The sequence below is a fragment of the Delftia sp. Lp-1 genome (assembly GCF_020523835.1).
Lineage (GTDB): Bacteria > Pseudomonadota > Gammaproteobacteria > Burkholderiales > Burkholderiaceae_C > Comamonas > Comamonas acidovorans.
Genome location: NZ_JAJALJ010000001.1, coordinates 450,215 through 507,885, shown reverse-complemented (window position 1 = coordinate 507,885; position 57,671 = coordinate 450,215). Strand labels below are relative to the sequence as shown.

Genomic DNA, 57,671 nt, shown 5'->3' with positions numbered 1-57,671 from the left:
ACGTCTCCGTGATCCGGGTGACCTTGCCGTAGTTCTGTCCCAAGTAATTTCCCGCGCGAATCTGGTAGAGCAAGGCACCCACCTTGATCAGCGCTGTGGGCACACCCTTCTTGTCCAGGCTGCCCACCATGGTCATCGCATCCAGAGGCTCGGCCTCCAGCGGTTCTTTGCGGCGATTGAGCTCGGAGGCAATCAGGGTGGTATTCGCAGTGGTCTGCGCGGATTCCTTGCGCAGCACCTGCATCAGCTTCAAGGGATTGAAAGGATCCATGCCGTCAGCTCCCAGGTAGGCTTGGGGCGTAAAAGCTTTGGGCTCCTCCAAAGGCTTGACACGGGGCTTTGCATTGGCTTTCTCTTGCGCCATCCAGGTCTGCAGTTCCTCTTGATCAGAGGAAGAGCAGCCCGAAGCGACCAGGCAGGCTGCCAGCATGAGCCAGCCGCTGAAACGCATGTGTCTCATTACTTCTTGCCCTTCCCTGCAGCTGCGCGTTGCGCCTGCACCTCGTCCGCATCCAGGTAGCGGAAGGTCCGTGCCGTCGCCTCCATGCTCAAGACCTCGCTGCCATCCTTGCCCACGGGGACGATCGACAGATTGTTCAAGGTCACAATGCGTGACAGGTAGGCCACGTCGGAAGCAAAGGATCCGATGTCATGAAAGCGGCCCGTGACCTTCAACGCAATGGGCAGTTCGGCGTAGTATTCCTTGACCACCATCGCACCAGGCCGGAAGGTTTCAAACTGCAGGCTGCGGCCCAGGCCAGCCTGATTGATGTCCGAGAGCAGGGCCGCCATTTCCGCCTTGCTGGGCAACTGCTTTTCCAGCTGCGTCACATACTGCTGCACCTGCTCACGTTGCTTCTTCAGGCCATCCAGGCTGACGGCCTTGGACAGCTTCTGGCTGAAGTCCTGGCGCAGCGTGACCTCGGTATTGCGTTCCTGCTCCAGGGTGTCTTCGTAGTCCTTGATCAGCACATACCAAAGCACGGCAGCCACAGCCAGCGCGATGGCCACGCACAACAGTGTCCGCGGCAGCACAGGCCACCGCGACGGATCATTGGGATCCAGACCACGGAACTGGCGCTGTATGTTCTCCTGCAGCGCGGAGAAATCGATGTCGTTCTTTTTCTTCTTGGCCATCACTGGGACTTTCCTGGGTTGGCCGCCGTCGAAAGGTTCTTCTCCGCCACGCTGGCACGCGTCAGTTGAAAGCGCAGATTGAACGCAGCGGCGCGGCGCTGGTCCTTGGGCGTGACATTGACCGTCTTGGCCACGATTTCCACCAGTTCAGGCTTTGAAATCCAGGGTGTCCCCTCCGAGAGATTGCGCAGCATTTCAGACACCCGCTCATTGGACTGTGCCGTGCCCAGCATGGTCACGGCCAGACCTTCCTGCTTGATGCTGGTGATGTAGACACCATCGGGCAACTGCGCCACCAGCTCATTGAGCATGTGCACCGGAAGATTGCGGTCGGACTGCAGATCCTCCACGGCCTTCTGGCGTGCACGCAGGGCCGTGATCTCGTTTTCCAGCCCCGCGATTTCCTTGATCTGGGACTCCAGGACGGTGATCTCGGCGCGCAGCATGGTGTTCTTTGCCTGCTGGGCCTCGATCATCATCTGGTACCACCAATAGACTGCACCAATGATCAAAAGCCCTATCAGGGCTGAAAGAACCATGGTGGCCTGGAATGCTTCCTTGCGGCGCTTTCGTGTTGCTTCTCTGTGAGGAAGCAGATTGATCAGAATCACGACACAAACCTCCGCATGGCCAGTCCGCAGGCGGTCAGGTAGGCGGGGGCCTCGCGCGACATGCGCTTGAGGCGTACGCCGCTGCCGACTTCCATTCCATCAAAGGGATTGGCAAGGCTGCAGGCAAAACCCGTTTGCTGCGTGATGGCCTCGGACAGGCCGGAAAGTGGGGCCGAGCCGCCTGCCAGCAGGATGTGGTCTATGCGGTTGTGGGGCGTATGGTGAAAAAGAACTGCAGTGCGCGCGACACTTCCTGCGTCATGCTTTGCACAAAGGGCTTGAGCACGGCGGACGCGTAGTCCTCCGGAAGTTCGCCGCTGCGCTTCTTGGACTCGGCCTCTTCGAGCGAGAAACCATATTGGCGCGCGATCAGTTGCGTCAGCTGTGCGCCGCCAAAAGCCTGGTCCCGGTCATACAGAACCTCGTCGTCGCGCAGGATCTGCATGCTGGTCGTCATGGCGCCTAACTCGAACAAGGCGACAAGGGCATTGTTGCCCTGATTGGGCAGGCGCTCGATCAGCCGTGCAGCTGCCATGCGGGAGGCATGGGGCTCGATGTCGATGACCATCGGCTTGAGGCCGGCCGCCTCGGCCAGGCCCTGGCGGTCCTGGACCTTCTCGCGGCGCGATGCGGCAATGAGCACGTCCACATCGCCGGGTGAATTCGATGACGGGCCTATGACGCAGAAGTCCAGACTCACTTCATCGAGCGAGAACGGAATGTACTGATTGGCCTCGGATTCAACCTGGACCTCCAATTCCTGCTCGCTCATGCCGTCCGGCAGCGAAATCTTCTTGGTGATCACGGCCGAGGCCGGCAGGGCCATGGCCACGTTCTTGGTCCGCGTGCCGCTTTTTTTGACCAGTCGCCGTACAGCCTCTGCCACTTCGTCGAACTTTTCGATGTTGCCGTCCGTGATCCATCCCCGCTCCAGCGGTTCGATGGCACAGCGCTCCAGCAACAGTTCGCCCGACTTGGCACGAGACAACTCAACGAGCTTGGCGCTCGAAGAACTGATGTCGATGCCTAGCAAAGGTGCGGGCTGGCGACTGAATAAGGATCCCATAGCAATCAACTTGCCCTCCCTCTTCTTGTGTATGTAAAGAACGCAACAAACCTTCACATATAGGTTGAATGCTATCAGCAAGACTGTGCGCAGCTCACCATGCCAGCCGGAGCACGCTTGGCGGTAGTGGCCAAAAACAGACATTATTGCGGGCCATCAAATGCGACATGAATGCACCCCTGCTTGCATGTCGGCCTGCACGCCTGGCTTAGGATGCGTGGCTTGCGGCCATGCTGGCAACCGTGTGCAGCCGTCTCCTACCGTCCTTCTGGGGCACGCATTTTTATAATGCGGCACTCCTCAGCACTCCCTGCGACATGCCGTCTTCAGACTCCCGAGAACCCCAGGCTGCAAAGCCTCGCTCCGCCCCATCCAAGCCCATGCACTGGTTTCCCAAGGCCTTGCTATGGCTGGCGGGCATCGCCGTCGCCGGCGCGCTGGCCTTGATGCTGACCGTGGCCGTGGCCCTGGCCATGGCCTACCCCAACCTGCCCGACGTGTCCGAGCTGGCCGATTACCGGCCCAAGCTGCCGCTGCGCGTGTACTCCAGCGAAGGCGCCCTGCTGGGTGAATTTGGCGAGGAGCGGCGCACGCTGACCCCCATCCAGGACATCCCCAAGGTGATGACGGACGCCGTGCTGGCCATTGAAGACACGCGCTTTTTCGAGCATGGCGGCGTGGACTACAAGGGAATGGCCCGCGCCGCGCTGGCCAATCTGGGCCGCGTGAAAAGCCAGGGCGCATCGACTATCACCATGCAGGTGGCGCGCAACGTCTATCTGTCTTCCGAGAAAACTTTTACACGCAAAATTTACGAAGTCTTACTGACTTTTAAGCTAGAGCATCTGTTGAGCAAAAACCAGATTCTCGAGATCTACATGAACCAGATTTATCTGGGAAATCGCGCCTATGGCTTTGCTGCTGCCTGTGAAGCCTATTTCGGCAAGCCACTGAAGGACATCACGGTGGCCGAGGCGGCCATGCTGGCAGGCCTGCCCAAGGCACCATCGGCCTACAACCCGATCAGCAATCCCAAGCGCGCCCGCTCGCGCCAGCTCTACATCATCGAGCGCATGGAGGAAAACGGCTTCATCACCTCCGCCCAGGCCACTGAAGCCAAGGCCGAGCCGCTGAAGATCCGCACGGGCTCCTTCAACACCCGCGTGCATGCCGAATACGTGGCCGAGATGGCACGCCAGCTGATCTTTGCCCAGTACGGCAACGAAGCCTATACGCGCGGCCTGAACGTCTACACCACCATCAATGCCGGCGAACAGGAAGCCGCCTACGCCTCGCTGCGCCGGGGCATCATGGACTACGAGCGCCGCCAGAAATACCGCGGTCCCGAAAAGTTCGTGGCCCTGCCGGCCGACGCCGAGGACCGTGAAGACGCCATTGACGACACCCTGGCTAACCACCCCGACAACGGTGATGTGCTCGCCGCCGTGGTGCTGGATGCCAATCCGCGCAAGATCCTGGCGGCACGCGCCGACGGCGAACAGATCGAGATCACGGGTGAAGGCCTGAAACCCGCCGAATCGGGCCTGAACCCCAAGGCACCGCCCAACATCAAGATCCGTCCCGGTGCCGTGATCCGCGTGGTCAAGACGCCCAAGAACACCTGGGAAATCACGCAGCTGCCCGAAGTGGAAGGCGCCTTCGTGGCCCTGGTCCCCCAGACAGGCGCCTTGCGCGCCCTGATCGGCGGCTTCGACTTCCAGAAGAACAAGTTCAACCACGTGACCCAGGCTTGGCGCCAGCCCGGCTCGGCCTTCAAGCCCTTCATCTACTCTGCGGCACTGGAAAAAGGCTTCTCGCCTTCCACCATGATCAATGACGCGCCGCTGTTCTTCAGCGCCGGCGTGACGGGTGGCCAGCCATGGGAGCCCAAGAACTACGACAGCCGTTACGACGGGCCGATGACCATGCGCACGGGCTTGAACAAGTCCAAGAACATGATCTCCATCCGCCTGCTCCAGGCCGTGGGACCCAAGCAGGGCCAGGAGTGGGTCACGCGCTTCGGCTTTGACGCCGCCAAGCATCCGGCCTACCTGACCATGGCGCTGGGTGCCGGAGCGGTCACGCCGCTGCAGTTGGCTGCCGGCTACTCCGTGTTCGCCAATGGCGGCCACCGCGTCAACCCCTGGCTGATTGCCCGTGTCACCGATCACAAGGGCCGCATCCTGTCCGAATTCACGCCGCCCCCGGTGCAGGAACTGCCCCAGGCCATCGACGCGCGCAACGCCTTCATCATGGACAGCCTGCTGCAGGACGTGGCGCGCGTGGGCACGGCAGCACGCGCGCAGTCCACGCTCAAGCGTCCCGACCTGTACGGCAAGACGGGCACGACCAACGACTCGGTGGATGCCTGGTTCGCAGGCTTCCAGCCCACGCTGGCCGCAGTGTCCTGGATCGGCTACGACACGCCGCGCAACCTGGGCAGCCGCGAGACGGGCGGCGGACTGAGCCTGCCCATCTGGATCGGCTTCATGCAGCATGCCCTCAAGGGCGTGCCGGTGGCAGAGATGCCTGTGCCCCCTGGCGTCGTGAACATGGGCGGTGAGTGGTACTACGAGGAAAACGCGCGCAACGGCGGCGTCAGCAGCCTGGGCATGGACAGCGCCTCCTCGGGCGGCGCTGCAGGCGCCACGCCCCCGCCCGCCACCGAGGAGCGCAACCGCATCCTCGACCTCTTCCGCAACTGACCGCCACACAAGCGGTTGACCACGCAAGAAAGCCCGGCCATGCCGGGCTTTCTTCATGGAGCCTGCCGATAACGGCGGATCAGCGTGCCGAGAACTGCAGCGCCAGGCCCGACTGCTCGGTGGCGTAGCGGCTCAGGTTGGCGAAGAACTCGCCCGCGCCCTTGGTATCGAGCCAGGCGCCCTGCGCCGCGTCGTAGCGGTAGTGAAAGCCTCCGGCCTTGGCCGCCAGCCAGATCTCGTGCAGCGGTTTTTGCTGGTTGATCACGATCTGGCTGCGGTTGGCAAAGACCAGGGTCACCATGCCACCCACGCGCTGGGCATCGAGGTCGGCATCGGTTTCATCGTTGATGCGATCGCAGTCTTGCTCAACGGCCAGAAGCAGTCGTTCGGCAAGGTCCAGAAATTCTTGGTCGGTCATTACAATTCGCTTATGTTGAAAGCCTCGCAAATTCTAGTCAGGTGCATTGCCCTTGGCGCCTGTGCGGCGTCCCTGGCCGCCTGCGGCCAGAAAGGCCCGCTGTTTCTGCCCAGCTCGCCTGCGGCCAGCCACCGCGCCACACTGCCGCAGACCCTGGGCATTTCCAGCCCGGCCGAGCGTGCAACGCCCGCGCCTGCACCCACCACCTTGCCCGCTGGCCCGTCAAGTGCCGCCGTCGAGGAAAGCTCGACACCCACCGGCACCACGGACTCCCGCAAGCAGCAGGCCGACTGAGTCGGCAGCCGCGCCGCGGCTTGATGCACATCAACACCGCTGCCAGGCATGGCGCTTAGAGTGACTTTCTCTTGTCCCTCGACAACCCGCCATGCCCGTAGAGCTCTACCGAGACAAAAACCACGCCTGCCTGATGTTCACCGACCTCATCGAGGAAGATGGACAGGCCATACAGGCCAATCAGTTCCTCATCGTCGATGACGACACGGGTGCCATCATCGACCCGGGCGGCAATCTCGCATTCAACGAGCTGTTCATGGGCATGTCGCGGCATTTCGCGCCGCACAAGCTGTCCTATCTGATCGCTTCCCACGCCGACCCCGACATCATTGCCTCGCTGGACCGCTGGATGACCAGCACCAAGGCACAACTGGTGATCTCGCGCATCTGGGAGCGCTTCGCGCCCCACTTCACCAAGGTCGGCAAGACCGAAAACCGCGTGATCGGCGTGCCGGACGCCGGTGGCCGGCTGCCGCTGGGCCGCCATGAACTGCACCTGCTGCCCGCCCACTTCCTGCATGCCGAAGGCAACTTCCACTTCTACGACCCGGTCAGCCGCATCCTCTTCACGGGCGACCTGGGCGTGTCCCTGATGAACGGCATCGAGGCGCAGGTGCCCGTGACCGACCTCGTGCCGCACATCGCCCGCATGGAAGGTTTTCACCGCCGATACATGGTCTCCAACAAGATCCTGCGGCTGTGGGTGCAGATGGCGCGCCAGTTGCCCATCGACATGATCGTGCCCCAGCACGGCGCGCCCATCATGGGCGCCAAGGCGATTGCCGACCTGTTCAATTGGCTCGAAGGCCTGCAGTGCGGCATCGACCTGTTCGACCAGCGCAACTACCAGTTGCCCATGGCGGACATCGACCCGGTGACCCGCCAGCTGCGTCCTGCCCTGCGCGCCGTGGCCGGCTAGCGCCTGGCGCGCCGGCGGCGCAGTACATGGACCACGCGCCAGGCCAGCAGCAGCGCAAGAATGGCGGCGTACACGCCGACCTCGGCAAAGTTGTTCTTGCCTGCGCGCATCCAGAAGAAATGCAACAGGGCCAGCGGCGCGACCGCATAGATACAGCGGTGCAGCCATTGCCAGCGCCTGCCGCCCATGGCGCGCATGACACGGTGCGGTGAAGTCACCGCCAGAGCGGTCAGCAAGAGCAGCGCCGCAAAGCCCACCAGGATGAATGGGCGCTTCGGGATGTCGAGCACGATCTCGCCCCAGTCCAGCCCCATGTCGAACCATGCATAGCACAGCAGGTGCAGCAGCGCGTAGAAGAACACATACAGGCCCAGCATGCGCCTGAAGCGCGCCAGTGCCGTCAGTCCCAGCGCCTGGCGCAGCGGTGTCACGGCCAGCACCACGCACAGAAAGCGCAAGGTCCAGTCACCAGTGGAGCGCAGCAAGGCCTCGGCCGGATTGGCGCCAAGCGTGTTCAGGATGGCTCCAGCCAGCAGCCACGCAAACGGCAGCAGGCACGCAAGAAACACCAGCGGCTTGGCCGTCCGGTGCAGCAAAAGACGCTGCACCGCCGTCATTGCATGGGCCACATCAATAGAACTTCTTGAGGTCCATGCCCGCGTAGAGCTGGCCCACCTGGGCTTCGTAGCCGTTGAACAGCTGCGTCTTGCGCTTCTTGGCGAACAGGCCGTCTTCGCCAATGCGCCGCTCCGTGGCCTGGCTCCAGCGCGGGTGCGGCACGTCGGGGTTCACATTGGAATAAAAGCCGTACTCGTTGCGCGCCGCCTTGTTCCAGGCCGTGCCCGGCTCCTTGTCGGTCAGGCGGATGGCGACGATGCTCTTGGCGCTCTTGAAGCCGTACTTCCACGGCACGACCAGCCGCACGGGCGCGCCATTCTGGTTGGGCAGCACCTCGCCATACATGCCAAAGGCCAGCAGCGTCAGCGGGTGCATGGCTTCATCAAGGCGCAGCCCCTCGGTGTAAGGCCAGTCCAGCACGCCGCTGCGCAGGCCCGGCATCTGCGCCTTGTCGGCCAGGGTCACGAATTCCACGTACTTGGCACTGCCCAGCGGCTGCACCTTGCGCAGCAGCTCGGCCAGGGAATAGCCCACCCAGGGAATCACCATGGACCAGCCCTCCACGCAGCGCAGCCGGTAGATGCGTTCTTCCTGTGGAGCGAGCTTGAGCAGCGCATCCAGGTCCAGCGTCTGCGGCTGCTGGACCAGACCCTCGATCTTCACCGTCCAGGGACGGGTCTTGAGCGTGTGGGCATTCTTGGCAGGATCGTCCTTGTCCAGCCCGAATTCATAGAAGTTGTTGTACTGGGACACATCGGCATAGGCCGTGACACGGTCCATGGTGTTTGCGCCCACTACCTGGGAAGGCACGGAGGCCAGTGCCGCCAGCTTGCCGGGGCGCTGCACGCCCGCCGCCCAGCCGGGCAAGGCCGCGCCCGCCGAGCCTGCGGCCAGGTACTGCAGCCAGGCACGGCGCTTGAGGTAGCCTGCCCGGGGCGTGATCTCGCTGCCTTGCGGGTGTTGGAAGCCGTTGTCGTGGGAGCGGATCAGCATGGGAATCTCCTGGTGTGCCGGCGGGCACGGGGCGCTATTGCTGGCGATATGGCGATTGGGAGCCTCGCAGGCGCGCGCAAGTTCCCTGCGGCACCGATGCGATGGTGCACGAAAAAGCGGCATGCGCCTGAACGCATGCCGCTGCCCTTATCTTGCCACTGTCACTCTGCCACTGCCGTGGCTCAAAGCTCGCCGTAGCTGTGCAGCCCCGACAGGAACATGTTCACCCCCAGGAAGGCGAAGGTGGTGATGGCCAGTCCACCCAGCGCCCACCAGGCGGATACCGTGCCGCGCAGGCCCTTGACCAGGCGCATGTGCAGCCAGGCCGCGTAGTTGAGCCAGACGATCAGCGCCCAGGTTTCCTTGGGGTCCCAGCTCCAGTAGCCGCCCCAGGCCTCGGCCGCCCACAGAGCGCCCAGCACGGTGGCGATGGTGAAGAAGGCAAAACCCACGGCGATGGATTTGTACATCACATCGTCCAGCAGCTCGAAGCTGGGCAGGCGCTCGGCGATGCGCTTGCGCGCCAGCAGGATGCCGGCCACGATCAGCGCCGAAACGCCGAAGTACACCATCCAGTAGCTGCCGCCGTTCTCGGTTGCACCCTTGCGGAAGACGATGGGCTCGAAGCACAGCACCACACCCAGCATCCACAGCGGCGCGAGCTTGTACCAGCGGGTCTCCGTGGCCTGCTGCTTGATCAGGTAGGCAAAGGAGACCATGGCTGCCAGTGCAAAGGTGCCGTAGCCGATGAAGTTGGCCGGCACGTGCAGCTTCATCCACCAGCTCTTGAGTGCCGGTACCAGCGGCTGGATCTCGTGCGCCTCGCGCACCAGCGTGTACCACAGCAAAAAGCCCACGGCCGCGCTGACCACCAGCATCACGAAGCCGCCCAGGGCGCGCGTGTCGTAGTGCTGTTCGTAATAGAGATAGAAAAGCGCCGTCATCCAGCAGAACATGACGAACACTTCATAGAGATTGCTGACCGGGATGTGGCCCACATCGGGGCCGATCAGGTAGCTCTCGTACCAGCGCACCATGGTGCCCACCAGCGCCAGCGTCACGGCCAGCCAGGCCAGGCGCGAGCCCAGCAGCGACAGCGCCGTGCCCTCGCCCCGCGCAAACATGCCGATCCAGTAGAAGACGGTGCTCATGAAGAACACCATGCTCATCCAGAGGATGGCCGACTGGCTGGACAGGAAGTACTTGAGGCCGAACACCGTGTCCGAGCGCGCCAGTTGCGCCCCTTCAGGCCCCTGGTAGAGCCCGATGGCCAGCAGCGACAGCCCGGCCACCACCAGCATCAGCCCGCGCAGCGGGCGCCAGAACCAGCCCAGCCAGATGGCCGAGGGAATGGTGCCGACCAGGATGCACTTCTCGTAGACATCCATGTACTCGCCATAGCGCTGCAGCGCATACAGCAGTCCTGCCGCCACCAGGGCCGCGAACACCCAGTCGAACCAGTTGCGGCGGGCGAAGAAGCCCTCGTTGAGCGTCAAAGTCGTCGTCGTGGTGGCGGTGTTCATGCGGAACCTCCGGGGGATTTCTTGTGGATGGGCTCGGCGCCTATCAGCTTGCCGGCCAGCATGGCGAATTCTCTATCACCATCGAGTGTCTTGCGATTGGTGGACAAGGCCATTTCGGCATGGCTTTCCCCATCGCGGGGCGTGAGCCAGATCCAGAGGCGGCGGTCACGCACGTACAGCATGCAGAACACGCCGATGATGAGGAACAGGCAGCCCAGATACACCACGTTCTTGCCCGGGGCGCGCGCCACCTGGAAGACGCTGGCCTGCACCTGCTTGAAGTCCTGCAGCATGAAGACCATGGGCATGGGGTAGAACTGCGCATCGCTGAGCGAGAACACGGCCTGGGTCATGAAGGACTGCGTCTGCTCGCTGGGCTCCAGTGGCGCCTGGCCCGCCTGCGTGCGCACGATCTGGGCAAGCTCGAACAGCACGCCGTTGAGAATGCGCACCAGCACCTCGCCCGCACGTTCGCGCTCGGCCGCAGGCACATTGCTTTCCATGAAGTCCGAGATGGCCTGCAGCCCGCCCAGCGGCTTGCCGTCCGGCCCCTTCTTGTCGGTCTGGCCCGCGAACAATTCCAGCGCCTTGGTGGCCGACTGCGCCAGCGCGCCGCTCAGTTCGGAACGCGAGGCGTCGATGGCCTTGGCCACATAGGCCTTGGCCGCCTGCTCGCGCAGCCTGGGGTCCTGCAGCGCGCTGCGCAGGCGCAGGAAGGTGTCCATCTCGCTTTCGGGATCGGCGGGAATGCGCAGGTAGCGCATGGCATCGGCCTGGTTGTCGCGCACGCCCAGCAGGAACACGCGCTGGCCGTCGCCCGTGTCCACGGGCAGCATGTAGTTCTGGAACTCGCGCGCCTGGCCCGAGGCATCGCGCAGCTTGTAGCGGATGCTGGGGCCGATGTTGCGCAGCTCCTTCTTGGTCACGGTCTTGTGGGCCGCGCCCAGGCGCTCGTCGATGGCCTGCTTCAGGTCCACCTTGCGCACATCGGTACCGTTGCCATTGGCCCCGCCGCCACCGCCGAAGTTCTCCACGTTGATGGTGCGCAGTTCGGCAAACTCCAGCGTCACTGTCTCGTCCTTGCCGTCCGGGAGCTTGCGCACGAACTGGTCCGATCCGCCGATCACGCCCTCGACATCAAAGGGCTTGGCTCCCGCCTCCAGCGGCACGGCGCGCAGCTTCACCGACGAGCCGCCGTCGTCAAAGCTGGACTGGTAGATCTCGATGCCACGGTAGCTGGCCGGGTGGTTGACCTCGATGCGTTTTTCCAGCTTCTCGCCCGTGGCCTTGTCGTGGATGACGACCTCGCTGGCAAACAGCTTGGGCATGCCCGTGGAGTAGTACTCCACGATGAATTTCTTGAGCTCCACCGCAAAGGGCAGCTCCTGCAGCAGCACGCCGTCGGACTGCGACAGGATGGCCGTGCCTGCCGTGCCGCCTTCGGTCACCAGCAGGTTGCCTCGGAAGGTGGGGTTGCGCTCGCTCAGCCGGTGCTGTTCGGACACCTCGGAGATCAGGCCACCGCCGGTATAAGGTGTTTTGCCTCCCAGCCACATCTGCGCGCGCACGATGAGGTCGCCATCGAACAGCCCGCCCAGGCAGATCAGCACGATGGCGCTGTGGGCCGCGATATAGCCCAGCTTGTGGGCCGCGCCCGCCTTGGCCGCCAGCATCCAGCCCGTGCCGGGACCGGCCGCCGTATCGCGCTGCTGCAGCCGCACCTTCCAGCCGCCCGACACCAGCTGCTGGCCCAGGCGCCTGGCGGCCTCTTCGGTGCTGCCGGGCACCACGTTCTGCGCACGGTGGCCGAAGGCCTTGAGGCTTTGTTCGCGAACGTTTTCCTTGTAGCTGCGCAGATCGGCCAGGTACTTGGGCGCATGGCGTGCCACGCACAGCGAGGTGCTTATCACCAGAAAAGCCAGGATCAGCAGGAACCACCAGGCGCTGTAGACCGCATTGAGCTTGAGCGCGAGGAACAGCTGTGCCCAGAAAGGCCCGAACTGGTTGACGTAGTTGCCCACCGGCTCATGCTGCTTGAGCACGGTGCCGATCACCGAGGCAATGCAGATGACCGTCAGCAGCGAGATCGCAAAGCGCATCGATGCCAGCAGCTCCAGGGTCGCGCGCGCGGCCTGCGGGCGGGAGGGAGCAAGAGCGGCACCGGAAGAGTTGTCTGACATGAAGAACGAAAAGCCAAAACCCGAATGAAAAAAGCGGGACCATCTGCATTCATGCGATGGACCCGCCTGGCTTGGGGTGTCTATAAAGCAATAGGTTCCCGGTGATTACCCTGGGAACCGCGTCGGCCCCGGGATCGCATCAACGCAGGCCAGCGATGTAGTCTGCCACGGCCTTGATTTCGCGATCGTTAAGCTTGGCAGCAACCTGCGTCATCTGAATGCTATTGCCGCGCTTGCCGTCACGGAAGGCCGTGAGCTGGGTCGTGGTGTAGTCGGCATGCTGGCCCGCCAGGCGCGGGTACTGGGCTGGAATGCCGGCGCCGTTGGGGCTGTGGCAGCCCGCGCAGGCAGCAATGTTGCGCTCCTGGATGCCGCCGCGGTAGATGCGCTCGCCCATGGCCACCAGATCCTTGTCCTTGGCAAAGCCGTCCTTGGGCTTTTGCGTGTGCAGCCAGGCGGCGATGTTCTTCATGTCAGGCTCGCTGAGCATGCTGGCAAAGCCCTTCATCACGGGGTCCTTGCGCTTGTCGCCCTTGAACTCCAGCAACTGCTTGACCAGGTACTCGGGATGCTGGCCGGCCAGCTTGGGCTGCAGCGGGATGGTGGAATTGCCGTCGGCCGCATGGCATGCCGCGCAGACGGCGGTGTAGCTGGCCTCGCCCTTCGCCAGGTCGGCCTTGGCCGCCTTCGGCTGTGCCGAGGCAGCAGGTGCCTCGCCAGCGGAGAAAGCGGGAAAGGCGGGGGCTGCAGCAAGAATGGCAGCCGTCAGCAAAGAGGCAAGCAACTTCATATCGAGGGCGTGGTTCTGTTGTTGAAAGCGCAAAATTCGGCGGATTCTACAATGGGGTCCCCTGTGATTGATATCGTCAGGAACCCTGGTTTCGCCCCTGCGCACAGAGGAAAACATATTCCTTGATCGTGGTCACAAACTGGCCACGGATTCGGTGCTGAACATATGTTTTTCGCAGCCCAGCATATCGATCTGTGCCAGCGCGGCAATAAGGGCTCTACCCATGTGGCGCGCAATACCACACCCGTGCGCGCCAGATTCCGCTTCCCCGTCGCTTCAACCCGCGCCGAAGCGGCTGTCCGCCTGGCGGCGGAACTCCGAGGGCGTCATGCCCTTGATCTCCAGGAAGCGCCTGTTGAAGTTGGCCACGTTGTTGAAGCCCACCTGGTAGCAGATGTCGGCGATGAAGCTGTCGGTCTGCATGAGCAGGTGGCATGCGCTGTTGATGCGTACCCGGCTGACGAAGTCGGTGAAGCTGTTGCCTGTGGCCCGGCGGAAAAAGCGGCTGAAGCGGCTCTCGCTCATGCCCAGCTCGGCCGCCACGTCGGCCAGGCTCAGCGGCTCGCTCACGCGCGCCATGATGCGGTTGACCACCTCGTTGATCTGATCCACCTGAGCCTCGCCCTGGGCGCCCTGCATCTGCACGGCTGACAGCAGCCGATAATCGGTGCACTCGGCCAGATCGGACAGCAGCGCGCAAAAGGCCGTGAAGCGGCGCATTCCGCGCGCACTCCTGACCGCATCCCAGTGCGCGCGCGCCGTCTGCGCCAAGCCGAAGAACTCGATGCCATGGCGCGCACGGTCCAGCAGTTGAAGCACCTCGCGCATCTCCGGGATCTGCTCGGCCGCACGGGCGATGGGGTCGTGGTTGAAAAGAATCACGTAATCGCGTGCAGGCGAGCCCCCATCGGGCGCATCGAACGAGATCCAGTTGTGCGGCAGGCGCGGGCCGCACAGCACGAGGTGGCCGGGCTCGAAGGGTCCTATCCAGTCTCCCACGAAGGCGCGGCCCGAGGTGTCGGTGATGAGGTGCAGCTCGTACTCCTCATGGAAATGCCAGCGCACCAGGGGGCTTGGGAAACCATGTGCCAGGCAGCGCACCAGGCCGCTGCCCTCCATATCCTCATAGCCCAGCGCGGGCGTCCGCACGAAATCGCGCTCCAGTTCAGGGTGACGCTGGCGGGGTGTGCGGCGGCGTGGGCTGGTCATGGCGGCGTGACGGTTTCTGGAGAGGCCATGGGCAAACAGTATCACCAGCGGCGGCTATCCACCGCAATGGGCTGCCAGCGCAGCATCGAGTTCCGCGCGCCGGGGCGGCTGGGCACCGGCGCGCGTGCAGTTGAGCGCTGCGGCCGTTGCGGCAAAGCGCAGCACCTGGCGCCACGCGCTCTCGGGCAGTTCCTGCAACTGGTCCGGCTGCTCGACACCTTGCTCCAGCAGCGCAACCGACAGCGCCGCGCCAAAAGTGTCGCCCGCACCGATGGTATCCACCAGTTGCACGGCCGGCGGCTGCACCGACACAGGGGCCTGTCCTGCACGCAGCAAGGTCGCGCCGGCCGCTCCGCGCGTGAGCACCACGGCCCGGGGACCCAGCGCCAGCCAGCGCCCGGCGGCCTCCAGCGCCGGAACGCCGGGCGCGATAAAGGCCAGATCCTCATCGCTGAGCTTGACCAGGTCTGCCTGGGCCAGCCAGCCCAGGCAGTCGCGCCGGAAGGCCTGGGCATCGCGGATCAGCGTGGGCCGCACGTTCGGGTCGAAGACGATGATGCGCCGCCCGCGCTCAGCCGCCACCAGGTCCAGGATGCGCGGCCCGACAGGGGTGTGCAGCAATGCGATGGAGCCGAACTGCAGATAGCGGCATTCGGGCGGCAACTCGGGCAGCTCGGCAGGTGCCCACAGCGTGTCCGCCGTTGCCTGCGTATAGAAGGCATAGCGGTTGGTGCCTTGCGCATGCTCGACAAAGGCCAGCGTGCTGGGCGCATCGCAGCGCTGCACCAGGCGCATGTCCACGCCGTTGCCCTGCAGGTGCGCGAAAAGGCGCTCGCCGAAGAGATCGCGCGACAGTTGCGAGACAAAGCCCGCGGCCTGTCCGAGCCGCGCGGCGGCCACGGCGCAGTTGGCGGGCGCGCCTCCTTCATGGCCCTGGAAGGCCAGACCGCCCGTGGCGGTGAAATCGATCAGGGCTTCGCCCGCGATGGCTATGCGCATGCGTTCTACCTCGCTGCCTGTTGGACAAAAGCATGGACACGGTCTGTGGCACGGCGGACCGCCTCCACCAGATGCGGATGGCCCGCGGCCTCACCCCACAAGGGCACTTCGGCACACAGCGCGGCCACGGGGTCGGCGGCGGCGCAGATGGCGTGCGCCACTGCGGGGTCCATGGCCTGATCCTGGTAGGCATAGGGCAGTGTGTCATGGTGCCAGCGCTGCAGAAAAACCAGGAACAGCGCCGGCAGCATGGCCACAGCATCCATGGACGCGCCCTGCGCGATGCGCTCGCGCACCGTGGGCGCGATGAAGCCCGGGATCTTGGCAAAGCCGTCGGCCGCCACGCGCTGGTTGGTGTCGCGTATCGCAGGATTGCCGAAGCGTTCCAGCACGGTGTCGCGGTAGGCCGGCATGTCCAGGGCCGATGCCTTGCCGGGTGTTGCAAGGCAGGGAATCACGTCCTGCGTCACATAGTCCCATGCCAGCTGGCGTATCGCCGGCACGGCACTGCCTTCGTGGATGAAGCGCAGGCCCGCCAGCGTGCCGGCCCAGGCAATGCAGCTGTGGCTGGCGTTGAGGATGCGGATCTTGGCCTCCTCGTAGGGGGCCACGGAAGACACCATCTCCACGCCCACGCGCTCCCAGGGCGGACGGCCTGCGACGAAGCGGTCCTCTATCACCCACTGTGAAAAGCTTTCGGCCGTCACGGCGGCCGCATCGTCCCAGCCCGTCGCGGCCTGCACGCGCTCGCGCAGCTCCGGCGGCGGGCGCGGGGTGATGCGGTCGACCATGGCATTCGGGCAGCTGATGTTGTGCCCTGCCCACTCGGCCAGTTCCTGCAGTTGCGCCAGTTGCATGAAGGCCAGCAGGCCGGCCAGCAGGCGATCGCCGTTGTGGCGCAGGTTGTCGCAGCTCAGCAGTGTGACCGGGCCGGCATGTGCGCAGCGGCGCAACTGCAGGATGGCGCACAGCACGCCATAGATCGTCTCTCCGACCTGCCCCTGGCGCATGCGGCCGATGTCGGCTGCAAGCTCCGGGTTGCCGGTGTCCAGCACGCCGCTGCCATCGAGGTAGTAGCCAGCCTCGGTCACGGTGAGGGAGATGACACGTGTGCAGGGGCTGGCTCCGCGCGCGATCACGGCGGCCAGCCCGGGCGCATGCGGGATCACTTCGCGCAGGGCCTCGATGCGTTGGTAGCGCACCGATCCGCCAGGCGCAATCGTCTCCAGTGTGTAAGCCCCTCCCTGGCGCGCCAGCGCCTCCAGCGTCTGCGCCATGTCGGAGCGCAGGTTGGCCCCCACCAGCTCCCATTGCGTGTCCCCTGCATCGATCAGCCGCTGTTGATAAGCGGCCTGGTGCGCACGGTGAAAGGAACCCAGGCCCAGGTGCAGCACCGTGGGTCTGGAAAGATGCGGAACAATCGCGTTCATGGTGACCAGAGGGAGATGAGGAAGAAAGGATGACTGCGCCGGGCAGCCTCTCGGAGCGAAGCGCTTAGGCGCCTGCCAGCGTGCGTCCCTGGCGGTCGAACAGGTGCAGTGCGCAGCCGGTGTCCAGCGCGACGGACACCGCGTCGCCCACGGCCAGTGGCGTGCGCTCGGCCTGGCGCGCGATGAGCTGCGCCCCGCCCACGCTGACATGGATCAGCGTGTCGGCGCCCAAGGCCTCGATCAGGTCCACGCGGCCCATGACCTGTCTCTGTGCAGCGGCATCGGTTGCGACCTGCGCTCTGGCCACGCGCAAGGCCTCGGGGCGTATGCCCAGCGTGCCGTCGGCGGGCAAGCGGCCCTGCGTGGCCCCGGAGAACACGGGCAGTGCCCCGGCGGCGATCAGGTTCATCGACGGCATGCCGATGAACTGCGCAACGAACTGGTTGGCCGGATGGTCGTAGAGCGCCAGGGGCGCGCCCACCTGTTCGATGCAGCCATCGCGCAACACCACCACGCGGTCGGCCAGGGTCATGGCCTCGACCTGGTCATGGGTGACATAGATGGTGGTGGCGCCCAGCGCCTTGTGCAGCTTGTGGATTTCCACCCGCGTGTTGCCGCGAAGAGCCGCATCGAGGTTGGACAGCGGCTCGTCGAACAGGAACACCTTGGGCGCACGCACGATGGCCCGGCCTATGGCCACGCGCTGGCGCTGGCCGCCCGACAGGTCGCGCGGCTTGCGTTCCAGATAGGGCGTGAGGTTGAGCGTCTCGGCCGCCTGCCCGACCTTTCGGCGTATCTCCTCTTTCGGCACGCCGGCCAGGCGCAGCGCGAAGGACATGTTGTCGTACACGCTCATGTGCGGATACAGCGCATAGCTCTGGAACACCATTGCCAGATCGCGCTCGCCCGATGGCGCATGCGTGATGTCGTGCCCGTCGAGCAGCAACTGCCCCGAAGTGATGCCCTCCAGCCCAGCGATCAGGCGCAGCAGCGTGGACTTGCCGCAGCCCGAAGGCCCGACGAAGACGATGAATTCGCCACGCTCGATGGCGAGGTCCACGCCGCGGATGATCTGCGCCTCTCCGAAGCGCTTGCGTATGTCCTGAAGTTGCAGATAGGCCATGGTTTTCCTTGTGCAGCACAAAGCCGCGAAATGGATGCCGGACGGCTACTTGACGGCGCCAAAGGTCATGCCCTGCACCAGCTGCTTCTGGCTGAACCAGCCAAACACCACGATGGGAGCGATGGCGATCAGCGAAGCGGCCGAGAGCTTGGCCCAGAACAGCCCTTCGGGGCTGGCATACGAGGCGATCAGCGTGGCCAGCGTGCCGGCCCGGGCGCTGCTCAGGTTCAGCGACCAGAAGGCCTCGTTCCAGCTCAGCACCAGGCACAGCAGCCCGGTGGAGGCAATGCCGCCTACCGCCAGCGGCAGCACCACATGGCGGAACTCGGCCCACAGGCCTGCGCCATCCATGCGCGCCGCTTCCAGGATCTCGTTGGGGATGTCCTTGAGCGCGCTGTAGAGCATCCAGACCATGATGGGCAGGTTGGACAGCGTGAAGACGATGACCAGCACGGTGAGCGAATCCAGCAAGCCCGCCCCTTGCGCCAGCACATAGATGGGCAGCAGGGCCCCCACGGCCGGCATCATCTTGGTCGAGAGCATCCACATGAGCACGTCGCGCGTGTGGCGGCTGCGGAAGAACGCCATGGAGTAGGCAGCAGGCACGGCGATGGCCAGGCCGATCAGGGTCGAGGCCAGGCTGGTGATCAGCGAATTGCGCGCATACAGCAGGTAGTCACTGCGCTGCTGCACCTCGCCGAAGTTGGCCAGCGTGGGCTCGAACACGAACAGCGGCGGCACGGCAATGGCCTGCAGTTCCGTCTTGAAGGCCGTCAGGAACAACCAGGCCAGCGGAAAGAACAGCAGCAGTGCAACGGCCCATGCCGCAGCGGCGCGCACCAGGGTGGAGGAACTTGTTTTCATCATGCCCTCAGTCCAGGCTCTTGCCCACGATGCGGATCAGGAAGAGGGAGACGATGTTGGCCAGCACCACGGCAAACAGTGCACCGGCCGAGGCCACGCCCACGTCGAAGTTCATCAGCGACTGCTTGTAGATCAGGTAGGTCAGGTTGGTGCTCTCGTTGCCGGGCCCACCTGCCGTGGTGATGGCAATCTCGGCGAACACGCTGAGCAGGAAGATCATCTCGATCATCACCACCACCGCCATGGGCCGCGCCAGATGGGGCAGCGTGAGGTAGTAAAAGCGCTGCAGGGCGTTGGCGCCATCCATGCGTGCCGCCTCCATCTGCTCGCGGTCCAGCGACTGCAGCGAGGTGATGAAGATCAGGCAGGCGAAGGGCAGCCATTGCCAGGACACCATGACGATGACGGACAGCAGCGGCATCTCGGTGAGCCAGTCCACGGGCTGCAGTCCGACGGCCCTCCACAGGCTGGCCAGCACGCCATAGATCGGGTTCATCATCATGTGCTTCCACAGCAGCGCATTGACCGTGGGCATCACGAAGAACGGCGAGATCAGCAGCACCCGCACGACGCCACGCCCCGGAAACGGCTCGTTGATCAGCAAAGCGATCAGCACGCCCAGCACCAGGGTGATCAGCACCACGCTGGCCAGGAAGTTCAGCGTGTTCCATACGGCGGGCAGGAAGTCCGGATCGGTGATGAAGAAGGCGTAGTTGTCCCAGCCGGCGAAGCGGTGCTCGCCCGGCTGCATGAGGTTGTAGTTGACGAGCGAGAAATAAATCGTCATCAACAAGGGCACGAGCATCCAGCACAGCAGCACGGCCACGGCGGGCGCCATCAGGGCGCGGGGCAGCAGGCGCCTGGCGGACGCCGCCCTGTCGGGAGTCCTATCGGCCCTCATTTGTAGTAGCCGCTTTTCCTCATCTCGCGATCGGCCAGCGTCTGCGAGGTACTGAGTGCCTGCTCCACCGTGACCTTGCCCGACAGCGCAGCGCTCATCTGCTGGCCCACGGCAATGCCAATGGCCTGGAACTCTGGAATCGCGACGTACTGCACGCCGGCATAGGGCGACTTGGGCTCGGTCGCATCGGTCAGGCTCACGCTGTCGATGGCCCGCTTCTCGGCTGCGGCAAAGCCCGCCACCTTCTGGAACTCGGCATTGGCATAGGTGGACTGGCGCGTTCCTGTGGGCACGGCACGCCAGCCGTGCTCCTGCGCGACCAACTGCACATACTCCCTGGAGGTGGCCCACTTCACGAAGACCTGGGCCGCATCGGCCTTCTTCGAGCTAGAGGGTATGGCCAGGTTCCAGGTCCACAGCCAGGTCGATCCCTTGGGCGTGCTGGCCATGGGTGCGGCCGCATAGGCCACCTTGTCGGCCACCTTGGATTGCTTGGGGTCGCTCACGAAGGAGGCGGCAATGCTCGCATCCACCCAAGCGCCGCACTTGCCCTCGTTGAACAGGGCCAGGTTTTCATTGAAGCTGTTGGCCGAGGCGCCCGGGGGGCCATAGGCCTTCATCAGGTCCACATAGAAACCCACGGCTTTCTTCCAGGCGGGTGTGTCGATCTGCGGCTTCCACTGCATGTCGAACCATTGGCCGCCGAAGGTATTGGCCATGGTGGTGATCAGGGCCATGTTGTCCCCCCAGCCCGGCTTGCCGCGCAGGCAGATGCCATAGACCCCGGCCTTGGGATCGTGGACCTTGGAGGCGAACTCCCGGACCTGCTCCCAGGTGGGCTTGTCGGGCATCTGAAAACCCGCCTTGTCGGCCAGGTCCTTGCGGTACATGAGCATGGAGCCTTCGCCATAGAAGGGCGAGGCATAGAGCTTGCCTTCGTAGGACAGGCCTTCGCGGATGGCGGGCAGCAGATCGGCCGCGTCATAGGCGGCATCGGTGGCAATGGGCTGCAGCCAGCCCTTCTTCGACCAGATCGGCACCTCGTAGATGCCCACGGTCATCACATCGAACTGGCCGCCCTTGGTGGCGATGTCGGTGGTCACGCGCTGGCGCAGCACGCCTTCTTCCAGCGTCACCCATTTGAGCGTGATGTCGGGGTGGGCCTTCTCGAACCGGGGGGTGAGCTTTTGCATCTCGATCATGTGGCCGTTGTTCACGGTGGCGATCACGAGTTCGGTGCCGGCGAGTGCGCCCACTGCGGCAGTGGCCGTAGCCAATGTGAGGCTGGCCTTGAGCAAGCTGTGCATTTTTGTCTCCTTGTTCCCTGGTCTTCGAATGCTGGATCACCGCGCCTCCCATCCCGGCTGCGGATGAGGCATTGTGGCGACGGCCTCGTGCCTGGACTGGTACGACAGATGCGCCTTTCGATACTTTTATGCGCAGCCAAGCCGGTGATATCCCTTAGCCGATGCATCAAACCATTTGCTGCTGCTGCGGTGCGTCCCTACCTCCTAGAATTCCGTTCATCCGCATCTCCGAGGCAGACCATGGCCGTGCAGCGCATCCCTGTTCCACCGAGTGCACTCGGCGAGTCCCCCTTCTGGCACCCGCAGGAACATCGGCTCTACTGGTGCGATATCCAGGACCGGCACATCCATTCCTGGGAGCCCGCCACAGGCCTGCACCGCAGCTGGGCCACGCCCAGCGAACCGGGCTGCTGCGCTCCCACGGACCGGGGCCGCATCGTGGTGGGGCTGCGCGATGGCTTCGGCCTGCTGGACACCGCCACGGGACACACCGAAATGATCGCCCGCCTGGACCATGATCCGCAGCAGCTGCGGCTCAACGACGGGCGCTGCGACCGCGCCGGGCGGCTGTGGGCGGGGTCACTGTTCTCGCCCAAGACGGCGCCCGATGCCGCGCTGTGGTGCCTTCACGCGGACGGCGCCGGAGGCTACGCCGTTCAGCGCATGGCAGGCGACTGCACCACGGCCAACGGCCTGGCCTTCAGCCCCGATGACGCCTGGATGTACTGGGCAGACACGCCAGCCCACCGCATAGACCGCTTTGCCTTCGACCTGGAATCCGGCACGCTGGGCACGCGCTCGCTGTGGAAGGCCTTCGCGCCCAAGGCCGAGGGCAGGCTCTATGGCGGCCGCCCCGACGGCGCCAGCGTCGACGTCCGGGGCAACTACTGGGTGGCCATGTACGAAGGCGGCTGCGTGCTGCAACTGAGCCCCGAGGGCGATGTGCTGCAGCGCCTGGACACGCCCGTGCGCTGCCCCACCATGGTCTGCTTTGGGGGAGAGGACCTGCGCACGCTGTACATCACCTCGGCCGGACACGGTCGGCCCGATCCGGAGCGATCGGCGCAGGTGCCTGCCGGCGCACTGATGGAGTGCCGTGTCGATGTGCCGGGCCTGCCGGTGAACAGCTTCCACGAAGCCTGAGCCTGCTCGGTCCCGGCAATGTGTTGCCAGGGGCGTCAGGCCCGCATGCGCTGCAGCAGTCCTGCGGTCGATGCATCGAGCTCCGCCACATCCCCGCTGGCCAGGCGCTGCTGCAGGTCACGCGCCAGCAGCTTGCCCAGTTCCACCCCCCACTGGTCGAAGCTGTTGAGGCCCCACAGCGCGCCCGCCACGAACACGCGGTGCTCCTGCAAGGCGATCAGCGCACCCAGCGCCGCCGGTGTGAGCGCATCCAGCAGTACGAAGGTACTGGGCCGGTTGCCCGGGAAGTGGCGATGGCCATCATCGCAGGAACGCCCCTGCATCAAGGCCTGGGCCTGGGCCAGGGCGTTGGCCAGCAGTTGCTCATGGTGGCCCTGCAGGCCGTGCGACGGCCGCTGCACGGCGATGATCTCCAGCGGCACGATGTCCGTACCCTGGTGCAGCATCTGGAAGAAGGCATGCTGCCCATCCGTACCCGGCTCGCCCCAGAGCACGGGGGCTGAGCCCAGCGCCAGCGGCCGGCCCTGGCGGTCCACGCGCTTGCCATTGCTCTCCATCTCCAGTTGCTGCAGATAGGCCGGCAGGCGCCGCAGGCCTGCGTGGTAGGGCGCAATGCAGCGGCTGGCAAAGCCCAGCAGATTGCGGTTCCAGACATCGAGCAGGCCCAGGCGCACGGGCAGGTTGGCCTGCAGCGGTGCCGTGCGGAAGTGCTGGTCCATGGCATGCGCGCCGGCCAGCAGGTCGCGGAATGCCGCTGCTCCCACGGCGAGGGCCACGGGCAGCCCGATCGCCGACCACAGCGAATAGCGCCCGCCCACCCAGTCCCAGAAGCCGAAAGTGGTGGTGATGCCCATCTGCGCAGCCGCCGAGGCATTGGTGGTCAGCGCCACGAAATGCCGCGCCACATCTTCACCGCCCTGCGCATGGAACCATTGCAGCGCACTGCGCGCATTGGTCAGCGTCTCCTGCGTGTTGAAGACCTTGGAGGCCACGATGAACAGCGTGCTGCGCGGCTGCAGCCCATCGAGCACCGATTGCAGCTCATGCCCATCCACGTTGGAGACGAAGTGCATGCGCCGCCGTGCGTCGCACATTCCCTGCAACGCCTGCACGGCCATCTGCGGCCCCAGGCCTGATCCGCCGATGCCCATGCACACCACATCGGTGATGCCGGCATCGGCCCTCACGCGCTCGGCATAGGCCAGCATGGCATCCAGGGTTTCGTGCACCTGGGCCAGGGCCCATGCCAGACCCGGCGGCGACTCGCCGCGCGGGCAGCGCAGCAGCGCGTGCAGCACGGCGCGGCCTTCGCTGCCGTTGACGTGCTCGCCGGCGAACATGGCATCGCGCTGCTGCTCCACTGCGCACTCGCGCGCCAGACGCAACAGCAGCGCCTCGGCCGGGGCATCCCAGAGGTTCTTGGACAGGTCTGCAAAACAGTGTGGCGCCTCCTGGCTGAAGTGCGCGAACCGGCCGGGATCATCGGCAAAGGCGTGGCGCAGATCGAAGCCCTTGCGCAGGGCCAAGGCATGGTGGTGCAGCGCAGGCCAGACAGTGGCATGGTCGCAGCGCGGGGGCTGGGGAATGACGGACAGCATGGGATAAAAGTAATCTGATTACCAAATCGACAACACATCTCTGGAACAAAACCTCAATACCTTCCTATAATTTATCCGATTCTTCAAAATTTTGGTAACCAAGTTACCAAAATAGATGCACCAACTTGTGGAGACAGCATGGGTTTCGATCTGGTTTTGTTCGGTGGCACGGGTGATCTCGCATGGCGCAAGCTCATGCCCGCGCTGTTCCAGGCGTTCCGCCATGGCACCCTCCCCGAGGGGGGGCGCATCCTGTGCGTGGGTCGCGATGATCTGAGTGACGACCAGTACCGCGCGCTCATCCAGGGCCGCTTCGAAAAGGTGGAACTGTCCAAGCGCCCCAGTCCAGAGGAGTTCTCGCGTTTCGCGGCCCTGCTGCACTACCTGCGCATGGACCTGTCGCAACCCGCCGACTACGAGCGCCTGGCCACGGCGCTGAACACGCGCGGCGCCGAGACGGTGGTGATGTACCTGGCCACTGCGCCCAGCCTGTTCACCACGGTCTGCGAGCAGATTGCCGCCGTGGGCCTGAATGGCCCGCAGACGCGCGTGGTGCTGGAAAAGCCGCTGGGCCACGACCTGGCCTCCAACCAGGCCATCAACGCCACGCTGCGCAAGGTCCTGCGCGAAGAGCAGGTGTTTCGCATAGACCACTACCTGGGCAAGCCCTCGGTCCAGAACCTGCTGGCCCTGCGCTTCGGCAACGCCCTGTTCGAGCCACTGTGGCGGCGCGAGACCATTGCCAACATCCAGATCACCATTGCCGAGGAACTGGGCGTGGAAAGCCGGGGCGCCTTCTACGACCAGACCGGCGCGCTGCGCGACATGGTGCAAAACCATGCCCTGCAACTGCTGTGCGCCATCGGCATGGAGCCGCCGATCAACGCCTCCGCCCACGCCATCCGCGACGAAAAGCTCAAGGTGCTGCAGTCGCTCAAGCCCTGGACGCCGGAAACCCTGAGCCAGCACGTGGTGCGCGGCCAGTACCTGGCCGGCGCCAGCCAGGGCCAGCCCGTGCCCGCCTACCAGCAAGAGAAAGGCGTGGCGGCCGGCAGCCAGACCGAGACCTTCGTCGCCCTGCGCACCGAGATCTGCAACTGGCGCTGGGCCGGCGTGCCCTTCTATATCCGCACCGGCAAGCGGCTGGCAGGACGGGATGCGCGCATCGTCGTGAACTTCCGGCCCGTGCCCCATCCCATCTTCCGCTCGCCCCTGTCCGAAGCCAACCGCCTGGTCATCAACCTGCAGCCCAAGGACGGCCTGGAGCTGCACCTGCTGGCCCAGGGCGCCACCCAGCAGCAGGCCGAGCCTTCGCTGGCCCCCGTGCACCTGAACCTGGACTTCGACCAGCGTTTCGGCGCCAAGCGCGTGGGCGCCTACGAGCGCCTGCTGCTGGACGTGATCGCCGGGCGGCTGAACCTGTTCGTGCGCAGCGACGAGCAGGAACAGGCCTGGCGCTGGGTGGAACCCATACTGCAGCACTGGCGCAACGATCTCTCGGGGCCGCGCGGCTATGCGGCTGGCAGTTGGGGGCCCAGCGCGGCCAGCGCGATGATTGCGCGGGATGGGTTTTGTTGGAGCGAGGAGGTTTAGGCACCCCCTGAGGCGCTTCGCGCCTTCCCCCTCTCTCGCTACGCGGGAGGGGGACGACAGCATCGCTGCGGGGCGGCCCTTGCTCGCTGTCCCTGGCGCTGGGGCGCGCCGGTTTCAGGCGATGCGCTCGGCCTGCAACGCAGCCTATAGCCCGCGAGGGGCGCTGGATCATGGGGGAACCTACAATGAGGCCCCGAGAGACTGACCACACCATGAATCCTGCTGCGCCGGCTGCCGATGCCGCCCCCACTTCCTCCCTGATCGATCCCAAGCTCGCCATGGGATGGATGCACACGACGCGCTTTTTGACGACGGCTGCGCAACTGCACCATCTTCCCAAGGTCGATGTGCCCGAGATCGCGTTCGTGGGCCGCTCCAATGCCGGCAAGTCCACCTGCATCAACACGCTGACGCAGCAAAAGCAGCTGGCCTTCGCCTCGAAGAAGCCCGGCCGCACGCAGCACATCAACCTGTTCTCCCTGGGCAAGCAGGGCGTGACCGACGCCGTGCTGGCCGATCTGCCCGGCTACGGCTACGCCGCCGTGTCGCGCACGGACAAGCAGCGCTGGCAGCGCGTGATGCTGAACTATCTGGTCAGCCGCGAGAGCCTGACGGGCATCGTGCTGCTGTGCGATCCGCGACTGGGCCTGACCGAACTCGACGAAGCCTTGCTCGATGCCCTGCGCCCGCGCGTGCAGGAGGGCCTGAAGTTCCTCGTGCTGCTGACCAAGGCCGACAAGCTCACGCGCGCCGAGCAGGCCAAGGTGCTGTCCATCACGCGGCTCAATGCCGGCGGTGGCGAGGTGCGCATGTTCTCCGCGCTGAAGAAGCAAGGTGTGGACGAGGTGGCCCAGCTGCTGTGGCACTGGAGCCATCCCGAAGGGCTGGCCCAGCCGGCCGCCGCTGCACCGCAGGCGGACGTCGCAGCCGCGACGCCCGGCGAGAGCGACAGCCCCCAAGATTAGCGCCCGGAGGCGCTCGTGTAGCCAGCGCCCCGCAAGGAGCGCAACATGGTGACCACCTGCATTCGTGAGCTGCCTCACGGCATCCATCTGCACTGCCGCGTCAGCGGCGAACCCGGCCGGCCGTTGCTGCTGTTCCTGCACGGCTTTCCCGAGGGCAGCTTCATCTGGGAAGGCATGCTGGAGCAGTTCGGCACGCAATGGCGTTGCGTCGCCCCCGATCTGCGGGGCTTTGGCCATTCCAGCCAGCCGGCCGGCGTGGAGCAGTACAAGGCCAAGCACCTGCTGCAGGATCTGGCGGCGCTGATCGCCATCGAAAGCCCTGGCGCACCCGCAGCCTGCGTGATCGCCCACGACTGGGGCGGTGCCCTGGCCTGGGGTCTGGCCAATCGCCATCCCGGGCTGATGCAGCGGCTGATGATCCTCAACGCCCCGCATCCAGGCGCCTTTCTGCGCGAGTTGCTGGACAACCCCGTGCAGCAGGCCGCAAGCCAGTACATGCATTTCCTGCGCCGCCCCGACGCGCCCGCCCTGCTGGCCGACAACAACTGGCAGCGCATGCTGGGATTTTTCCGCACACCGCAGGGCGAGTTGCCCGGATGGCTCACGCCGCAGTTGCAGCAGCGCTACCGCGAGCACTGGGACCTGGGCGTGCAACGCTCCTGCCACTACTACGGCGCCAGTCCCCTGGTGCCGCCCCGGCCCGAAGATCCGGCCTCAGCCGACGCACTGCGCAACCTGAGGCTGCCGCCCGAGATGCTGGACATCGGCGTGCCCACGCATGTGCTCTGGGGCGACAGCGACCCGGCGCTGCAACCCGCCCTGGTCGAAGGCCTGGAGCCGTGGGTGCCGCGCCTGACGGTGCAGCACCTGGCAGGCACTTCGCACTGGGTCGTGCACGAGCAGCCCGATGCGGTGCGGCAAGCGCTGGAGCAGTTCCTGTCCCGCCCCGTTCAGTAGACCGAGGGCTCGCCCTCGGGCCGGGTCTTGAAGCGCCTGTGCACCCAGTAGTACTGGTCGGGCATGGTGCGAATCGCCGCTTCCAGCTCGCGGTTCATGCGTGCCGTATCGGCCTCGGCATCGTCGGTGGGAAAGTCCGTCCAGGCCGGCGTGATCTCGGCCACGTAGCCCGTGGGCGTCATGCGCGTATACATGCCCAGCACCTTGGCCCGACCCAGGCGCGCAAAGCGCGACAACGAGGGAATGGTGGCCGCGTTCACGCCGAAGAAGGGCACGAAGACCGAGTCGTTGCGGCCGAAGTCCATGTCGGGCAAAAGGTACAGCAGCCCGCCCTTGCGCAGGCTGGAGATGATGGGCTTGACCCCGTCGGCGCGGTTGAGCATGCGCACATCGCCAAAGCGCTGGCGCCCCGACATGAACCACTCATCGACCGCCGGGTCCGGGTGGGTGGAAAAAATCGAGGTGAAAGGCCGCGTGGTGTGCAGCGGCAGCGCCAGGCCACCCGCGTCCATGCTGTAGAAATGCGGCGCGAACAGGATGGTGGGCGTATCGCCATCGAGCTCATGCACGGCGCCCTGCAGCTTCACGCGCTCGGCCACCACCTCGCGCGGCGCGGCCCACAGCCAGCTGCGGTCCAGCCAGGTCTGGCAAAAGACGATGAAGTTGCTGCGCGCCAGGTCCACGCGCTGCGCCTCGGTCAGCTCGGGAAAGCACAGTTCCAGATTGCGCAGCGCCACCTTGCGGCGCGGCGCCGCCAGCACGAACAGCACACGCCCCAGAAACGCACCCAGCCCCCGCAGCCACGGCAGCGGCATCCAAGCCAGCGACCGCATCAGCCATACGCCGATGCGCCCGCTCATGCACCCACCTCGCCGGCGGCTGCTTCACGGCGCGGCTGCTTGTAGCGCGCATAGCCCCACAGGTACTGCTGCGGGCATTGGCGAATGGTCTGCTCCATCGCCTCGTTGATCTGCTGCACCGCAGCTTCCAGATTCTCGGACAAGGGCACGGGCAACTCCTCAAGATACAGCGCATAGCCCCGCCCCCAGGACAAGCGCTCACAACGGGCCACGATCACCGCGGCCCCCGTCTGCAACGCCAGGCGCGCCGCCAGCGTCATCGTATAGGCATCACGGCCGAAGAACGGCGACCAGACGCCCTGCCCCTCGGGCGGAACCTGGTCTGGCAGCAGCCCCACTGCCATGCCCTTGCGCAGCGCCTTGATCATCTGTCGCACGCCGGCCAGCGTGGTCGGCATGGCCTGCACGCCGGGGCGGTTGCGCGCCGTCTCCATGACGCGGGCCAGCCAGGGCTGGCGCGCGGGGCGGTAGAGAATGGTGATCTCGCCATGCTCGGCCGACCATTGCCGCGCCGCCTGCTGCACAGACAGCTCGAAGCAGCCCAGGTGCGGCGTCAGAAAGATGATGCCGCGCCCGGCCGCGTAGGCCCGGCGCACGCATTCCTCGTTGTGCATCTCGCAGCTCGGCTGCCTGCCCATCCACATGCGCGGCAGCTCCGCCACCATGCGCCCCGCATGCCCCACGGCCGGCGCCACGGCGCCGAGGCCGTAGCCGGCCTGCCGGGCGTTGGCCAGAAAGCGGCGCCGGTACGTGGCCGAAGCGGCAAACGCCACCCAGCCCATGAGCGCGCCAAGGGGGTGCAATAGCCACAAAGGCAGTGCAGCAAACAGTCGGAACAGGGATGGCATTAAAATGATGGGTGTCGCTGAGTTAACTGAGCAACTTGCAGAGCGACGTTAAACAATTTCTGCTAAAGCGTTCGCCAGAGCTCCTGCAGCTTGGGCAGCGCCCAGCAAAAAAGCTGCAACCAAGGAGTTTATTCATATGGCGAACGACTTTCTTTTCACCTCGGAATCCGTCTCTGAAGGCCATCCGGACAAGGTGGCTGACCAGATCTCTGACGCGATCCTGGACGCCATTTTCGCCCAAGACCCGTACAGCCGCGTGGCGGCCGAGACGCTGACCAACACGGGCCTGGTGGTTTTGGCAGGAGAGATCACCACCGGCGCAAACGTCGACTACATCCAGGTCGCACGCGACACCATCAAGCGCATCGGCTACGACAACACCGACTACGGCATCGATTACAAGGGCTGCGCCGTGCTCGTGGCCTACGACAAGCAAAGCCAGGACATCGCCCAGGGCGTGGACAAGGCCAGCGATGACGAGCTCAACACCGGCGCCGGCGACCAGGGCCTGATGTTCGGCTACGCCTGCGACGAGACGCCCGAGCTGATGCCCGCGCCCATCTACTACGCGCACCGCCTCGTCGAGCGCCAGGCCCAGCTGCGCAAGGACGGCCGCCTGCCCTTCCTGCGCCCCGACGCCAAGAGCCAGGTGACCATGCGCTACGTGGACGGCAAGCCCCACAGCATCGACACCGTGGTGCTGTCCACCCAGCACAGCCCTGACCAGTCGGAAACCGCCACCAAGATGAAGGCCAGCTTCACCGAAGCCATCATCGAGGAAATCATCAAGCCCGTGCTGCCCTCCGAGTGGCTGCAGGACACCAAGTACCTGATCAACCCCACGGGCCGCTTCGTTGTCGGCGGCCCCCAGGGCGATTGCGGCCTGACCGGCCGCAAGATCATCGTCGACACCTACGGCGGTGCCTGCCCCCATGGCGGCGGCGCCTTCAGCGGCAAGGACCCGACCAAGGTGGACCGCAGCGCCGCCTACGCCGCGCGCTACGTGGCCAAGAACATCGTGGCCGCCGGCCTGGCGCGCCAGTGCCAGATCCAGGTGGCCTACGCCATCGGTGTGGCACGCCCAATGAACATCACGGTCTACACCGAAGGCACGGGCGTGATCCCCGACGCCGAGATTGCCAAGCTGGTGGCTGCCCACTTCGACCTGCGTCCCAAGGGCATCATCCAGATGCTGGACCTGCTGCGCCCCATATACAGCAAGACCGCCGCCTACGGCCACTTCGGCCGCGAAGAGCCCGAGTTCACCTGGGAACGGACGGACAAGGCAGCAGCGCTGCGTGCGGCTGCCGGCCTGTAAGTCCATGGATCCAGAGGGATCCCCCTGTGCCAAGGCGACCAAGCCCCATGCCCCCGGCATGGGGCTTTTTTCATCGCGGGCCTTCTCACAACACTCACATCACTTGACGCAGCAGGCGCAGTAACCGGGTTTCACGGCTGTTAAACTGCCTGCGCTTTTCCCATGAGAGGCCATTTGCAAGGCCAACCCATCCAAGCTCCGCCACATCCGAGACAAGACAAGAAGCAATGGCTGCCTCCCCCAAAGCGATCTACTGGTTCAGTGCCCTTCTTTTGCTGGCCATATTGGGCGTTTACCTGCCCGGCCTGAACAACGGGCTGTTGTTCGACGATATGCGCCTGACGGATGGAACGATCTTCGGCAACTACGGCAGCCTGCTGGATTTCAAACAGCGCACGCTGTCGTATGGCAGCTTCGTCTGGATCGAACAGCTCTTTGGAGCCGGCTGGTGGAAGCAGCGCGTCTTCAATATCGCCTTGCATCTCGCGACCGTGGCAGCTTTGTATGCACTGTTCAAGGCCCTGCTGACGCAGACGCGCTTTCCGCATGACATCGAAGAGCAGCCCCATTTCCTCGCGTCGCGCGATGCAGCCCTGCAGTTGGGCCTGATCCTTTTTGCACTGAACCCCGTCGCGGTCTATGCCGTTGGATACCTGGTGCAGCGCTCCATCGTCATGGCAACGCTCTTTGCCGTGCTGGCATGCTGGGCCTTTGTGCGTGGGCTTCAGGGCGGGCGCGCCCTCTGGCATGCTGCGGCATTGATCTGCTATGTGCTTGCAGTACTGTCCAAGGAGCATGCTTTTCTGACAGTCGCCATGGTGGTGCCGCTTTACATTTTTGTGAGGCGCCCCGGCCTGAAGGCTGCCATGGTCATGGTGGGAGTAGCCTTGCTGCTGCTGGCCATTGCCTCGGCTGCTGTCTTTCATTTCTTCGGCAGTCTGGTAGGCCAGATTTTCGATGAGCAATCCCAAGGCTATGCAAGGCAATTGGAAGCCCTTCGGCCCGGAATCACCTCTCAGATCTATCCCCTGAGCATCCTCAATGAAGCCGCTCTGTTTTTTGCCTATGGCTTTCTGTGGATCGTTCCATATGTGGGCTGGATGTCCATCGACCTGAGACCGGCATTTCCCCTGGGCTTTGGATCGATATGGCACCTTGCCGGAGCCATGGGCTATCTCACCGTGCTGGGCTGCGCCTTGTGGGCATTGATCAAGCGCCCAGGCGTCATCGGCCTCGTCGCCCTCTGCATTCTGTTTCCCCTTCTCTGGTATGCCACTGAATTCGCCACAGTCTGGCTGCAGGATCCCTTCGTGCTGTACCGCAGCTACCTGTGGGCGGTGGCTATTCCGGGGCTGGTGGCCATTGCGTTGACAGGGGTCAAGCCACGCACCATCTACATCGTCGGCATCGTCATCGGCATGGTGTTCGGAGCCATGGCTCTCGAGCGCGTGCTCTCTCTTCAGGATGTAGGCACATCCTGGGCCGATGCCGCTGAGAAAATCGACAAAAAAGCCCCCGCCAATGCCGTGGGACGCGGCCGTGCCTTCCTGAACGTCGGAACAGCACATGCAGACAAGGGCATGCTCGACCAGGCGCTGCAGGACTTCGCCACGGCCAATGCCCTTGGAGACTTGGGCGGTAATGCGCTGTTCAATATGGGTGCCGTTCTGTCCCAGCAAAAGAAATTCCCCGAAGCCCTCAATGCCTTTGCCGCAGCCCAGGCCAAAGGCTTCAATGGCCAAGCCCTGTACTACCAGAAAGCCGAAGCGTTGATGGCCACAGGCCAGTTGCGCGCAGCATTCGAGGAATACTCACGCGCCCTGGGCGAGCCCCCCGAAGACAGTGCCAACGCCAAGCAAATGGAGCAGACCCTGCGCCTGAAACGCGCAGAGGCGGCCATAGGTGTGCAGCAATACAAAGTTGCAGCTGACGACTTCCGAACTCTGCTGCAGACCTCGCCAAACGCCCCTCGCCTGATCGTCGGATTGGGGCTGGCCCTTGTCGGCCAGGGTGATAGTGCGCAAGCCAAAGAGCTGCTGGAACCACTGGTTGCTCGCAGCCCCAGCGCGCCCGCTTTCTACGGGCGTGCAATGGCCTATCACGGCCTGGGCAACCTGCCGGAAGCACTGAAGAGTCTGGACCAGGCAATACGCCTGGAGCCACAGAATCCGCAGTACCGGCAGGTCCGCAATCAGCTGAGCCCGGCTACCGCAAAGCCTCAGACGACGAAGTAGGCGCTGTCCGCCATGGCCCTGCGCATACTTCACGTCGGTAAATTCTTCCCTCCCTACCGGGGCGGCATGGAAGTCTTTCTGGCCGACCTGATACACGAGCAACGACGCCAGGGTGTCGATGCCCATGCCCTGGTCCATGGTGATCCGGAGCCGGATGATCCCGCCTGGCTGGAACGCGTGCCCGTTCAATTCAATCTGGTCTATGCCCCCATGGCCATGGGATTCCGGCGCGCACTGGGCCGCGCCATCGAACGCATTCAGCCCGACGTACTGCACCTGCATCTGCCCAACAACTCGGCGCTTTGGGCACTGACCCTGCCCATCGCGCGGCGCGTGCCCTGGGTCATCCACTGGCACTCCGATGTGGTGGTGTCCAACATCAAGTGGTCCGTGGCATTGGCCTACATGCTGTACCGGCCGTTCGAGCAGGCCTTGCTGGAACGCGCCCAACAGGTATTCGCAACGTCGCCACCCTATCTTGAGGCCAGCAATGCCCTGCGCACTTGGCGCAGCAAATGCGAGATCGTTCCGCTGGGCCTGAACCTCGAAACCATTCCTGCACCAGCATCGCTGCAGCACGGCCAAGGCTGGCGCCCCGACACCCGGCTGCGCCTGTTGTCCATCGGGCGGCTGACCTACTACAAAGGCTTCGAGACCTTGATCCGAGCCGTCTCGGCCATGCCAAGCGTGGAGTTGCTGATTGCGGGAGAAGGCGAGCTGCGAGCATCCCTGGAAGAGCTGATACGCCAATGCACTCCCGAGGGCAAACAGGCCAGTGTGCGACTGGTGGGCTCGGTATCGGACGAGGAAAAACATGCCTTGTTTGCAGAGTGCGACATCTTCTGTCTTGCCTCGCGCGAACGTACGGAAGCTTTCGGCATCGTATTGCTGGAGGCCATGCTGCACGGCAAGCCCTGTTTGGTAACTGACCTTCCCGGTTCGGGCATGCCCTGGGTAGTCGCCCACTCGCACGCCGGCCTGCATGTACCGTTTGAAGACATTGATGCCTGGCGCAGCAGCATTGCTCGCCTGCAGCACGACACGGCCCTCAGGCAGCGGCTGGGCCAATCGGGCTACAAGGCCTTGCATCGGTTTTTCAGCATCGGCCCCTGTGAACGAAGCGTGGCGCGCCACTACCGCAGCCTGGCACCCGACACCCGCCCGGCAAGAGCACGCCAGGACTTGCTGGTTGTCATTTCCACGCGCAACAACGAAGCCGAGATTGCGCACCTGATACGTCGCGTGCATGCATTGGTCGAGGCCAGCGTGCTAGTCGTGGACAACAGAAGCACGGATGCTACCTGCCATGAAGCCGAGCAATGCGGTGCCAGGGTGCTGCGCCCCTTGCTGGCAATGACCAATTGGGGCAGCCTGCAGACCGGCCTGCGCTATGCGCAGACCCATGGGTTCCAGACCGTCGTCACCATCGACGCCGAAGGTCGCTATGAGGTGGAGGAGCTGCTCACGCTGCTGGCACAACGCAAGCAGGCGGACATGGTCGTAGCCTACTTCGCCGAACGCAACAGCCTGGTGCGCCGCATCGCATGGCAGTGGTTTCGCTGGTTGACGGGGTTTGGACTGCGGGATTTTGTGTCTGGGTTCCGGCTGTACAACCGGCAGGCACTGGAGGTTGCGACCTCCACCGAAGCCACGATGCTCGACTACCAGGACATCGGGACTTTGCTGCTCATGCGCAGGCAAGGCCTGGAAATCGCCGAAGTGGCTCTGCCGCTGCACACTGCAAGAACAGACCGGTCGAAAATCTTCCGCTCCTGGGCCAACGCCGTCCGTTACGCCGCCGTATCATCACTTCTCAGCATTGCGCATGGCCGGCGCAGTGTTCAGCCCCGGATCTAGCCTTCAGACGATCACCTTCAGACCCACAACCAGAAGCACTGAAGCCAGGCACAGCTGAAGCAGGCGAGGCGGAAGCTTCGCCGCCGCGCGGCTTCCGACCAGCACGGCCGGAACGGAGCCCACCAGCAGGCTCAGGAGCATAAGCCAGTCAACCATGCCCGCCAGCAGATAGCCAGTACCGGCGACCAAAGCCAGGGGGATGGCGTGAACGATATCCGTGGCAACAAGACGGTGGGAGTGCATGCGCAGGGGATACAGGCACATGAGTGCCAGACTACCCAGCGCGCCGGCGCCCACGGATGTCAGGGAAACGCAGACACCTACCAATGCGCCCGCCAGCACCGTCAGTGCTGCCTGGGCGCGAACTGGCCGTCTGGCTGGCCGCCCGGACCACCCATTTTCCAGTCTTCGCGCCAGCCAAGGAGCCAACACCAGGCCCAGACTGGTCAGCAGCACAGCTACACCTATCAAGCGGCTGAGCCCATCCAGCCTCGCAAAAGCGTGCCCCCCATGCGCCCATGCCATAGCTGCCAGCGCCGCAGGAATACTGCCCAACCACAGACGGCGGGCAACCTGCCAGTCCACATTGCCGGCGGAATGGTGGGCTCCAGCGCCAAACACCTTGGTAATTGCGGCAAACCACAGGTCCGTGGCTACTGCAGTCGCTGGCGCCACGCCGAAGAAGATCAGCAGCACGGGCGTCATGAGCGCGCCGCCTCCCACACCGGTAAGCCCGACCACCCCCCCCGTCAGCGCACCGGCCAACACGTAGGCGCCGTCAAGCACGAGGAATTACATCCCGCGAGCAGGCACCGATGAAGGAGGGATTGAGCACCTCCCGTTTCCCGTAGCGCAAGGATTTACCTTCCAGATCGATCACGACTCCTCCGGCCTCTTCAAGAATCAACTGGGCGGCCGCCGTATCCCATTCGCAGGTTGGAGCCAGACGCGGATACACATCGGCCAGTCCCTGGGCCACGAGACAGAATTTCAGAGAACTTCCGGCCTGCAACAGAGTTGTTCGACCCAGGTTACCTATGAAAGCCTGCGTATCTTCATCCAGATGACTCTTGCTGACCACGACACGCAACGGCGCCGCAGCGGATCCATCCGCTAAGGCCCTGGAAACGTGGATGCGGTCCACCACACCAGATACGGAGCGGAACGCTCCCAGCCCCTTGGCGGCCCAATAGATCTGGCCCAAAGCGGGAGCTACCACTACACCGAGCACCGGCCGTCCAGCCTCGATCAAGGCAACATTGACAGTGAATTCTCCATTGCGGGCGATGAATTCCTTGGTGCCGTCCAGGGGATCAAGGAGCCAGAAATGGCCCTGATCGCAGCGCTCGCTTACAGAGACCTCTTCCTCTTCCGAGACCACAGGGCAGCCCAGCCCAAAATCTGCCAACCCCTGGACCAAGCACTGGTGCGAAGCGATATCGGCCCGCGTAAGGGGACTGCTGTCTGCCTTGCTCTGCAGTTCAAGCCGTCCCTCTTCGTACACCGCCATGACCTGCTCGCCAGCCCGGCATGCCAGCTCCACGACCCGTGGTAGCAACCTCTCGACCTCGAGTTGACGCATAATGTAAAAATACGTTTAAACACAAAAAAATATAACACATCAACTGGCAAACACAGCGAAAATTCCAGAAAAATGCAAAATGCGACAAAATCATCTTCGCTTCAAGGATTGGAGCATGAGCGTGTCTGGGATACCCAGACCGCCTATGAGCACCTGCGCGGCCTCGGCTTGGCTGACACCAAGCGAACTGCCGAGCGACGCCTGCAATCGATGGATTTCCTCCCGCGTGAACTAGATGCAACAGGCCTGCGGGATGAGCTGGGACGGGCTGCGAAGAACCTGGTCATCGTATGGGCCCTGGAACAGGCCCGTAAAAAACGAGAGCGCGTGTTATTCGCCCAACTGGCCCCGTTGCCTGGCGGCAAGCCTTGCCTGCATCTCAATGATGCGAGGGGAGGCAGATTCTGGTTGCCGCTGCCCGTATGCAGTCCCATTGCCGTACTCGGAGCCATCGCCCGGCTTCAGCAACACCTGGGCAAGTCCATCACGCTCTTCCCCCACGGCGAGCTGGTCGGCTTCTTGCGTGGTCAACCCGAGCCGGCAGGCACCTGTTGGGTCGAGCACGCCTACCATGCCCTGCCCTCTCCCGACGATAGGCTACGACGTCCGCGCCCTTGTGGTAGCCCGCATCTGAAACACCTTGAAGCAGAAAGCATCCACATCCTGCGCGAGGCGGTGGCCGAAGCACAGAACCCCGCCATGCTCTATTCCATAGGCAAGGACAGTAGCGTGATGCTGCATCTCGCCCGCAAGGCGTTTTTCCCAGCTCCGCCCCCCTTTCCTCTGCTCCACGTGGATACACGGTGGAAATTCCAGGAAATGTATATGTTCAGGGAACGTATGGCGCGAGAAAGCGGGATGCAGCTTCTGGTGCATATCAATCCAGAAGCCATACACAAGAATATCAATCCCTTTGACCATGGCTCTGCCCTGCACACCGATATCACCAAAACAGAAGGACTGAAGCAGGCAATAGATCAGCACCGGTTCGACATAATTTTTGGAGGAGCAAGACGCGACGAGGAAAAATCCAGGGCCAAGGAACGGATTTTCTCCTTTCGAAGTCCATCCCACCGCTGGGACCCCAAGAGTCAACGGCCAGAGCTCTGGAATCTCTACAGCGCCCGCAAGAACCCAGGTGAAAGCATACGAGTCTTCCCTTTGTCCAACTGGACTGAACTGGATATCTGGCAATACATCTACCAGGAAAATATCCCCGTTGTTCCACTGTATTTCGCCAAGCCCAGGGCCGTGCTGGTGCGGCCTGAAATGATCATGATGGTCGATGACGATCGGTGTCGACTCACTGAAGGTGAATCCATACAGATCAGAAAAATTCGTTTCCGGACGCTAGGCTGCTATCCACTGACAGGCGCTGTGGAATCGGAAGCGGAAAACATAGAAGACATTCTGCTCGAGCTGATCCAATCCAGGCAATCAGAACGCCAGGGCCGAAAAATTGATAGTGACAGCGCAGGAAGCATGGAAAGAAAAAAACAGGAAGGATACTTCTGATGTCGAAAAAACAAGAACAAGGCCCATCTCAGGTCAAGCTCCACGAATGGATTGACACCCAGAACCAGCAAGATCTGTTGCGATTCATCACCTGCGGCAGCGTCGATGACGGGAAAAGCACTTTGATCGGGCGCCTGCTTTTCGACTCCAAACAGATATTCGATGATCAGTTGGCAACTCTGCAAGCAGATTCCAAGCGGTACGGAACGCAGGGAGAGCAGCTAGATTTTGCCCTGCTCGTCGACGGTCTAACTGCCGAACGCGAACAAGGCATCACTATCGATGTTGCTTATCGCTTCTTCTCGACTGCCCGCAGAAAATTCATCGTAGCGGACACACCGGGCCATGAGCAATATACGCGTAATATGGTCACAGCGGCCTCCACTGCCGATCTGGCCATCATACTCATCGATGCGAGAAAAGGTGTTGTCCCGCAGACAAGGCGCCATGCCTATATAGCATCTCTGATGGGTATACGTCATGTAGCCGTTGCCATCAACAAGATGGATCTCGTCAGCTTTCGCGCCGAGACTTTCCAGCAAATTACAAGCAGCTTTAAGCAGCTCTCCGACAAACTTGGTTTTGAAAGCGTTTCAACGATACCAATTTGTGCATTGGGTGGAGACAACGTAATCAGTCGGTCAGCAAATATGCATTGGTATTCTGGACCCACACTCGCTGGCTATCTGGAAACCGCGGCCATACCACGACCAATGGATACACGGTTCGTTTTTCCGGTGCAATGGGTGAACCGGCCGCATGCGGATTTTCGAGGTTTCAGCGGAACGGTGGCCGGCGGACAAATCTCCGTGGGGGACAGCGTGCGTGTGTGCGCATCCGGGCAGACGGCCAAAATCGATAGGCTGGTGACCTTCGACGGAGACCTCCCAACCGCGGGCACAGGAGACGCCGTGACACTAGTGCTCGACAGGGAAGTAGATGCCTCGCGGGGTGACATGTTTGCTGCGCCGGATGCGCCTCTGGAGTTAACTGACCAGTTTGAAGCCACCCTTGTCTGGATGCATGAGGATGCGGGACTCGTGGGACGCAACTATGACCTCAAGCTGGCAAACCAGTGGACCGGAGCCTCCATAACAACGATCAAATATCGGGTGGAAATCAATAGCCTGGCCCATGAGTCATGCCGGCAGTTGAAACTCAACGATATTTCCGTATGCAATCTGGCCCTGACTCGCCCATTGGCCTTCGATACCTACAAGCATTCCCGTACCTTGGGTGCATTCATTCTGGTGGATCGCTTCAGCAATGCCACCGTAGCCGCAGGCTTGATACACCACAGTCTGCGCCGTGCCCAGAATGTGCACAGACAAGCACTAAGCATCACGCGTCAGGACAGGGAAAGGCTGAACGGGCATCCAGGAAAAGTAATCTGGTTCACAGGACTTTCAGGCTCGGGCAAGTCAACGCTTGCCAATGCATTGGAAAAAGAATTCTTTGCCCAAGGTAAGCGCACCTATATATTAGATGGTGACAATGTTCGACAGGGACTCAATAAAGATTTGGGATTCACCGACGCAGATCGAGTGGAAAACATAAGGCGCATTACGGAAGTTTCAAAAATAATGTTGGATGCTGGAATTATCGTAATAACTGCTTTTATCAGCCCTTTTCTGGCTGAACGAAAAATGGCAAAACAGCTAATTGGCGAGCAGAATTTCATCGAGATTTTTCTTGATACACCTCTAGAGGTTTGCGAAAAACGCGATCCCAAGGGTCTTTATAAGAAGGCCAGAGATGGAAAGCTGCCCAACATGACCGGCATCAGCAGTCCATATGAAAATCCAACTGCACCAGACATAAAAATCAACAGCGCAGAAATCTCAATCGACGAAGCCACAGAGATTATTCTTCAAGAATTCAACAGGACTTCCTCACATCGACCTAATCTCTGAAATTTTCATCCATTTTTCTTCCACACACCAGAGCCTTTCACATTTTTAATTAATTCCCCGGTCAGCCTGGAATCTCGAAGAGAATGCACTTTATCTGCATGCGCCGTCAAACACATTCAGATATTCTCAACTAGCAATCCTGAAAATAACCGCGGGCAGATATTTAAGCACCAATAAAATTAAAGCTGATCGGAACAATTGAAAAAAGGAGTGCTATGGAACATATAGACTAGAGCACCAAGCCAATTAATCAGAAAATCCTGAATTCATTTATCTTCAAGTGAAAGGCTGATTGGCTCCGTTGGGACATTGCTCACATCATGGTGCAAGAACGCAATAAGCCCCTGGATACCAATTAGAATAGGAAGTGCAGCGAGCATTACTGTGCCGCTAGTTGCCGGGTGACTCGCGGCTGAGCTGGCAATCCAGTGCCAAACACCGAACAGCACACCTACAAGAACCATCAAGCTTCCACAAAGACTATAGAGCGTTCCGACGTTGAAGTCGCGCACCAGGTAGTTGTAGACATAACGCCGCCACAGGCGCGAGGCGTGCTTGCGCAGGAATTCGGGCAGCACCTTGCCGATCTTGAGGTTGGACTCCTCATCGGCATAAACCGAATCCATGGGCACGTCCTTGACGACGGCGCGCACGGTGTTCAGGCGGAACAGCATGTCGGTCTCGAAGAAATACCGGCTTTCCAGCTTGTCCAGCGGCAGCTCGGCCAGCACGCAGGTGCGTACGGCCGTATAGCCATTGGTCGGGTCCATCACGTTCCAGTAGCCACAGCTGAGCTTGGTCATGAAGGACAGCACGGCATTGCCGAACAGGCGTACCGGAGGCATGTCCTGTACCGACTCAGGCCGGTAGAAGCGGTTGCCCTTGGTGTAGTCGGCCTGGTGGCGCAGCAGGGGACGCACGAACAGCGGCAGCAGCGAGGGGTCCATCTGGCCGTCGCCATCGATCTTCACCACGATGTCCATGCCGTCGGCAATCGCCGCCTTGTAGGCTGTGACGATGGCGCCGCCCACGCCCCGGTTCTCGGGGTTGTAGAGCACGCGCACGCGTGGGTCCGTGTTGTTCTCCTCGATGAAGCGTCCGCTGCCGGCAGGGCAGGCGTCGTCCACGGCATAGATGGCCTCGACTTCGGGGCCGATGGAGTTGATGACACCGAGCACATGCTGGGTGACCTTGTAGCAGGGGATGGCGACGGCGATGCGCATGAGAAATCTTTTACAGATGTTTTTGGAAGTAGCCGTTGGGGCGCGAACAGCAGCAGGCTATTGCTGCTCGCATTAACCCTAGCCTAGGTTGAGGACTGGAACGTCAAGAGGAGTGAATAGCCCACAGTTTTAAGCTGTTCAGTCTTCAGGGCAACCAATGTTGCTCTTGCATTATTTCCGCAGCCATAAGTTTATGCGCTGCACCAAGTCAAGGCGCTCGCTGACTATGCTAGAACCAAAGAAATTGCGCAGGCTTTCGATTAGTCCGCGCTATCCAGAATTTCTTGCGCTCTCGACAAGATTTTTCTATTTTATAAGCCGATATTATCGGCTTGCATTTTCCGCCAGATTGCATCGACAATTTTTCTTCGTCGCTCAGAATGAATGCAATACATGTATCTTATCTATATTCATCTACAGCATCGGCATCCCTTTAGACAAGCCAGTTCATCTTAGTATTTCCAGAAACAATCTTCGAGCAAATTTTCATTGAACCAACAAACGACAAAGCAGGCAAGCTGTCACGGTGTTTTCTTTTATCTAAAAATGAAAGAACAAACCATGACTCGCTCGACTAAATTGATAAAAATTCTTAGGCCGGTCCTACTCTAAAATCGGGGATGTGCCAACATTCCCCCCCACTCTCAGAAATTTTCATTTTTTAAATTTACCCCGAAATTCGGCAATTCCCAACACTGCAACCAAGCAAGCGCTTAATACAGCAGCCTCTATCGACCAAGTAATATATCTAAAATCTGCCGCAGTTGCAATAAAAAATAATGACATCGCGTTTAGCAGACCACTTACAGAAAGTCCGGTAGCAACAATGTACTGCTCTCTATATTCAGAGCCCCTAATAACACGAAGAACACCAATGAAAATTACAAAAATACCAAGTAAATAATAATAAAATGCCTGATATATTGGATAACTTGCTATCTTTGAAAAAAAGCCGAGAGTTTTCCACATCTCTACGTCCGTCATATTTTTAAAACTTAGACCGAATTCATTCTCATCTATTCCAGGATGGAAAGGATAGTAAACAGCACCTTTAACATGAACTCCTGAGAGCGATAAAAATACATGAAAACGGTGCTTCAAATACTCAACCGGGTTTTCAAAAACAATTGTGACCCAGTCGCGAATCAAACGGGAGTGATATGCTGGCTCAGGATAAGGGGAAATAACACTGAAAACGTGATAATTAGCTTCGTTGCTATTATTTTTCTTTACTTTCTCCATCAACTCCGGTTCACTAGCACCACCAAGATATGAAGGGAATAGATTAACATCTCTATCAATTGAAACAGCGGCAATATCCCAAACCAGAAGAGTCCCTAATCCATAAGATTTCTGTATATTCTTATTTACCAGCGATATTCCAATAAAAAAAATCACCAATAATGCCAGAGCGCCGAAAAAGGAAGAAAAATAAAGCTTATAGGAAGAGAATCCTTTTTTCTGCGCTATCAAATAACACAGGCACAGCGACAAGATAAATACAGGGATGAATCCATTTATTCTTACAGCCGCCGCATAAAACATAGAGGCTATGGCAATAATTATCCAAAACTTTCCTTCAAACTTTGAATAGGCAAGCAAAGCAGAAAATGAAAGCAATAGGCATGCGAGCATCCCTACATCTTTCCATACGTGAAGTGTGGAAATAATAAGAGGCGGCCAGAAGCCAAGAAAAAGTATGATTAGTACACGAGTCCAAAAAGAACTAAAAATCACGCATGCAAATATTATCAAGCCTGACCAATAAACTAATTGATGAAACCAGAATAATGCAGAGACCGATTTAAAAATCTCTTCGAGAGCCCCCCATGTGTAGGCCATTATTGGAGGATGGGCCGTCGTCATAGGAATGATTTTATGCACTTGCCTGTATTGCTGCAGGGAATCAAATGACATAAAACCTGGCGAAAAGAAAAATGCGAAACTCAATCCAAAAGCAAAAGCGATGAAAGCGACACAAACAATCGAAAATTTTCTTCCAAGCAATAAATTTTTATCCATTTTTCTCATTTCTAAGATATGAAAAATTTAACGCAAAAGCCTTCAAGCCACCATTATCCATACGAAGAAAATTCATGAAATAATGGAGCAAATTAATTTAATAAATTGCCTGATTTTATCAATCAGGCAATTAACTCGATAATCCAAGAACTATTTTACAAGATGCAGCGAGGGATTAATTAGAAAAATGATTCGATGCCATCATTGCTGTTTTTCTAACTTCTTTTATTCTTGCCTCGCAGTTCAGATATTCAGGATCAGACAACAAAGACTGTCTAGCGTCATTATCGCTTAAAGCGAGAGTATGTCCTCGATCCAAACTATGTATGTAATCGCCCAAATAAATATTAAGATTCAAACCGTCCCAATCCGAATTATCTCTATTAAATATCTGCAGCGTCAACAAATAATCTTCCATATAGCGTTGATCGGCGTAATACTTAATATTTGACACATCTATCCCTTCAAGATCCAGCATGAAACTATGAAGTGGCGCATGATTACAGCCTAGAAAATCTTCAAACGAATAGCCATATTCAAAAGTTTTTTTCCGATCAACCAGCAACCTCAGATTTGACTTACAACTTGTAGAAAATACGCGCCCAAAAGCAACGCATTTACCACTAACAGCGATTCTTTCAAGCAAATTAGCATATGCTGAAGAAAACAGCAAATCATCGTAATCGAGAAAAGCGCAATATTTGGTTTTTACTTTTCTCAATGACTCATTAAGCATAAGAGAGCGGAGATCTTTCGCAGTAGAGCCAGACTCATAAACATCAACAATTGGCAGCACAGGAGACCGCCAATAAAAATTATCAACAACCTTATGCAACTCAGTCAATCCATGTTGATCAAAATCCTGCGCAGCTATCAATGGAATTACGGAGCAATTCCACATTGCATTCAAGCACCCCAGTGCGTTCTCTAACTCACCCAGATCAGCAGATTTGTGAATTCTCACAACAGTAGTTACTTTAGGTAGATTTTCCTGATTTAAGGTATCTGGCTTGATCTCAAAACACCAAGCATCGGTACGTACTCTGATAGAAGAAGTGAGGGCCTTCTCAATACTTTTCCTCAAATCGACCCTAATCGGAGCATGCCATGTAGCCGAAGGTACTGCTGCGCCATTATTCGCCACGGCTGGCAGGTGATGATGATCTCCATAGTGACTAGGAACTACGGTAGCCCTAAGTCCCCAAGCCGTGGAAATCATCTTTTCCAACACCTGAGTGCTGAAAATACATGCCTTATCTATGCGAATGACAACATCCGCATCGGCTACCGCGCCCATTTTCATGGCGGGCATGCCGAGCGACCTCAAGTCCGTATCACAGCTCACTTCAAATCGGTCGAAAATCGTGGAGCGCGACAGACTATGAGACATCCGGTCCCGCACACTCTGACCCATGCGCATCTGATTCTTTGCATTCTCTGAGAACTGGATATGAATCCGCAGATTCTCTGGAATTACCGCGTTATAGTTCAACTGACTTTCATAGGGAATTCCAGAGAGTGAACGCCCCACTGAATTCAAATAGCTATATCCATAGCGTGTGTCTGGCTCTAGATGGGCGCCTTCTGCCCACTCATTCCATGCATTGACGAAGATGAATTGTTCCGATGGCTTCAGTGTAGAAACCGTGTACTGGATGGTGCTTTCCATCCATTTCTGGAAAGACTCCGGCGTACTGCCATGCAACAGCAGTGCCTCGGAACCATATCGTGCGGTGTTGTCCCAGATAGGCACGATGGAGCGGAAATACTTGAAGTCCTTTTTCTCCGTCTGCCCCATGTAGAAGTTGGCCACGTCATCATAGGAAAGTACGCTCCCATTGACAGGCCAGTATTTTTTCAGGCTCTGTTTTATTTCCGGTGCACCGCCATCCGTCCAGTCATGGAGAACACGCTCGGTTCCAGCGTCCATGCCGAAATCCTTGGGATCGGTAGCTCCACGCGTCAGAACGGCGACGACATAGGGCTTGGGCAGGCCCGCTTCGGCACAGACCTCGGCCCAGACATCCAGATATTCATCGATATTCGGGATGGAGGATGGCCGATAAATTGAAAGCATGGGCCGGTCGTTCACTCGGATATACCTAGGATCCTTGAAGAATGGAATCAGGTATTCCATGAAGGCACGCGCATCCTCGGCTGAATAATTCTGCCCAAGCAGGATTTCCTTCTCATTCCCATCCCATCGCCTGGTCCAGTTTTCATTCGCCCAGCAGAAACTGAACGGCATGGCCACATCCTGATGGGCCAGCAGCATACGAGCGGGCTGCTCCAGAATCATCTTTCCGGCAAACCAATAATGGTAGAAGACCTGACCATAGACGCCAGACTTCTTCATCAGTTCAGCCTGCCGACGCAAGGTATCGGGGCCATCCAGCAGATAGTAACCCAAGTCGGGGTGCGGTATATGCTGCTGATAGTGACCTTCAAATAGAGGATTGGCAGCCCTTACCTTTGTCCATTCTGTAAACCCTTTCCCATGCCACTCATCATTCTCAGGAATCGGATGAAATTGGGGAAGATAGTAAGCAAGGACTTTTACGTCCTTATATACAATGGATTCACTATAATCCAGGCAGGCTTCATACTGCCCGTAATCCTTGATCGAATCCCCTTCTTCAAGAAAAATATACTTTCCAGATCCATTTTTCGCAAGTACAGGGAGTAGGTATTCAAGTGTTCCACTACCATGCCCAGATGCCAAGACTTCGGAGAAATCTTCGGAATCAATGGGCAACCTCAGGAAATCCCTCAGGTTTTCAGTCTGTGCCCAGAACATGACTCCCGTTGGAACCAAGAAAGGCTGAACATTGCCCATAGGAGCTTGGCCATGCTCTTTCAGCAGACGCTCTGCCACCGTACCCAGCACATGCCATTCCTGCTTTGCTTTTTCATCCACTGTCGGTGATCCTGCAAAGACAATTTTTGCCTTCTCCTGCAGTAACTCCAGAAAATGCGCAACTCTTCCATTCGATGAATTTTCACCACCCAGCAGACGAGCCAATGCACCATCGTGTCCTGGGCCACCTCCCGCGTGGAAATGCCCCACAATCCTGTACCCCGATAATTCAGCTCCGAACTCCAGGATCATGGCTGCCAAAGGCTGGGTAAACCCGGTCGTCGTTCGACCCACGACTTTCTGACTTGGCGACAGAAATTCGCGCAGGCGTGCAAGGACTTCCAGCAGCTCCAAGCCTGGTGCTATAGACACATATAGGTCGAATTGGCAAGGAAGCACCGACAGGCGTTTAGCCGCCGCTTCCAATGCACTTATCTCGAATACATGCAGATGGATAGCGGCGCGAAGAGATTTGAATGCCTCGGAGCGCTGCTCATCCAACCGAGGATCTACATAGTAGGGGACTGGCAGCAACCGCGTGACTTCATTTCGCGAGGCCACGGCCTCAACCCTATCGGCCGCCTCGATCTGCTCGGCAATTTCTACCTCCCTGGAAACCAGTGCCAGGCGCTTGCGCACGCCTTCAGCACCTTCGTTTCCGAGGACTGCAGCAGCTGTGCGCGCTGTGCCCACCACGCCGCCACCTGCTTTGATGACATTAGGAAGGATGTGCAGTACATGCTGGACACGCAGCAAGCTGCTCAGGATGCGCCTGAGCGGAGCCGTCCAGCGCCAGCTGGCACTGGAGCGCATTGCCTCCAATGCGGCGATCAGCCCCATCAAGTCCCTTCTTTGTTGCTCCACCTCACTATTCGAGCGCGCCAGCAGCAGTTCAAGGCCGGCAACCCGTTCGTTCAGCTCATCGATGGTGGCCTTGGCGATGTCCAGTCCCTTGTCGGCGACAACTACGCTTTGATCCCTTCCAGCGATCAGCTTTTGCTTTTCCGCAAGCTGTATGTCCCTATCCACGATCTGCTTGGTCAGTTCCATAAGCCTGTTGTCGAGGTCCAGTATCTTTCTATCCCTGTCCAACAGTTGGCTGCCCGCGTCGACAATCTGATGATCCTTTTGAATAATCCGATGGTCATTGTGAATGAGAAGCTGGTCCTTTTCGAGAATCTGCTTATCTTTTTCGGCGATTATCCGCTCTCTCTCCACGGCTTCATTGTCAGCGTGTGAGATCTCTTTTTCTTTTCCCTGTAGGCGACCATGCAATCTGTCAACCATCTTCAGAACCGGCCGCATGCGATTGAATTCCAGCAACCAGTTTTCCAGCACCCCGGATTGACGTAGATCATCAACCGATGCCAATCCTTTTCCTATATTGTCCAGATGGCGGTGAATATCGTGCACTAATCCGGGCGCGGCCATATCCGAGTAAACGTCACTGGCACTGAAGCGGGAATGCCTCAGCTGCTCGTCCAGGAATTCTTCACGATAAGACTCCAACTCCTTGAAATCGATTCCTGCACCCATCCAGCGCGCAAGCTTTCCCAACTGCTCGTCAGGCTTCAGCATGAGTTCATCGTAGTCCATCACCAGCACCGGCCAATTTCCGACGTTGGAAAGACTTGTCAGAATGTGCTCGGCCCACAACAGATAGGATTTACTCTGATCAAAACCATCCCGCTTCCCGAGCGACTTGGCTACACTTAATGGATTTCGAACGGCCAATACATATCGCACGTCGAAAGACCCCGCTTCGAAGACATGTGCCCAGAAGGGAAGCATCTTTGCGGTACGAGGGTCCTTGAAGCCAAAGCTCCGGTTTTCCAGGATCTTGCTGCGCAATAGTTCAATCGCTCGCAGAATATAGCCACGGTCAAGAAGAACCTCTACGTCCGCTTCTTGTATTGGATCCAAGCTGTGCCAACTCCGCCCACAGACATCGAGCATCTCGACATTGAGAGCCACCAGATCCATATCCTCCCAATATCCTTTGTCGTTGATTCCTGCAGCTGGCGGCTCCAGCCTATCGCCCAGCTCCACACCAATGACCTTGAGGCCTCTCGTAATAGCGCTAGTCCCGCTGCGATGCATACCGAGGACGATCACAAGTTTTTGCTGGCTTTCAACACGCTTCATTGCTTCTGGCATATTAATTATTCTCAAATTCTATATTTGGCATACAAGAGAAATCAACAACTCCCGTTGCGAGATTGTTCGTCTCCGATAGCACACGGAACATTGCGACATCGACCAATCTATGCAGATATGTCTCGCTGCCATTCAGCTCTCCGACCACACCCGCATTCAAAAAATACACTCCCGAATTCAACTGGCAGGAAAACTCGAACTCCACATTGAAGGTAGATCCTGCCTCCACAAATGCCAGGCTTTCCCTATTGGAGGCGGCCGATACCCCTCCACCCAGTTCAATACCATTTGTCGTTTTTATCATCATGCCGAATCTGACATTGCTGGCTGATTGACTGAACCTGACCTTGTAGCGGTAAAAATAGCTCTTCCCTCTATTGAGGTTATTGACAAGTTCCCCACCGTGTGAATATATAGCAGGATCTTCGATCAAGGCTCCATAAGAACCATAGGAAATGGTGCTTACGGGCTTGAGCGCAGGGTCGTAGCTTTCAGGCAGTTCAGCAGGTTCGATTTGGTTTTCGTCAATGTCAACCACTGGAGCTTCTCTGGATTTCTCCATTTCCACGGCCCCAACGGCATCTTCCCGCCGTATTTCTTCTCGTATCTCGTTTCGACGATTCTCCGGCACATACAAAAGTTTCTGGTACCGTCCAATAATCTTCTTGGGCATCCCCATGGCAATGCGCTCACCACCATCCAGCAAGATTGCGCGATCACACAATTCCACCACCGTTCCGCCAGAGTGCGATACAAACAAAATTGTGGCACCTGCAGCTCTGATGGCTTCTATCCTGGAAAAACATTTGCGCTGGAAAAGTTCGTCGCCCACCGAAAGCGCCTCATCCACCACCAGGATCTGGGGATCGACATTGATGGCGACTGCAAATGCCAGGCGCACAACCATGCCACTGGAGTAGGTTTTTACCGGTTGATCTATGAACTGCCCAATATCTGCGAAAGACTGTATTTCGTCGAAACGATTTTCAATTTCCTGCCGACTCAAACCCAAAACAGAGCCGTTCAGGTAGATATTCTCCCGCCCCGTGAATTCCGGATTAAATCCGGCCCCCAATTCCAGCAGCGCGGCAATACGACCATTTGTTTCCACTCTCCCAGTCGTAGCAGCCAGCGTTCCACATATGATCTGCAGCAATGTGGATTTCCCGCTGCCGTTTTTTCCGACAATCCCGACAGTCTCTCCTTTTTTTATTGAGAAATTGACGTTTCTCAATGCCCAGAATTCACGAAAATACTTTTCTTCCGTGAGCCCAACAGATCTTCTCAATGCAGGAAGGAGAAATTGCTTCAGGCGGTCACGCGGAGTATCGTAGATTTGATAGCACTTGCTCAAATCATGGACTTCGATCGCATTTTCAGAGAACATCCGCAAAACCCCTTCTTGTTTTCTGAAACCAAGCAAAACCCAACCAGGCAATAGCAATGGAGCCAACCCAGTAAATCAGCATGGATGTAACCGAAGGGAGCTTTCCCCAGAAAAGAATGTCGCGAGTCTGCTCTATCACTATGGTCAAAGGGTTGATATAGAGGATATGACGATAGTTTCCTGGTAATGAGCTCACCGGATAGAAGACAGGACTGAGAAACATCAAGACCATGGTCAATACGCCAATAAACTGGGAAACGTCTCGTAAAAATACGCCCAAGGAAGCAAGTCCCCAGCTGACCCCCATAATAAACAGTCCGAATGGAACAATAATCAGCGGCAATAGCAGCACTGTAGGATGAGGTATCCCAAAAAATATCAGATAAGCAACCATCCATACAGCCAGACTGACCAAGGCGTGATAGAGACCAGATAGAAATGCAACAAAAGGCAATATCTCAAGCGGATACAGAACTTTTTTCACATAATTGGGGTTGTACAGTACAAGATTGGGTGCTCTGTTAACGCATTCGGAAAACAGATTAAAAATGATCAATCCAGCGAATAATGCCAAGGCAAATTCCGTCTTGGACTCACTCCCAGGATTCCAGCGCGCCTTGAATACTTCGCTGAAAACAAATGTATATACCGCCAGCATGAAAATCGGGTTGAAAAAGGACCACAGCAACCCCAAAGCGGAGCCGCGGTATCTTCCTAGCACCTCGCGCTTGGCAGACGCATAGACAAGTTCCCTATGCCGCCAGAGGCTGGCTACCATTTCCCTTGGGCTGACTGAAAAATGCTGCATCAGGAGCACACCTTCCAACCAGCAACCAGTGCCTTCTTGACCATCTTTGATTTTTTACCAAACATTTCCACCCGCCTTCATGAAATAGACTCATGAACCCAAATTATTTCAACTCCAGAAAATCAGCTCAAGGGATCAGCCCCGCATAGATTTCCATAACTGGCGTGCATACCCTTTTCTATAGAACCGTTGCGTTAGCAGCGAATCGATGACATGCCCATTCTCTCTCATGTAGTTCTTTATTCTTCGACGCTCATACCAGAACTCTGGCATCCTGCCAAAAACATCCTTGTAGATATTGATCAACAGCCCGAACCTTCCATTGACGGAATGCCTTCCCACTGTTAAAAAATGGGCCAATAGAATCAGAATTCCGTGTTTCCACAACAGGGCACGCGGCATAAGCTTGATATGCATCCAGAACACATTGCGCAAGCCATGGTAAGCCACAAAATTGTTTACTTTCCCACTACTCGCCTGCCCTTCGTGTAACGCCAACAGCTCATCTATATAGGCAGGCGTATATCCAAGCAAAAGAGATCGCAATGCCAGATCTGTATCCTCACAATAACAAAAAAAACGAGGATCAAAATAATAGCCAAAAACAGATCTGCTATCTTCCAGCATTTCTCTGGTCAAGATACAGCAGCCGCCTGTGGGTCCTATGTATCCATCATCCAGGGATTTTCTGTCCGCGGGCATCAGGCTCGCATATATGGATATCCCAAGAGTATCAACCTGCTCAGGATGAGAAAGCCTGTGCATACGGCCACCGGCCAAACCTATTCTCCCCGGCGATCTCAGAGCCTCGCACAGACGATGCAGCATTTCTTTTTCCGCGATGGCATCGTTGTTGAGCAGTACGATCTTGTCACAGGATTCATCCCGCAATGCCAGCTCGATCAATAGATTACTTCCTTGTGCAAAACCAAGATTGATTGATGATCTATACAGATTCAACCCTGGAATAGAACGGGAGTTGCAGTGCTGCACCAACAGATTGAAATCTTTTATCTCCGATGCATTATCCAGAAGCAGGATACTGTCGGGCATTAGACTGGAATTTAAAATCGAATCCAGACAGCGTATGGTCTGAACGGCGGTATTGAAGTTAATGAGCAACAACCCAATACCAGCACCGCCCCCTGCTTCTTTGCAATGATTGACTACCTCTTCAAGATCTTCGACCTGACAGGCTTCTATTTTACTTTTCATTTCAGCGGCCCCTGGTTACACGGCCGTAAGCATCATCGAAACGAACTATGTCATCTTCGCTCAGAAGATCACCAGACTGGATCTCTATTATTTCCAATGGAAATTTCCCGGGATTTTTCAATCTGTGTTTATGTCCCCGTGGAATGTAGGTTGACTCATTTTCATTCAGAAAGAAACACTGTTCATCACGCGTGACTTCAGCCATGCCTTTCACAACAACCCAGTGCTCGGCGCGGTGGTTGTGCATCTGCAAACTCAGGCTGGCCCCGGGATTGACGACGATGCGCTTGACCTGAAAGCGTTCGCCACGATCCAAGCTGTCATACCAGCCCCATGGGCGATGCACTTTGCGGTGAGAGCGGGTGAAGGTTTGCCCGTTTTCACTACCCGCCAGCAAAGTGACCATTTGCTTGACTTCCTGTGTTTGCCGCTTGTCGGCAACGAGTACGGCGTCCGGTGTTTCGATCACCACCATGTTTTCGAGGCCTACGCCCACCACCAAACGGCTGCTGGACATCAGCAAGGAGTTATCGCAATGGCGTTGAAGGACATTGCCGCTCAGCGAGTTGTCCCTCTCGTCCTTGTCATGCACATCCCACAAGGCGTCCCAAGCACCTAAGTCGGACCATCCAGCGTCAAGAGGCACCACAAGAGCAGGAATTTCAAGCGAGGGCATTATCGGCAGGCGCTCCATGACGGCATAGTCGATGGAGTCGGACGGGCAGGACAGGAACGCATCGGCGACCGGACGGATGAAGTCAACGTCCCGGCAAGCACTGCGCATGGCAGCACTGCAGGCCTCAAGAATGTCGGGCCTGCAAGCGGCGATGGCACGCAGCCATACGCTGGCTCGCACCATGAACAGTCCACTGTTCCACAGATGATCGCCGGCATCGAGATAGCACTGCGCCTGCGCGGCAGTGGGCTTTTCCTTGAAACCCTGCACCGCATGCAGCCCAGCCTCGTCGGACTGCCCGTAATGGATGTATCCATAACCCGTCTCGGGCCGGACAGCAACGATTCCGAAAGTCACCATGCATCCACGGATCGCAGCAGAATAGGCACTCTCAACTGCAGCATGGAAGGCACCAGATTCGGTGATCATATGGTCCGCTGGCATTGCCAACAAAACAGGATCGTCGTGTTCCACACTGGCCTGCAATGCAGCCAGAGTAAGCGCTGGCGCGGTATTGCGCCCAGCGGGCTCCAGCAAGATGGGGCACTGTTCCAAGCCGATTTGCAGAAGTTGGCTCGCTGCCAGGAATCTGTGCTGCTCGTTGCAAACGAGTAGGGGCTTGGGCGCCTGCGGTATGCGGTCTGCCAAACCCTTCAGGCGGACGACCGTATGCTGCAACATGGTGATCTCGTCCGTCAGCGCGAGGAACTGCTTGGGATAGGTCTCACGCGAAAGCGGCCACAGCCGGGTGCCAGAACCACCACAAAGGACAACGCTCAGCAGTAATGCACTCATAGCGACGCTTGACCAGGTTCAACTGAACGTCGCATGTCCTCAGCATCAGCCTCCAGCATTGCCAACCGCTGGTTCAACCGCCGCACATCACGCTCGATGCGGGTGTTGACCATGTCGGCATGCAAGGCCTTGATGAGCAGGACGATGCTGGCCAGCAGCAGCAGCATGGCTGGTGGATAACTGATGCCCAGGCCTGCTGCCAGGCGGTTGATCATCCCTGGCCAGACGCCGAGCACGACGGCAGCCGCGGCAACGACGACCCAGAACAGCCCGTGCATGAGGTAGAGGTGGTCGCGCCGGATCAGGTACAGAATCAGCGCGGCCAACCCTACACCCATGAAAGTCGTTGTTACCTGAAGGGATGCCATATTGATAATCAAAAGCTACCGAATGAATCCATTCGGTTGATGCAGGGCACGCCTGAAATCAGCGCAATGGCGGTCTGAAACAGGCAAAACCGCCAACGAAATACGTAAAACCTCCCATTGTAGGTTCCGCATCATGTTCTGAAGGAGCTGGCCCTGCTTGTTCCTCCCTGCCCTTGACAGGGAGTTGCGACCTGCTTTGCCAAAACCAGAGCACTTGCAGGATCAGCCCTGAAAGCAGACCGGGCTCCCGCAGCACTACACTGAAGCATTCACCTGATACACGTCCGCGCTGTTGCTTTCGTGCACTCACCCATGCCATCTGCCACCACCCAGCTCCTGGTCATAGACCCCCAGAACGACTTCTGCGATCTGCCTGACGACTGGCGCCCCGGCGGGCAACGTCCCAGCCTTCCCGTGGCGGGCGCACATGCCAACATGCAGCGGCTTGCCGGTTGGATACGGCGCGAGGGGGCGAAGGTGGACGCCATCACGGTGACTCTGGACTCGCACCAGCGCTACGACATCGCCCATCCGGCTTTCTGGCAACAGGGCGATGGCGACGATAGCGGCGATGTGGCGCCGTTCACCGCGATCACGGCGGCGCAGGTGCGGGCGGGGGTGTTCCGGCCGCGCAACGCCGAGGCGCTGCAGCGCAGCCTGGACTATCTGGATGCACTCGAAGCCAACAGCCGCTACACGCTGATGGTCTGGCCCGTGCACTGCGAAGTGGGCAGCTGGGGCCACGGTATCCATGCCGATGTGCTGGCGGCCTGCGGCGACTGGCAGCAGCAGCGCCAGCGCGCCGTGTACAACGTTTTCAAGGGGCTCAATCCCTGGACCGAGCACTACAGCGCGCTGCTGGCCGAGGTGCCCGACCCTGCCGATCCGGCGACCTTGCTGAATACAGCCTTGCTGGAGCGGCTGGGGCAGGCAGACATACTGGTGGTCGCGGGCGAGGCGAGCAGTCACTGCGTGCGCTCCACGGTCGAGCATCTGGTCGAGCACCTTCCCCATCCTGAGCGCATCGTGCTGATGCACGACGCCATGAGCCCGGTGCCGGGCTTCGAGTCCGCGCACCATGATTTCCTGGCAGCCATGCAGGCCCGCGGATTGCGGCTGGCCTCCAGCCAAGAACTCCACCTGTAGGGGCCGGACCGCCTTCCCGCGCGCAGCCCCCTTTCCTGTTTCCCCAGCATCGCACCATGGCTCCCATCATCACCAGCCTGCTCGACACCGATCTCTACAAATTCACGATGTGGCAGGCCATGCTGCACCGCAATCCCCAGACCGAGGCCGAGTACGAATTCGTCTGCCGCACGAAGACCGCTTTCCCGCTGGCCGAGCTGCTGCCCGAGGTGGAGCGCGAGCTGGACGCCCTGTGCGCGCTGCGCTTCACGCCCGAAGACCTGGCCTACCTGGGCGGGTTGCGCTTCATGAAGAGCGACTTCATCGACTTTCTGCGCATCTTCCAGTTCCAGCGCGCCTTCATCCGTGCCTGGGCCGATGGCGACACCCTGCACATCGAGGCCAAGGGCCCCCAGGTCCATGTGATGGGCTTCGAGATCTATGTGCTGGCCATCGTCAACGAGCTGTATTTCCGGCGCTTCGACGCGGAGGCGGCGCTGGCCGAAGGCCGCAGGCGCCTGGCCGGCAAGATCGAGCGCCTGCGCCACCTGGCCTGCGAGGCCAGGCTGCGCAATCCCTTCGAGCTGTTCGACTTCGGCGTGCGCCGGCGCTTCTCGGGCGCCTGGCAGCGCGAGGTGGTCCAGGCCTTTGCCACGCAGACGGCGCAGTGGTTCAAGGGCACGTCCAACGTGCTGCTTGCGCGCGACTTCGGCATCGTGCCCATAGGCACCATGGCCCATGAGTACCTGCAGAGCTACCAGGCCCAGGGCGTGCGCCTGCGCGACTTCCAGATCGCCGCGCTGGAGGACTGGGTGCAGGAGTACCGGGGCGACCTGGGCGTGGCCCTGACCGACACCGTGGGCATGGATGCCTTCCTGGCCGATTTCGACATGTACTTCGCCAAGCTCTTCGACGGGCTGCGGCACGACTCGGGCGACCCGTATGCCTGGGGCGAGAAGGCCATCGCCCACTACCAGAAGCTGCGCATAGACCCGCAGGCCAAGCGCCTGGTGTTCTCCGACGGGCTGGACCTGGACACGGCCCTGTCCCTGTACCAGCGCTTTGCCGACCGCATACAGCTGGGCTTCGGCATCGGCACGCGGCTGACCAACGACATGGGGCTGGAGACCATCAACATCGTGATGAAGCTCACCCACGCCAACGGCCAGCCCGTGGCCAAGATCTCGGACTCGCCGGGCAAGACGCTGTGCAACGACGAAACCTATCTGGCCTATCTGCGCCAGGTCTTCGGCCTGGCCCAGCCTGTCGCCGCCTGACACCGTCAAGGCTCCATTCATGCTGCGCATCACCATTGCCCAACTCAACCCCACCGTCGGCGACATCGCCGGCAACGTGGCCCGCATGGCCGAGGCCGCTGCCCGCGCCGCGCACGCGCAGGCCGACCTGCTGGTCTTTCCCGAGCTGTCGCTGTGCGGCTACTACCCTGGCGACCTGCTGGACGAGCCCGCCTTTCGCGAACGCCTGGAGCAAGGCTTGGAGCAGCTGCTGCAGGCCACGCGCCAGTGGCCGCAATTGCACTGGGTCATCGGCGCGCCCACGCGCGCCAGCGGGCCGGGCAAGCCACTGCACAACAGCCTGCTGGTGCTCAAGGACGGCGCCGTGCGCCTGCGCTACGACAAGCAGTTGCTGCCCACCTACAACATCTTCGACGAGCGCCGCCACTTCGAGCCCGGCCCCGACGCGGCCAAGGTGCTGCGCATAGGCCAGGCCCAGGTGGGCTTTCTGGTGTGCGAGGACGGCTGGAACGACGCCGGTGCCGACTACGCCACCAACCCCTTCGCGCGCATGGCCGACGCCGCCCCCGACCTGGTGGTCAGCATCAACGCCAGCCCCAGCCACCTGGGCAAGCGCGAGCAGCGCCACGAGATCTTTGGCCAGGCGGCCACGCGCCACGGCCTGCCCATCCTCTACGTGAACCAGATCGGCGGCCAGGACCAGATCGTGTTCGACGGCGCCTCCTTCGCGGTGGAGCCCGGGCGCGGCGTGGTCTTCGAGGCCGAGCGCTTTGTCGAAGACCTGCGCACGCTGCAGTTCGACGATGGGCGCTTCCTCGACGCGGCCGGCCAGCCCTGCATGAGCGTGCCGGCCGAAGGCCTGCCCACCATGGAGTTCTACCGCCGCCAGATCGTGCTGGGCCTGCGCGACTATGCGCGCCGCTGCGGCTTCACGCGCGCGGTGGTCGGCAGCTCGGGCGGCATCGACAGCGCGCTGACCCTGGCCCTGGCGGCCGAGGCCCTGGGCGCGGACAACGTGGTGGCCGTCACCATGCCCTCGCGCTTTTCGTCGAGCGGCTCGGTGGATGACTCGGTGATCCTGTGCCGCAACCTGGGCATCACGCTGCATGAGCACCCGATCCGCGAGCTGGTCGACGGCTATGCGCGCCAGTTCGAGTCCAGCTTCGGCCAGCCGCTGCAGGGCCTGCCGCTGGAGAACCTGCAGGCACGCATCCGCGGCACCACGCTGATGGAGTACTCCAACGCCTTCGGCCACCTGCTGCTGACCACGGGCAACAAGTCCGAGATATCGGTGGGCTACTGCACGCTGTATGGCGACACCAACGGCGGCCTGGGCCTGCTGGGCGATCTGTACAAGACCGAGGTCTTCGAGCTGTCGCGCCACATCAACCACAGTGCGGGCCGAGAGCTGATTCCCCAGGCCATCATCGACAAGCCGCCCTCGGCCGAGCTGGCGCCCGACCAGAAGGACGAGGACAGCCTGCCGCCCTATGCGGTGCTGGACGAAATCCTCAAATACGCCATCGAGGGCCGGCACCTGTCCACCGCCGAATACGGCACGGCCGAGCGCTTTGTGACCCAGCTGCTGGACCAACCCGGCGGGGCCGAGCTGGTTGACCGCGTCAAGCGCATGATCTTCCGCAGCGAGTACAAGCGCCGCCAGGCCCCGCCCATACTGCGCGTGCGCCCGCGCGCCTTCGGTACCGGGCGCCAGATGCCCATTGCCGCCCACTACGAATGAAGCCAGAGTGAAGCCACCGAGCCTGTTTATGCAAGAGACTGCCGCCATGGACGCCCCCACCGAAACCCCGGCCACCAGCGAGCGCGTGCACACCGCCGTGCTGATCGGGCGCTTCCAGCCGCTGCACAACGGCCACATGGCACTGCTGCGCGCGGCGCTGGAGCGTGCCGAGCAGATCGTCGTCGTGCTGGGCAGCGCCTGGCAGGCGCCCAATCCCAAGAACCCCTTCAGCTGGCAGGAACGCGCGCAGATGCTGCGCGAGGCGCTGCCGCCCGCGGACGCGGCCCGTCTGCACTGCGTGCCCGTGCGCGACTACTACAACGAGCCGCTGTGGGTACAGGCCGTGCAGCAGGCCGTGCAGTCCTGCGTGCCCGAAGGCGCCAGCGTGGCCCTGGTCGGCCATTTCAAGGACGCGACCAGCGGCTACCTGGCGCGCTTTCCGCGCTGGCAGCTGATCAGCCTGCCGCGCCTGGGCCAGTTCGACGCCACGCCGCTGCGTGACATCTACTTCGGCGAATCCGGCGTGGACTTCGAAGCCCTGGCCGCCCAGGTGCCGCCCGCCACCCTGCAG

45 protein-coding genes and 1 pseudogene (2 of these 46 running past the window's edge) are annotated in these 57,671 nt (G+C 60.3%); 16 read left to right on the top strand and 30 right to left on the bottom strand.

Translation table 11 applies throughout. The features are described 5' to 3' along the window. From LGR64_RS02190 to LGR64_RS02175, 4 genes and pseudogenes are all read right to left on the bottom strand, one after another. Positions 1 to 460: the 5' portion of a pilus assembly protein PilP gene (locus tag LGR64_RS02190; RefSeq protein ID WP_141835187.1), read on the bottom strand. The gene continues 89 nt to the left of window position 1, outside the view; only the first 460 of its 549 coding nucleotides appear in the window; its start codon is at positions 458 to 460; the stop codon falls past the left edge of the window. After that, complete coding sequence (locus LGR64_RS02185; RefSeq protein WP_071956763.1) at positions 460 to 1,137, bottom strand: type 4a pilus biogenesis protein PilO; 678 nt, start codon at positions 1,135 to 1,137, stop codon at positions 460 to 462. The genes LGR64_RS02190 and LGR64_RS02185 overlap by 1 nt, the downstream gene beginning before the upstream one ends. After that, on the bottom strand, positions 1,137 to 1,748 hold the full coding sequence (locus LGR64_RS02180; RefSeq protein ID WP_141835190.1) for a PilN domain-containing protein: 612 nt from the start codon (positions 1,746 to 1,748) through the stop codon (positions 1,137 to 1,139). The genes LGR64_RS02185 and LGR64_RS02180 overlap by 1 nt, the downstream gene beginning before the upstream one ends. Next, a pseudogene (locus LGR64_RS02175) lies at positions 1,745 to 2,823 on the bottom strand (pilus assembly protein PilM). Before LGR64_RS02175 ends, LGR64_RS02180 begins: the two are co-directional and overlap by 4 nt. 371 nt (positions 2,824 to 3,194) lie before the next feature. Between LGR64_RS02175 and LGR64_RS02170 the strand changes: the two are divergent. Further along, positions 3,195 to 5,519: a penicillin-binding protein 1A gene (locus LGR64_RS02170; RefSeq protein ID WP_034397006.1), complete on the top strand. Its 2,325-nt coding sequence runs from the start codon at positions 3,195 to 3,197 to the stop codon at positions 5,517 to 5,519. Positions 5,520 to 5,598: 79 nt separating this feature from the next. On the opposite strand, the gene cyaY is transcribed toward LGR64_RS02170, so the two are convergent. Then, positions 5,599 to 5,937, bottom strand: coding sequence for an iron donor protein CyaY (gene cyaY / locus LGR64_RS02165; protein WP_012207381.1), 339 nt, complete (start codon positions 5,935 to 5,937; stop codon positions 5,599 to 5,601). A 12-nt stretch (positions 5,938 to 5,949) separates the two neighbouring features. Between cyaY and lptM the strand changes: the two genes are divergently transcribed. After that, on the top strand, positions 5,950 to 6,231 hold the full coding sequence (lptM, locus tag LGR64_RS02160) for an LPS translocon maturation chaperone LptM (RefSeq protein ID WP_080518227.1): 282 nt from the start codon (positions 5,950 to 5,952) through the stop codon (positions 6,229 to 6,231). Between the two features lie 91 nt (positions 6,232 to 6,322). Further along, a complete protein-coding gene (locus tag LGR64_RS02155; protein ID WP_012207382.1) occupies positions 6,323 to 7,150 on the top strand; it encodes an MBL fold metallo-hydrolase in 828 nt (275 codons plus the stop codon). Here the strand turns inward: LGR64_RS02155 and LGR64_RS02150 are convergent. From LGR64_RS02150 to LGR64_RS02095, 12 genes are all read right to left on the bottom strand, one after another. Then, positions 7,147 to 7,767 carry a sulfite oxidase heme-binding subunit YedZ gene (locus LGR64_RS02150; protein ID WP_034398951.1) on the bottom strand — a complete coding sequence of 207 codons (621 nt, stop codon included), beginning with the start codon at positions 7,765 to 7,767 and terminating at the stop codon, positions 7,147 to 7,149. The two genes, LGR64_RS02155 and LGR64_RS02150, sit on opposite strands and share 4 nt — an antisense overlap. Positions 7,768 to 7,780: 13 nt before the next feature. Further along, positions 7,781 to 8,761 carry a protein-methionine-sulfoxide reductase catalytic subunit MsrP gene (gene msrP, locus LGR64_RS02145; RefSeq protein ID WP_013800756.1) on the bottom strand — a complete coding sequence of 327 codons (981 nt, stop codon included), beginning with the start codon at positions 8,759 to 8,761 and terminating at the stop codon, positions 7,781 to 7,783. A 182-nt stretch (positions 8,762 to 8,943) separates the two neighbouring features. Continuing rightward, positions 8,944 to 10,284, bottom strand: a complete 1,341-nt coding sequence (gene ccsB / locus LGR64_RS02140; RefSeq protein WP_034397007.1) for a c-type cytochrome biogenesis protein CcsB — start codon at positions 10,282 to 10,284, stop codon at positions 8,944 to 8,946. Next, the gene (locus tag LGR64_RS02135; protein ID WP_141835193.1) at positions 10,281 to 12,464 is read right to left on the bottom strand and encodes a cytochrome c biogenesis protein ResB; all 2,184 of its coding nucleotides are present in this window, start codon (positions 12,462 to 12,464) and stop codon (positions 10,281 to 10,283) included. The genes ccsB and LGR64_RS02135 overlap by 4 nt, the downstream gene beginning before the upstream one ends. A 139-nt stretch (positions 12,465 to 12,603) precedes the next feature. Next, entirely contained in the window at positions 12,604 to 13,254 is a 651-nt protein-coding gene (locus LGR64_RS02130) for a c-type cytochrome (protein WP_034397008.1), read from the bottom strand. Between the two features lie 276 nt (positions 13,255 to 13,530). After that, positions 13,531 to 14,463 (bottom strand): AraC family transcriptional regulator, encoded by a 933-nt coding sequence (locus tag LGR64_RS02125; RefSeq protein WP_016450966.1) that lies wholly within the window; start codon positions 14,461 to 14,463, stop codon positions 13,531 to 13,533. Positions 14,464 to 14,517: 54 nt separating this feature from the next. Further along, entirely contained in the window at positions 14,518 to 15,462 is a 945-nt protein-coding gene (locus LGR64_RS02120) for a carbohydrate kinase family protein (protein ID WP_230354944.1), read from the bottom strand. A 5-nt stretch (positions 15,463 to 15,467) separates the two neighbouring features. Beyond that, complete coding sequence (gene dalD, locus LGR64_RS02115; protein ID WP_230354943.1) at positions 15,468 to 16,892, bottom strand: D-arabinitol 4-dehydrogenase; 1,425 nt, start codon at positions 16,890 to 16,892, stop codon at positions 15,468 to 15,470. Positions 16,893 to 16,956: 64 nt separating this feature from the next. After that, positions 16,957 to 18,015 carry an ABC transporter ATP-binding protein gene (locus tag LGR64_RS02110; protein ID WP_230354942.1) on the bottom strand — a complete coding sequence of 353 codons (1,059 nt, stop codon included), beginning with the start codon at positions 18,013 to 18,015 and terminating at the stop codon, positions 16,957 to 16,959. A 45-nt stretch (positions 18,016 to 18,060) separates the two neighbouring features. Continuing rightward, the gene (locus tag LGR64_RS02105) at positions 18,061 to 18,879 is read right to left on the bottom strand and encodes a carbohydrate ABC transporter permease (protein ID WP_012207392.1); all 819 of its coding nucleotides are present in this window, start codon (positions 18,877 to 18,879) and stop codon (positions 18,061 to 18,063) included. A 7-nt stretch (positions 18,880 to 18,886) separates the two neighbouring features. Further along, on the bottom strand, positions 18,887 to 19,780 hold the full coding sequence (locus LGR64_RS02100; protein ID WP_051940972.1) for a carbohydrate ABC transporter permease: 894 nt from the start codon (positions 19,778 to 19,780) through the stop codon (positions 18,887 to 18,889). Further along, positions 19,777 to 21,087, bottom strand: coding sequence for an ABC transporter substrate-binding protein (locus LGR64_RS02095; RefSeq protein WP_230354941.1), 1,311 nt, complete (start codon positions 21,085 to 21,087; stop codon positions 19,777 to 19,779). Before LGR64_RS02095 ends, LGR64_RS02100 begins: the two co-directional genes overlap by 4 nt. Before the next feature lie 240 nt (positions 21,088 to 21,327). On the opposite strand from LGR64_RS02095, the gene LGR64_RS02090 reads away from it, so the two are divergent. Beyond that, a complete protein-coding gene (locus LGR64_RS02090; protein WP_141835205.1) occupies positions 21,328 to 22,230 on the top strand; it encodes an SMP-30/gluconolactonase/LRE family protein in 903 nt (300 codons plus the stop codon). A 35-nt stretch (positions 22,231 to 22,265) separates the two neighbouring features. On the opposite strand, the gene pgi is transcribed toward LGR64_RS02090, so the two are convergent. Beyond that, positions 22,266 to 23,828: a glucose-6-phosphate isomerase gene (gene pgi / locus LGR64_RS02085; protein ID WP_141835208.1), complete on the bottom strand. Its 1,563-nt coding sequence runs from the start codon at positions 23,826 to 23,828 to the stop codon at positions 22,266 to 22,268. A 138-nt stretch (positions 23,829 to 23,966) separates the two neighbouring features. Between pgi and zwf the strand changes: the two genes are divergently transcribed. The 3 genes from zwf (at position 23,967) to LGR64_RS02070 (ending at position 27,343) form a co-directional block, all read left to right on the top strand. Beyond that, the gene (zwf, locus tag LGR64_RS02080; RefSeq protein WP_012207397.1) at positions 23,967 to 25,421 is read left to right on the top strand and encodes a glucose-6-phosphate dehydrogenase; all 1,455 of its coding nucleotides are present in this window, start codon (positions 23,967 to 23,969) and stop codon (positions 25,419 to 25,421) included. Between the two features lie 212 nt (positions 25,422 to 25,633). Then, positions 25,634 to 26,386, top strand: coding sequence for a ribosome biogenesis GTP-binding protein YihA/YsxC (yihA, locus tag LGR64_RS02075; protein ID WP_013800744.1), 753 nt, complete (start codon positions 25,634 to 25,636; stop codon positions 26,384 to 26,386). A 45-nt stretch (positions 26,387 to 26,431) separates the two neighbouring features. Next, positions 26,432 to 27,343 carry an alpha/beta fold hydrolase gene (locus LGR64_RS02070; protein WP_230354940.1) on the top strand — a complete coding sequence of 304 codons (912 nt, stop codon included), beginning with the start codon at positions 26,432 to 26,434 and terminating at the stop codon, positions 27,341 to 27,343. Here the strand turns inward: LGR64_RS02070 and LGR64_RS02065 are convergent. Beyond that, entirely contained in the window at positions 27,337 to 28,203 is an 867-nt protein-coding gene (locus tag LGR64_RS02065; protein WP_013800742.1) for a lysophospholipid acyltransferase family protein, read from the bottom strand. The genes LGR64_RS02070 and LGR64_RS02065 overlap by 7 nt on opposite strands. Then, positions 28,200 to 29,051 (bottom strand): lysophospholipid acyltransferase family protein, encoded by an 852-nt coding sequence (locus tag LGR64_RS02060; RefSeq protein WP_230354939.1) that lies wholly within the window; start codon positions 29,049 to 29,051, stop codon positions 28,200 to 28,202. The genes LGR64_RS02065 and LGR64_RS02060 overlap by 4 nt, the downstream gene beginning before the upstream one ends. Positions 29,052 to 29,187: 136 nt before the next feature. Between LGR64_RS02060 and metK the strand changes: the two genes are divergently transcribed. The 3 genes from metK to LGR64_RS02045 all read left to right on the top strand — a co-directional run bounded on the left by metK (position 29,188) and on the right by LGR64_RS02045 (position 34,460). Further along, positions 29,188 to 30,369 (top strand): methionine adenosyltransferase, encoded by a 1,182-nt coding sequence (metK, locus tag LGR64_RS02055; RefSeq protein WP_198819575.1) that lies wholly within the window; start codon positions 29,188 to 29,190, stop codon positions 30,367 to 30,369. A 227-nt stretch (positions 30,370 to 30,596) separates the two neighbouring features. Then, positions 30,597 to 32,603: a tetratricopeptide repeat protein gene (locus tag LGR64_RS02050; RefSeq protein ID WP_230354938.1), complete on the top strand. Its 2,007-nt coding sequence runs from the start codon at positions 30,597 to 30,599 to the stop codon at positions 32,601 to 32,603. Between the two features lie 12 nt (positions 32,604 to 32,615). Continuing rightward, positions 32,616 to 34,460: a glycosyltransferase gene (locus LGR64_RS02045; RefSeq protein WP_141835225.1), complete on the top strand. Its 1,845-nt coding sequence runs from the start codon at positions 32,616 to 32,618 to the stop codon at positions 34,458 to 34,460. 3 nt (positions 34,461 to 34,463) lie between these two features. On the opposite strand, the gene LGR64_RS02040 is transcribed toward LGR64_RS02045, so the two are convergent. After that, positions 34,464 to 35,246, bottom strand: a complete 783-nt coding sequence (locus LGR64_RS02040) for a sulfite exporter TauE/SafE family protein (RefSeq protein ID WP_141835227.1) — start codon at positions 35,244 to 35,246, stop codon at positions 34,464 to 34,466. After that, positions 35,239 to 36,042 carry a 3'(2'),5'-bisphosphate nucleotidase CysQ gene (gene cysQ / locus LGR64_RS02035; RefSeq protein ID WP_268868936.1) on the bottom strand — a complete coding sequence of 268 codons (804 nt, stop codon included), beginning with the start codon at positions 36,040 to 36,042 and terminating at the stop codon, positions 35,239 to 35,241. Before cysQ ends, LGR64_RS02040 begins: the two co-directional genes overlap by 8 nt. A 576-nt stretch (positions 36,043 to 36,618) precedes the next feature. Here cysQ and cysD point away from each other — a divergent pair. Both cysD and cysN read left to right on the top strand, forming a co-directional pair. Continuing rightward, positions 36,619 to 37,557, top strand: a complete 939-nt coding sequence (cysD, locus tag LGR64_RS02030; RefSeq protein ID WP_221632766.1) for a sulfate adenylyltransferase subunit CysD — start codon at positions 36,619 to 36,621, stop codon at positions 37,555 to 37,557. Then, on the top strand, positions 37,557 to 39,470 hold the full coding sequence (gene cysN, locus LGR64_RS02025) for a sulfate adenylyltransferase subunit CysN (protein WP_230354936.1): 1,914 nt from the start codon (positions 37,557 to 37,559) through the stop codon (positions 39,468 to 39,470). Before cysD ends, cysN begins: the two co-directional genes overlap by 1 nt. A gap of 266 nt (positions 39,471 to 39,736) precedes the next feature. On the opposite strand, the gene LGR64_RS02020 is transcribed toward cysN, so the two are convergent. The 8 genes from LGR64_RS02020 to LGR64_RS01985 form a co-directional block, all read right to left on the bottom strand. Continuing rightward, entirely contained in the window at positions 39,737 to 40,693 is a 957-nt protein-coding gene (locus LGR64_RS02020) for a glycosyltransferase (RefSeq protein WP_230354935.1), read from the bottom strand. Positions 40,694 to 41,347: 654 nt separating this feature from the next. Next, complete coding sequence (locus LGR64_RS02015; RefSeq protein ID WP_230354934.1) at positions 41,348 to 42,715, bottom strand: hypothetical protein; 1,368 nt, start codon at positions 42,713 to 42,715, stop codon at positions 41,348 to 41,350. A gap of 175 nt (positions 42,716 to 42,890) precedes the next feature. Continuing rightward, on the bottom strand, positions 42,891 to 47,729 hold the full coding sequence (locus LGR64_RS02010; RefSeq protein ID WP_230354933.1) for a glycoside hydrolase family 99-like domain-containing protein: 4,839 nt from the start codon (positions 47,727 to 47,729) through the stop codon (positions 42,891 to 42,893). 1 nt (position 47,730) lies between these two features. Further along, a complete protein-coding gene (locus LGR64_RS02005) occupies positions 47,731 to 49,116 on the bottom strand; it encodes an ABC transporter ATP-binding protein (protein ID WP_230354932.1) in 1,386 nt (461 codons plus the stop codon). Continuing rightward, positions 49,106 to 49,924 carry an ABC transporter permease gene (locus tag LGR64_RS02000; protein ID WP_230354931.1) on the bottom strand — a complete coding sequence of 273 codons (819 nt, stop codon included), beginning with the start codon at positions 49,922 to 49,924 and terminating at the stop codon, positions 49,106 to 49,108. Before LGR64_RS02000 ends, LGR64_RS02005 begins: the two co-directional genes overlap by 11 nt. A 135-nt stretch (positions 49,925 to 50,059) precedes the next feature. Next, complete coding sequence (locus tag LGR64_RS01995; RefSeq protein WP_230354930.1) at positions 50,060 to 51,139, bottom strand: glycosyltransferase family 2 protein; 1,080 nt, start codon at positions 51,137 to 51,139, stop codon at positions 50,060 to 50,062. A 1-nt stretch (position 51,140) separates the two neighbouring features. Further along, the gene (locus LGR64_RS01990; RefSeq protein WP_230354929.1) at positions 51,141 to 52,610 is read right to left on the bottom strand and encodes a mannose-1-phosphate guanylyltransferase/mannose-6-phosphate isomerase; all 1,470 of its coding nucleotides are present in this window, start codon (positions 52,608 to 52,610) and stop codon (positions 51,141 to 51,143) included. Then, positions 52,607 to 52,978 carry a DUF2304 domain-containing protein gene (locus tag LGR64_RS01985; RefSeq protein ID WP_141835280.1) on the bottom strand — a complete coding sequence of 124 codons (372 nt, stop codon included), beginning with the start codon at positions 52,976 to 52,978 and terminating at the stop codon, positions 52,607 to 52,609. The genes LGR64_RS01990 and LGR64_RS01985 overlap by 4 nt, the downstream gene beginning before the upstream one ends. A 312-nt stretch (positions 52,979 to 53,290) precedes the next feature. Between LGR64_RS01985 and LGR64_RS01980 the strand changes: the two genes are divergently transcribed. The 4 genes in view from LGR64_RS01980 to LGR64_RS01965 are tightly spaced (at most 56 nt apart) and all read left to right on the top strand, a layout consistent with a single transcriptional unit that may run on beyond the window. Beyond that, entirely contained in the window at positions 53,291 to 54,124 is an 834-nt protein-coding gene (locus LGR64_RS01980) for a cysteine hydrolase (protein WP_230354928.1), read from the top strand. A gap of 56 nt (positions 54,125 to 54,180) precedes the next feature. Next, positions 54,181 to 55,380 carry a nicotinate phosphoribosyltransferase gene (pncB, locus tag LGR64_RS01975; protein ID WP_230354927.1) on the top strand — a complete coding sequence of 400 codons (1,200 nt, stop codon included), beginning with the start codon at positions 54,181 to 54,183 and terminating at the stop codon, positions 55,378 to 55,380. A 19-nt stretch (positions 55,381 to 55,399) separates the two neighbouring features. Then, on the top strand, positions 55,400 to 57,100 hold the full coding sequence (locus LGR64_RS01970; RefSeq protein ID WP_230354926.1) for an NAD+ synthase: 1,701 nt from the start codon (positions 55,400 to 55,402) through the stop codon (positions 57,098 to 57,100). A 46-nt stretch (positions 57,101 to 57,146) separates the two neighbouring features. Further along, positions 57,147 to 57,671, top strand: partial view of a bifunctional nicotinamide-nucleotide adenylyltransferase/Nudix hydroxylase gene (locus LGR64_RS01965; RefSeq protein ID WP_034397031.1) — the start only. The gene runs 594 nt beyond the window's last position; the window shows 525 of its 1,119 coding nt (coding positions 1-525); its start codon is at positions 57,147 to 57,149; the stop codon falls past the right edge of the window.

What these genes read in the sequence shown, in the direction of transcription:
- LGR64_RS02090 (WP_141835205.1), top strand. Translation starts at nt 21,328, where the DNA reads ATGGCCGTGCAGCGCATCCCTGTTCCACCGAGTGCACTCGGCGAGTCC.
- zwf (WP_012207397.1), top strand. Translation starts at nt 23,967, where the DNA reads ATGGGTTTCGATCTGGTTTTGTTCGGTGGCACGGGTGATCTCGCATGG.
- cyaY (WP_012207381.1), bottom strand. Translation starts at nt 5,937, where the DNA reads ATGACCGACCAAGAATTTCTGGACCTTGCCGAACGACTGCTTCTGGCC.
- LGR64_RS01995 (WP_230354930.1), bottom strand. Translation starts at nt 51,139, where the DNA reads ATGAAAAGTAAAATAGAAGCCTGTCAGGTCGAAGATCTTGAAGAGGTA.
- LGR64_RS02010 (WP_230354933.1), bottom strand. Translation starts at nt 47,729, where the DNA reads ATGCCAGAAGCAATGAAGCGTGTTGAAAGCCAGCAAAAACTTGTGATC.
- LGR64_RS02105 (WP_012207392.1), bottom strand. Translation starts at nt 18,879, where the DNA reads ATGAAAACAAGTTCCTCCACCCTGGTGCGCGCCGCTGCGGCATGGGCC.
- LGR64_RS02065 (WP_013800742.1), bottom strand. Translation starts at nt 28,203, where the DNA reads ATGAGCGGGCGCATCGGCGTATGGCTGATGCGGTCGCTGGCTTGGATG.
- yihA (WP_013800744.1), top strand. Translation starts at nt 25,634, where the DNA reads ATGAATCCTGCTGCGCCGGCTGCCGATGCCGCCCCCACTTCCTCCCTG.
- ccsB (WP_034397007.1), bottom strand. Translation starts at nt 10,284, where the DNA reads ATGAACACCGCCACCACGACGACGACTTTGACGCTCAACGAGGGCTTC.
- LGR64_RS02125 (WP_016450966.1), bottom strand. Translation starts at nt 14,463, where the DNA reads ATGACCAGCCCACGCCGCCGCACACCCCGCCAGCGTCACCCTGAACTG.
- dalD (WP_230354943.1), bottom strand. Translation starts at nt 16,892, where the DNA reads ATGAACGCGATTGTTCCGCATCTTTCCAGACCCACGGTGCTGCACCTG.
- metK (WP_198819575.1), top strand. Translation starts at nt 29,188, where the DNA reads ATGGCGAACGACTTTCTTTTCACCTCGGAATCCGTCTCTGAAGGCCAT.
- LGR64_RS02185 (WP_071956763.1), bottom strand. Translation starts at nt 1,137, where the DNA reads ATGGCCAAGAAGAAAAAGAACGACATCGATTTCTCCGCGCTGCAGGAG.
- LGR64_RS02095 (WP_230354941.1), bottom strand. Translation starts at nt 21,087, where the DNA reads ATGCACAGCTTGCTCAAGGCCAGCCTCACATTGGCTACGGCCACTGCC.
- LGR64_RS02045 (WP_141835225.1), top strand. Translation starts at nt 32,616, where the DNA reads ATGGCCCTGCGCATACTTCACGTCGGTAAATTCTTCCCTCCCTACCGG.
- LGR64_RS02070 (WP_230354940.1), top strand. Translation starts at nt 26,432, where the DNA reads ATGGTGACCACCTGCATTCGTGAGCTGCCTCACGGCATCCATCTGCAC.
- LGR64_RS01980 (WP_230354928.1), top strand. Translation starts at nt 53,291, where the DNA reads ATGCCATCTGCCACCACCCAGCTCCTGGTCATAGACCCCCAGAACGAC.
- LGR64_RS02005 (WP_230354932.1), bottom strand. Translation starts at nt 49,116, where the DNA reads ATGTTCTCTGAAAATGCGATCGAAGTCCATGATTTGAGCAAGTGCTAT.
- msrP (WP_013800756.1), bottom strand. Translation starts at nt 8,761, where the DNA reads ATGCTGATCCGCTCCCACGACAACGGCTTCCAACACCCGCAAGGCAGC.
- LGR64_RS01990 (WP_230354929.1), bottom strand. Translation starts at nt 52,610, where the DNA reads ATGAGTGCATTACTGCTGAGCGTTGTCCTTTGTGGTGGTTCTGGCACC.
- cysQ (WP_268868936.1), bottom strand. Translation starts at nt 36,042, where the DNA reads ATGCGTCAACTCGAGGTCGAGAGGTTGCTACCACGGGTCGTGGAGCTG.
- LGR64_RS02130 (WP_034397008.1), bottom strand. Translation starts at nt 13,254, where the DNA reads ATGAAGTTGCTTGCCTCTTTGCTGACGGCTGCCATTCTTGCTGCAGCC.
- pgi (WP_141835208.1), bottom strand. Translation starts at nt 23,828, where the DNA reads ATGCTGTCCGTCATTCCCCAGCCCCCGCGCTGCGACCATGCCACTGTC.
- LGR64_RS01970 (WP_230354926.1), top strand. Translation starts at nt 55,400, where the DNA reads ATGCTGCGCATCACCATTGCCCAACTCAACCCCACCGTCGGCGACATC.
- LGR64_RS02000 (WP_230354931.1), bottom strand. Translation starts at nt 49,924, where the DNA reads ATGCAGCATTTTTCAGTCAGCCCAAGGGAAATGGTAGCCAGCCTCTGG.
- LGR64_RS02100 (WP_051940972.1), bottom strand. Translation starts at nt 19,780, where the DNA reads ATGAGGGCCGATAGGACTCCCGACAGGGCGGCGTCCGCCAGGCGCCTG.
- cysN (WP_230354936.1), top strand. Translation starts at nt 37,557, where the DNA reads ATGTCGAAAAAACAAGAACAAGGCCCATCTCAGGTCAAGCTCCACGAA.
- LGR64_RS02020 (WP_230354935.1), bottom strand. Translation starts at nt 40,693, where the DNA reads ATGCGCATCGCCGTCGCCATCCCCTGCTACAAGGTCACCCAGCATGTG.
- LGR64_RS01985 (WP_141835280.1), bottom strand. Translation starts at nt 52,978, where the DNA reads ATGGCATCCCTTCAGGTAACAACGACTTTCATGGGTGTAGGGTTGGCC.
- lptM (WP_080518227.1), top strand. Translation starts at nt 5,950, where the DNA reads ATGTTGAAAGCCTCGCAAATTCTAGTCAGGTGCATTGCCCTTGGCGCC.
- LGR64_RS02120 (WP_230354944.1), bottom strand. Translation starts at nt 15,462, where the DNA reads ATGCGCATAGCCATCGCGGGCGAAGCCCTGATCGATTTCACCGCCACG.
- LGR64_RS02135 (WP_141835193.1), bottom strand. Translation starts at nt 12,464, where the DNA reads ATGTCAGACAACTCTTCCGGTGCCGCTCTTGCTCCCTCCCGCCCGCAG.
- LGR64_RS02150 (WP_034398951.1), bottom strand. Translation starts at nt 7,767, where the DNA reads ATGACGGCGGTGCAGCGTCTTTTGCTGCACCGGACGGCCAAGCCGCTG.
- pncB (WP_230354927.1), top strand. Translation starts at nt 54,181, where the DNA reads ATGGCTCCCATCATCACCAGCCTGCTCGACACCGATCTCTACAAATTC.
- LGR64_RS02060 (WP_230354939.1), bottom strand. Translation starts at nt 29,051, where the DNA reads ATGCCATCCCTGTTCCGACTGTTTGCTGCACTGCCTTTGTGGCTATTG.
- LGR64_RS02110 (WP_230354942.1), bottom strand. Translation starts at nt 18,015, where the DNA reads ATGGCCTATCTGCAACTTCAGGACATACGCAAGCGCTTCGGAGAGGCG.
- LGR64_RS02155 (WP_012207382.1), top strand. Translation starts at nt 6,323, where the DNA reads ATGCCCGTAGAGCTCTACCGAGACAAAAACCACGCCTGCCTGATGTTC.
- LGR64_RS02015 (WP_230354934.1), bottom strand. Translation starts at nt 42,715, where the DNA reads ATGGATAAAAATTTATTGCTTGGAAGAAAATTTTCGATTGTTTGTGTC.
- LGR64_RS02050 (WP_230354938.1), top strand. Translation starts at nt 30,597, where the DNA reads ATGGCTGCCTCCCCCAAAGCGATCTACTGGTTCAGTGCCCTTCTTTTG.
- LGR64_RS02170 (WP_034397006.1), top strand. Translation starts at nt 3,195, where the DNA reads ATGCACTGGTTTCCCAAGGCCTTGCTATGGCTGGCGGGCATCGCCGTC.